42 protein-coding genes and 2 tRNA genes (2 of these 44 running past the window's edge) are annotated in these 57,671 nt (G+C 53.4%); 12 read left to right on the plus strand and 32 right to left on the minus strand.

The features are described 5' to 3' along the window. The 5 genes from JSS75_06080 to ispE all read right to left on the minus strand — a co-directional run. Nucleotides 1–1,525, minus strand: partial view of a VCBS repeat-containing protein gene (locus JSS75_06080; GenBank protein MBS1903252.1) — the 5' portion only. The gene continues 437 nt to the left of window position 1, outside the view; the window shows 1,525 of its 1,962 coding nt (coding positions 1–1,525); it begins with the start codon at nt 1,523–1,525; its stop codon lies beyond the left edge, outside the window. A gap of 25 nt (nt 1,526–1,550) precedes the next feature. Continuing rightward, nucleotides 1,551–2,606 (minus strand): hypothetical protein, encoded by a 1,056-nt coding sequence (locus tag JSS75_06085; GenBank protein MBS1903253.1) that lies wholly within the window; start codon nt 2,604–2,606, stop codon nt 1,551–1,553. 187 nt (nt 2,607–2,793) lie between these two features. Beyond that, a complete protein-coding gene (locus tag JSS75_06090) occupies nt 2,794–4,152 on the minus strand; it encodes a DUF4139 domain-containing protein (GenBank protein ID MBS1903254.1) in 1,359 nt (452 codons plus the stop codon). A gap of 97 nt (nt 4,153–4,249) precedes the next feature. Then, the gene (locus tag JSS75_06095; protein MBS1903255.1) at nt 4,250–5,584 is read right to left on the minus strand and encodes a chloride channel protein; all 1,335 of its coding nucleotides are present in this window, start codon (nt 5,582–5,584) and stop codon (nt 4,250–4,252) included. Nucleotides 5,585–5,596: 12 nt separating this feature from the next. After that, nucleotides 5,597–6,454, minus strand: a complete 858-nt coding sequence (ispE, locus tag JSS75_06100) for a 4-(cytidine 5'-diphospho)-2-C-methyl-D-erythritol kinase (GenBank protein MBS1903256.1) — start codon at nt 6,452–6,454, stop codon at nt 5,597–5,599. A gap of 467 nt (nt 6,455–6,921) precedes the next feature. Here ispE and JSS75_06105 point away from each other — a divergent pair, with 467 nt between their 5' ends. Then, a complete protein-coding gene (locus JSS75_06105; GenBank protein ID MBS1903257.1) occupies nt 6,922–8,253 on the plus strand; it encodes an L-lysine 6-transaminase in 1,332 nt (443 codons plus the stop codon). A gap of 57 nt (nt 8,254–8,310) precedes the next feature. After that, nucleotides 8,311–9,264: a hypothetical protein gene (locus tag JSS75_06110; GenBank protein MBS1903258.1), complete on the plus strand. Its 954-nt coding sequence runs from the start codon at nt 8,311–8,313 to the stop codon at nt 9,262–9,264. 104 nt (nt 9,265–9,368) lie between these two features. On the opposite strand, the gene guaB is transcribed toward JSS75_06110, so the two are convergent. From guaB to JSS75_06125, 3 genes are all read right to left on the minus strand, one after another. Further along, the gene (guaB, locus tag JSS75_06115; GenBank protein ID MBS1903259.1) at nt 9,369–10,892 is read right to left on the minus strand and encodes an IMP dehydrogenase; all 1,524 of its coding nucleotides are present in this window, start codon (nt 10,890–10,892) and stop codon (nt 9,369–9,371) included. Between the two features lie 80 nt (nt 10,893–10,972). Further along, the gene (locus JSS75_06120) at nt 10,973–13,090 is read right to left on the minus strand and encodes a T9SS type A sorting domain-containing protein (protein MBS1903260.1); all 2,118 of its coding nucleotides are present in this window, start codon (nt 13,088–13,090) and stop codon (nt 10,973–10,975) included. A gap of 45 nt (nt 13,091–13,135) precedes the next feature. Further along, nucleotides 13,136–14,638, minus strand: a complete 1,503-nt coding sequence (locus JSS75_06125; GenBank protein MBS1903261.1) for a tetratricopeptide repeat protein — start codon at nt 14,636–14,638, stop codon at nt 13,136–13,138. A gap of 372 nt (nt 14,639–15,010) precedes the next feature. Between JSS75_06125 and JSS75_06130 the strand changes: the two genes are divergently transcribed. The 5 genes from JSS75_06130 (at nt 15,011) to JSS75_06150 (ending at nt 18,521) form a co-directional block, all read left to right on the plus strand. Further along, nucleotides 15,011–15,084: transfer RNA gene (locus JSS75_06130), tRNA-Pro, on the plus strand. Nucleotides 15,085–15,183: 99 nt separating this feature from the next. Continuing rightward, complete coding sequence (locus tag JSS75_06135; GenBank protein ID MBS1903262.1) at nt 15,184–16,146, plus strand: ligase-associated DNA damage response exonuclease; 963 nt, start codon at nt 15,184–15,186, stop codon at nt 16,144–16,146. Between the two features lie 132 nt (nt 16,147–16,278). Next, the gene (locus tag JSS75_06140; GenBank protein MBS1903263.1) at nt 16,279–16,530 is read left to right on the plus strand and encodes a DUF2007 domain-containing protein; all 252 of its coding nucleotides are present in this window, start codon (nt 16,279–16,281) and stop codon (nt 16,528–16,530) included. A gap of 171 nt (nt 16,531–16,701) precedes the next feature. Further along, entirely contained in the window at nt 16,702–17,628 is a 927-nt protein-coding gene (gene mdh, locus JSS75_06145) for a malate dehydrogenase (GenBank protein ID MBS1903264.1), read from the plus strand. 119 nt (nt 17,629–17,747) lie between these two features. Further along, the gene (locus JSS75_06150) at nt 17,748–18,521 is read left to right on the plus strand and encodes a hypothetical protein (protein MBS1903265.1); all 774 of its coding nucleotides are present in this window, start codon (nt 17,748–17,750) and stop codon (nt 18,519–18,521) included. A gap of 54 nt (nt 18,522–18,575) precedes the next feature. Here JSS75_06150 and JSS75_06155 read toward each other — a convergent pair whose 3' ends face one another. From JSS75_06155 to JSS75_06180, 6 genes are all read right to left on the minus strand, one after another. After that, nucleotides 18,576–19,997, minus strand: a complete 1,422-nt coding sequence (locus JSS75_06155; GenBank protein MBS1903266.1) for an FAD-binding oxidoreductase — start codon at nt 19,995–19,997, stop codon at nt 18,576–18,578. Further along, on the minus strand, nt 19,997–20,761 hold the full coding sequence (locus tag JSS75_06160; GenBank protein ID MBS1903267.1) for an SDR family NAD(P)-dependent oxidoreductase: 765 nt from the start codon (nt 20,759–20,761) through the stop codon (nt 19,997–19,999). Before JSS75_06160 ends, JSS75_06155 begins: the two co-directional genes overlap by 1 nt. A gap of 116 nt (nt 20,762–20,877) precedes the next feature. After that, a complete protein-coding gene (gene trxA, locus JSS75_06165) occupies nt 20,878–21,210 on the minus strand; it encodes a thioredoxin (GenBank protein ID MBS1903268.1) in 333 nt (110 codons plus the stop codon). Between the two features lie 40 nt (nt 21,211–21,250). Then, nucleotides 21,251–24,760: a DNA polymerase III subunit alpha gene (dnaE, locus tag JSS75_06170; protein ID MBS1903269.1), complete on the minus strand. Its 3,510-nt coding sequence runs from the start codon at nt 24,758–24,760 to the stop codon at nt 21,251–21,253. A gap of 354 nt (nt 24,761–25,114) precedes the next feature. Further along, nucleotides 25,115–25,187: transfer RNA gene (locus JSS75_06175), tRNA-Thr, on the minus strand. Nucleotides 25,188–25,329: 142 nt separating this feature from the next. Then, the gene (locus tag JSS75_06180) at nt 25,330–25,656 is read right to left on the minus strand and encodes a VOC family protein (protein MBS1903270.1); all 327 of its coding nucleotides are present in this window, start codon (nt 25,654–25,656) and stop codon (nt 25,330–25,332) included. 103 nt (nt 25,657–25,759) lie between these two features. Between JSS75_06180 and JSS75_06185 the strand changes: the two genes are divergently transcribed. Then, nucleotides 25,760–26,254 (plus strand): DUF4149 domain-containing protein, encoded by a 495-nt coding sequence (locus JSS75_06185; protein ID MBS1903271.1) that lies wholly within the window; start codon nt 25,760–25,762, stop codon nt 26,252–26,254. Between the two features lie 168 nt (nt 26,255–26,422). On the opposite strand, the gene JSS75_06190 is transcribed toward JSS75_06185, so the two are convergent. From JSS75_06190 to JSS75_06260, 15 genes are all read right to left on the minus strand, one after another. Next, the gene (locus JSS75_06190) at nt 26,423–30,118 is read right to left on the minus strand and encodes a cobaltochelatase subunit CobN (GenBank protein ID MBS1903272.1); all 3,696 of its coding nucleotides are present in this window, start codon (nt 30,116–30,118) and stop codon (nt 26,423–26,425) included. Further along, nucleotides 30,093–31,262, minus strand: a complete 1,170-nt coding sequence (locus JSS75_06195; GenBank protein MBS1903273.1) for a VWA domain-containing protein — start codon at nt 31,260–31,262, stop codon at nt 30,093–30,095. The genes JSS75_06190 and JSS75_06195 overlap by 26 nt, the downstream gene beginning before the upstream one ends. Nucleotides 31,263–31,510: 248 nt before the next feature. Beyond that, nucleotides 31,511–32,575 (minus strand): ATP-binding protein, encoded by a 1,065-nt coding sequence (locus tag JSS75_06200; protein ID MBS1903274.1) that lies wholly within the window; start codon nt 32,573–32,575, stop codon nt 31,511–31,513. Between the two features lie 276 nt (nt 32,576–32,851). Continuing rightward, entirely contained in the window at nt 32,852–33,958 is a 1,107-nt protein-coding gene (locus JSS75_06205) for a cytochrome bc complex cytochrome b subunit (GenBank protein MBS1903275.1), read from the minus strand. After that, nucleotides 33,955–34,425 carry a Rieske 2Fe-2S domain-containing protein gene (locus JSS75_06210; protein MBS1903276.1) on the minus strand — a complete coding sequence of 157 codons (471 nt, stop codon included), beginning with the start codon at nt 34,423–34,425 and terminating at the stop codon, nt 33,955–33,957. The genes JSS75_06205 and JSS75_06210 overlap by 4 nt, the downstream gene beginning before the upstream one ends. A 26-nt stretch (nt 34,426–34,451) precedes the next feature. After that, nucleotides 34,452–35,957 (minus strand): aldehyde dehydrogenase family protein, encoded by a 1,506-nt coding sequence (locus JSS75_06215; protein ID MBS1903277.1) that lies wholly within the window; start codon nt 35,955–35,957, stop codon nt 34,452–34,454. A 14-nt stretch (nt 35,958–35,971) separates the two neighbouring features. Then, on the minus strand, nt 35,972–37,216 hold the full coding sequence (locus JSS75_06220) for a hypothetical protein (protein MBS1903278.1): 1,245 nt from the start codon (nt 37,214–37,216) through the stop codon (nt 35,972–35,974). After that, the gene (locus tag JSS75_06225) at nt 37,213–38,121 is read right to left on the minus strand and encodes an SDR family oxidoreductase (GenBank protein MBS1903279.1); all 909 of its coding nucleotides are present in this window, start codon (nt 38,119–38,121) and stop codon (nt 37,213–37,215) included. The genes JSS75_06220 and JSS75_06225 overlap by 4 nt, the downstream gene beginning before the upstream one ends. Before the next feature lie 67 nt (nt 38,122–38,188). Beyond that, nucleotides 38,189–39,442: a DUF1015 domain-containing protein gene (locus JSS75_06230; protein ID MBS1903280.1), complete on the minus strand. Its 1,254-nt coding sequence runs from the start codon at nt 39,440–39,442 to the stop codon at nt 38,189–38,191. 11 nt (nt 39,443–39,453) lie between these two features. Continuing rightward, nucleotides 39,454–40,359, minus strand: coding sequence for a GTPase Era (gene era / locus JSS75_06235; GenBank protein MBS1903281.1), 906 nt, complete (start codon nt 40,357–40,359; stop codon nt 39,454–39,456). A gap of 44 nt (nt 40,360–40,403) precedes the next feature. Next, entirely contained in the window at nt 40,404–41,705 is a 1,302-nt protein-coding gene (locus JSS75_06240) for an extracellular solute-binding protein (protein ID MBS1903282.1), read from the minus strand. 18 nt (nt 41,706–41,723) lie between these two features. Then, nucleotides 41,724–44,828, minus strand: coding sequence for a preprotein translocase subunit SecA (gene secA / locus JSS75_06245; GenBank protein ID MBS1903283.1), 3,105 nt, complete (start codon nt 44,826–44,828; stop codon nt 41,724–41,726). A gap of 79 nt (nt 44,829–44,907) precedes the next feature. Beyond that, nucleotides 44,908–46,467, minus strand: a complete 1,560-nt coding sequence (locus JSS75_06250) for a Ppx/GppA family phosphatase (GenBank protein MBS1903284.1) — start codon at nt 46,465–46,467, stop codon at nt 44,908–44,910. Continuing rightward, nucleotides 46,467–49,640 (minus strand): glycosyl hydrolase, encoded by a 3,174-nt coding sequence (locus JSS75_06255; protein ID MBS1903285.1) that lies wholly within the window; start codon nt 49,638–49,640, stop codon nt 46,467–46,469. The genes JSS75_06250 and JSS75_06255 overlap by 1 nt, the downstream gene beginning before the upstream one ends. 69 nt (nt 49,641–49,709) lie before the next feature. After that, nucleotides 49,710–49,934, minus strand: a complete 225-nt coding sequence (locus JSS75_06260) for a hypothetical protein (protein ID MBS1903286.1) — start codon at nt 49,932–49,934, stop codon at nt 49,710–49,712. A gap of 127 nt (nt 49,935–50,061) precedes the next feature. Here JSS75_06260 and eno point away from each other — a divergent pair, with 127 nt between their 5' ends. Together eno and JSS75_06270 are read left to right on the plus strand one after the other, a co-directional pair. Then, on the plus strand, nt 50,062–51,372 hold the full coding sequence (gene eno, locus JSS75_06265; protein MBS1903287.1) for a phosphopyruvate hydratase: 1,311 nt from the start codon (nt 50,062–50,064) through the stop codon (nt 51,370–51,372). Between the two features lie 50 nt (nt 51,373–51,422). After that, nucleotides 51,423–52,835: a phosphoglucomutase/phosphomannomutase family protein gene (locus tag JSS75_06270; GenBank protein MBS1903288.1), complete on the plus strand. Its 1,413-nt coding sequence runs from the start codon at nt 51,423–51,425 to the stop codon at nt 52,833–52,835. Here the strand turns inward: JSS75_06270 and JSS75_06275 are convergent. The 3 genes from JSS75_06275 to JSS75_06285 are packed head-to-tail and all read right to left on the minus strand — an operon-like array spanning nt 52,732 to nt 55,960. After that, complete coding sequence (locus JSS75_06275) at nt 52,732–54,447, minus strand: hypothetical protein (protein MBS1903289.1); 1,716 nt, start codon at nt 54,445–54,447, stop codon at nt 52,732–52,734. The two genes, JSS75_06270 and JSS75_06275, sit on opposite strands and share 104 nt — an antisense overlap. A 44-nt stretch (nt 54,448–54,491) precedes the next feature. Beyond that, the gene (locus tag JSS75_06280; GenBank protein MBS1903290.1) at nt 54,492–54,926 is read right to left on the minus strand and encodes an acyl-CoA thioesterase; all 435 of its coding nucleotides are present in this window, start codon (nt 54,924–54,926) and stop codon (nt 54,492–54,494) included. A gap of 2 nt (nt 54,927–54,928) precedes the next feature. Beyond that, the gene (locus JSS75_06285) at nt 54,929–55,960 is read right to left on the minus strand and encodes a PLP-dependent transferase (protein MBS1903291.1); all 1,032 of its coding nucleotides are present in this window, start codon (nt 55,958–55,960) and stop codon (nt 54,929–54,931) included. Nucleotides 55,961–56,074: 114 nt separating this feature from the next. Between JSS75_06285 and JSS75_06290 the strand changes: the two genes are divergently transcribed. Next, nucleotides 56,075–56,581 (plus strand): Lrp/AsnC family transcriptional regulator, encoded by a 507-nt coding sequence (locus JSS75_06290; protein ID MBS1903292.1) that lies wholly within the window; start codon nt 56,075–56,077, stop codon nt 56,579–56,581. Between the two features lie 26 nt (nt 56,582–56,607). After that, nucleotides 56,608–57,671, plus strand: partial view of a type I glutamate--ammonia ligase gene (gene glnA, locus JSS75_06295; protein ID MBS1903293.1) — the 5' portion only. The gene runs 274 nt beyond the window's last position; the window shows 1,064 of its 1,338 coding nt (coding positions 1–1,064); the start codon lies at nt 56,608–56,610; its stop codon lies beyond the right edge, outside the window.

Here is a 57,671-nt window from a genome sequence, read left to right on the forward strand (position 1 = left end):
CAATGTGTTGGGTGAGTGTACTCATCGAGGTAAATCCGCCACCGGTGCTTACCTGTCGCGAATGCACGATACCATGTTCCCACACGTCGATGATCGTCCCGATGCCTTCTTTCGCCGTCCGCATCGCTTTTACCTTGATCTCAAGGACGTGACCGGGGTGCGCAGTAATCGACGGTGTTACATTATGAAAGAGGCGGAAGTCGCGCGAGGCAAATCCGGCGACCTGATTCTCAGCCCCATAGAGGATATCCGGGAATCCGTCTTTGTCATAGTCGATCATCGCACCACCGCGCGCGCGCAGATCCATGTACCGATGGTCGACAAACGCAGAGTCAGTATAGTCTATGAACGTACCTCCGACATTTCTGATGAACTCACTGGTATCCGGGTCGAGCGTCAACCACGGCGAAAGCGCCTTCTCGAATCCGTGTACGATAAAGGCATCTTCCCAACCGTCGTTGTCATAATCATAGAAAAGCGGGGTCCAACTCACGGTCATGTAGTCCGGATTACCCCGGTTGCGGCCATTGGGGGCGTTCACTTGCGCAGACACATTCTCGAAGTGATCCCCCATGTTCTGCATCAGATATTCTTCGCCGATATTGGTCTCGTAGAAATCGAATTTACCGTCGCGGTTAAAATCGTTCGGTGCGATGCCCATGCAAAAGAGCTTGTTCTTCATGTTGATCGAATCCGTCACATCGACGAACGTCGCTGTTCCGGTCTCCATCAGCATATTCTTATAGACCGCATTCGGAAGCAGCGCAACACCGAAATCGTTACCAACCAACAGATCCAAATCGCCATCGCGGTCATAATCGAAGAAGAGCGCAATGTTCCCACAGCCTGTATCGCCGTCAATATGGAACGCACCGGCACTTTCGGCAAATGTGCCATTGCCATGGTTCACATAGAAGTAGTCCTTGAACCCTTTGTGTGCATAGCCAGTCGGCGCATTCCCTGTGGGCTGGTCGAAGCGGTACTCCTCGATCCATCGGGCGACAAAGATGTCATTATCGCCATCGCCGTCAAAGTCCCCGAAGCTCGCAGCGTTCGATTCGTTGAGACTTAGTGTGGTGATTAGTTGTGCTTTTTTTGTCGCATCTTCGAATTTCCCGCCACCAAGATTGTGCAGCAGAAAATCGTGGCGTTCGCAGCAGACGTAGATGTCGGTCAGTCCATCGTTATCATAGTCTAACGCACAGCCCCCACGAGTATAGCTATTCGTGTTGAACTTATTCTTGAAGTTAGAATCTGCGACATCGGTAAACGTCCCATCGTGGTTATTATGCCAAAGATGGTCCGGCGACGTTCCACCGACAGTGTAGATATCGTCCCAGCCGTCGTTATCGTAGTCGAACACGACAGGACCAGGGCCAATCTCGGAAGGCTGTGAACTCGAGGCTTTGAGCCCGGACTTCAGCGTAGCCTCTTCGAAACGATATTGGGCCGATGCAAGCATCGGCCCAACCAGTATACATACGAGCACAAAGGTCGCACTACGAATCGGGGAAGATTTCGTCATGTTTTTACCTCATTCAAATAATCCGCTAATCGTTGTCATCACGGACAGTCTTTCCATTATTCCATGCGGGAACAAACCAAGCAAAGAGATTATCATGTTCCTGGTATAAGACATGCCCGCCAAAGTTTACAGCTGTATCGGATGGATTGTAAAAGACGGCAGTATACCGTAGTGTCTCTCCTGTATCCAGTTTGATCGGCTTGTCATAAGAAACGAACGGAGGCTCATTCCATGTAGAATTTACATAAATTTTGGGTATGACAGGAATCGAGTCGTAACCTTTCAACTGGCCGAACTCATCAAACTTCTGTCGAACGACATCTACGAAGAAACTCTTTCCGTGAGCGTGGTAATGTCCCGTCATACCGAGAATATAGATAGGCCGAGGAAGGTCGACGGGGAAAACGCAGTTCTTCGGATATGCATAATCCGTTGAATGCGGCGGAATCTGGAGATGTACGTAGCGCCCAACATACATCGAGGCTGGAATAATATCCGCCGACTTCGCAAAATAGAGATTGATATAAATCTTACCCTTACCATTTGGCGTAGTCTGCACGTCCGCATTTACATAATGATTCTCGATAATCATGTTCTGATGCGGCTCAAGCCGCACAACAGTCTGCTTACCACGCAGATTTTCCGGTGTACTCGTGTCGGTAGGAAGTGTTGCAAGATTCCAGTTGAGGTGATCAACCTGAGCCTCAACCATCATGTCCGAGTTATTCCAGACTGTCGTCACATAAAACGACATCTGTTTATCGGCCATCACCGTGTCGATCTTGCCATCATGGGTAAACATCATCCGGTGTTTTGTCACCGGGGTAGTATCGCCGAATTGCCCCTGTTGAAACTTCAGGTCGGTCTTGAAGCAATTCATATGATGACTCCCCTTATTCATCGCGATCTCAATATGATCGACATAAATAGGGACATCGTTCGGAAGTTGGAAATAAAAATCTCCTTGAATCTCTTTGCCATAGGGGACAGCAAATGTGTCGACCATAATCTGGATTCCCTCTCCCGGTGCGGGCGGCTGAAGGACTACGTTTCCATCGGAATCATACGAAAGATGATCCACCGTCGTTTCCGTCGAACTCTTACAACCCCATACATAGAACACGGCTGCCAGCACAGCCACAATGCGGAATGATTTCATAGTGAGTGGTAATAGTGGAAATAGTGCACTCTTAATAGAGACACTATTGGAACCCCCAAGGTTACAACACCACTACCGAAATTCTTCTGCCTTTCAATTATTTTCCTCTTCAGCGCGAATACGTTACCGTGTACCGGACCTTATGCTCCGATCTGGCCTTAACCGGGACGTGAAATACGATCTGATTCGCAGACTTTTTCTCGTAATCGTCGGACCAAACGGTAATAGTCCAATTCGGGCTAAGGTTTTCATAGACATCGACGATTACATCTTCGTCCTTCCGATTCTTCAAATTGATCTCTGCGGACTCGGTCGATGTGTGTGGGCCGGTCTCTCTCGATTCTGTCACGGTGCGTTCGCCGATCAGGTCGAAGGCATTGCCGGCCTTGACCGTGACCTCCTCGTCGCGTGGAGTGTGCTGGATGCGGTCCTCACCGGCAAGTTCGACAGCGCCATCCTTGTCGCGTTTCATTATCCTGACGGTCCCCATCGGCAGCGCCATCCCCATCCCATTTTCCTTCGTGTTCTTGAACTTGATCGAGACTTCTACATTTCGTCCGCCATAGTATGAATACACCTTCTGCGCTTTGACCCCCTCTGCAATTAGAAGCGAAATCTGCTTGACTTCATTATTTGCGATCGTCGTTTTCCTGCCCAGATCGTACAAGTGATACTCGAAGAAATTGCGCTCTTCTATATCGTCGGTCGTAATGTTACTATAGCGCAGCGAATTCTCTCTTGCTTTGCTATACACCGGTGCCACCGCCCGATTGATCGAGCCCGCGACCACTTTCAAATGTGCGTCGGGATACGATGTGCCGCTATGATTCTCAATACTCACCCACCCTGACAGGTCCAGACTCTTCTCATCCTCGGCAAGGGTGGCGATATACTCGGCATGCCAACTGATTCCGCCCGTCTGATACGATACTTCCAAGGGTTCTCTGGTATGCTCCGAGCCGGAATTCATCAACCACACCAATGTCGGTCGGGTGATCAATCCTTCAGGAAGCATCGGGACGGATATCTGCTGCGCACCGCCGGTCAGCATCACGATTCCCTTGTCGGTCTGGAGTGTGAGCTGACCGCCGTCAGCGGCCAGCAATTTCCCTTCGGTCACATTCTTCTTGTCGTCGGTGACGCTGATATGCTTATCGATATAGCGGTCGAGCAGCGCCGACTGGTTGACAAGATCGTATTCGAAATTCTGTTCGAGCACACTAATGGCGCCCGGATGCGACGGCGAGACGACACGCACGCTTGTCGGGTCGATCTGCGCCGAGACGTCTCGTAGCGAAATCGTGCTTTGTCCTTTCGCGATATCCACGAGTCGGACATCTCGCACGACAGCCAGGTTCGAGTTATACACTGTCAGGTTAAGCTCCTGACGTGCAGGCTCGGCAGGTGCTTGGGCAAAAGCAGCGCAAGCGCATGCCGTGAGCGCGATAGTAAACAGGGTACGCTTCATAGATGAATATGGCTTCATGGAGCAATCGTCGAATGCAAAATAACATTCGATGCGGGTATGACTATAAAAATCGTGCCAATTCCCTCGCTCTATGATGTCAATCTTTTGTCTCGAGTGGGTTGAACGATGGAGCGGACCGAATTTTGCCCACGACAAAAACGGAAAGGACGGTAGCAAACAGTAACGGAAGCAAGATCTCGAAATTTTGTGTCGCCTCGGTAAGTAGCACTGCCGCGGTTAGCGGTATTCGCCACGTCCCCGCAAGCACTGCGGCTGCGCAAGCCACAGCAAGCAGCCCCGGAGCAAGCGCCGGCATGAACCCGGCACACAACAGCGATACTGCCAATCCCCACATCGCCCCGGCTTTAATCGATGGCGCAAACGTCCCGCCGGATCCGCCGCTCGAGAGAGTCACCGCGTTTGAGATCGGCTTGACAAGAAACGACGCCAATGCGATCGCAAGCCCATATCTTCCGGCGATTGCATCACTCACTGGACGGTAGGACATTTCCAACATGGTTGGCAACGCTGTTGCGATGCATCCTGCGGCAAGTCCGCCGATCATCGGGCGCAATACCTTCGGCAACTTGGCTGCCCCAATCGAAAACCATCGATGGATCGCATGGTAACTACGCAGATAGTAATACGAGACGAAACCGCAGCTTAAGCCGACGAGTCCGATAAACACGTATCCTTCGGGACTCGGAGCAATAAATCCACTAAAGTCGATGACCGTTTGGTCGGCAATGAGCAGCCGTCTGACCGCAGTGGAAAGGACAGAAGCGACAACGACGGAGATGAACGGCCCCATTACGATCTCTCCGTAGATCGCCTCCACAGCAAAGATGATGCCGGCAAGTGGCGCGTTGAAAATACCGCTGATCGCCGCCGCCGCGCCCGCCGCACAGAGTGTCCGAAGTGCATCGGGTTTCAATTTCGCGAGCTGTCCGAGCGCCGAACCGACGCTGGAGCCAAGCAGGATCACCGGTCCTTCTTTTCCACCGCCACCGCCAGATCCGATTGTCAGAGCTGCCCCTACGACTGCTTTGAGCGAACTAATCCAATGCATTTTTCCCGCACGCTCTTTGATCGCCACCACCAGACCATGCATCCCTTCCTCGTGACCATGCTTGAAGATCGTTTGGCCAAGTATGCCGACGCCCAACCCGCCAAGAGCGGTAAGCAACGGAAATAGAAATCGTCCACCCGGTAGAGAGGCGGTAGCAGAAAGAAAGAGCGAGCCGAAACCATCCTCGGCAGTCCGCATTACAAGTCGGAACAAGACAACGCACAGGCCAACACTCACGCCAAGCGCGATCGAAACTCCAAGCAAACCATAGGAGGTATGCCGGTAGCCCGCCACAGAGCGCACGACGTCGCCTGCAAACGTCTCGCTGCGTTTTTTTCTTTCTGCGTTATGTATTTCCTTCATTCCGTATAAGAATCATCCCACTGGCAAGCCCGGATTGAGATAGACCGCTCGCGTTGGGTCGGCCCGTTGTTGGGCGACTGCGGTCTCTGCGTCGGCGATGCTCGAATAGATCGCAAAAAAGGCGCTTCCACTTCCGCTTATTCGTACGAACAGTGCGCCAGATCGCTCCAGGTCATCGCGTAATGTCTCCAATTGCGGAGCAATGGAAAGCGCAATCGGCTCAAAATCGTTTCGGAGCCCATATTTCCATTCTGCAATCGGTTGACGAAGTACTGCGACGAGTTCTGTCGCGTTCGATCGTTCACCGATTTCATCAAGCCGACGATATGCCTCGGCGGTGTTGATAGATATTTCAAGCGGTTTTACGAGTACGATCGGATTTGCGAGTACGAACTCAATCGGCGTGAGTATGTCCCCAATCCCTCCAGCCAATGCCATTCGAGACTCGAGAAGAAAAAACGGGACATCAGCTCCGAGAGACCCTGCAATGTTGAATTGAGTCTCCGTAGGAATCGGAGCGACCAGATCCGAAAAGATTTTGATTGCTAAAGCAGCATTTGCCGAGCCGCCGCCAAGTCCGGCTCCGACCGGGACCCGTTTCTGCAGACTGATCGAGAGCCCCGGCATTTGCTCTCCCATCACCTCAGCACAGGCTCTGATTGCTCGCGTCACCAGATTGCTGTTGTCGGACGGTACAGAACTACCTTCTACTCGAAGCGAGTATCTGTCGGAGAGATCGACCTCGAATCTATCGAACGGCTCGTCTAACCGATAGAAAATGGTGTTGAGGTCGTGATACCCATCGGGCCGACGGCCAAGCACCTCAAGCCCGAGGTTAATCTTGCAGTATGAGTAGTATGTTCGGCTCATCCAACGACGACGTATTTAGATAGAAGTGTTTTAAATCACCCCGATGCGTTGTGACATTCTGTCCTTTCACTGTAGCGCCTTAAACCGGGACACATTAGAGCATTGGGGTAGCGCCTCTCATTAAACGGTTTACGAAGTAGTCATTCTGAGCGAAGCGAAGAATCCCTTGATGAAACGCAGTAAGGCTCCGCCAAAGCAATTCTTCGCTTCGCTCAGAATGACAATACGAATACAGTCTAACACGGTGCCACTACCAGCATCAGCCCGAGAAAACGTTTACCGGAAGTTACTTGTTCTGATACCGTTGCAAAATTGTAGCATTGTCAGTCCTCGAAAATACTTTAGAATACTATCGGTAATTCTAATTATACAAATTAGAAAGGGCATCCATCGTGAAAGAGAATATTGTTGAAGTCCGTGCCAGCTCGGAAGTACGTCACGAGTTGCAGAATCGGGGCAGTAAATCGGTGCGTATATCCGCCGACCGCGTCCACGAGACGCTCGGAAAGCACATGCTTGTTGACGGGTTCGACCTGGTGGTCGACCTTCGCAAATCCCAAGGAAATTTCATTCATGACGCCCGAACCGGCAAGCGCTTCCTCGACTTCTTTACCTTCTTTGCGAGTTGCCCCGTAGGGATGAACCATCCGAGCATGGAAGAGGAAGAGTTCAAGACTCGCCTCCTCTCTGCCGCGATGAACAAGCCCTCGAGCTCCGATGCATACACGGTCGAGATGGCGGAATTTGTCGAAACGTTCAGCCAGGTTGCAATCCCAGAGTACCTTCCCCACCTATTCCTGATCGAGGGCGGCGGCGCGGCGGTGGAAAACGCTCTGAAGGTTGCATTCGACTGGAAAGTCCGGAAGAATTTTCTCAAAGGCTATACGCAGGAGCGTGGTCACATGATCATGCATTTCCGCTACGCATTCCATGGCCGTAACGGTTACGCCCTCTCGCTGACGAATACCGACCCGACCAAGACACTCTATTTCCCGAAGTTCAAAGAATGGCCAAGGATCGACTCGCCGTTCCTCACCTTTCCGCTTAATGAAGAGAACCTCGCCAAAGCTGCCGAAGCGGAGGAGAAGTCGCTCAAGCAGATGAAAGAGGCCTTCATGAACTATCCCGACCAAATCGCGGCGATCATCATCGAACCGATCCAGGGCGAGGGCGGAGATAATTATTTCAGCGAGAATTTCCACCGGACATTGCGTCGGCTTGCCGATGAAAACGATGCGTTGCTTATTTATGATGAGGTTCAGACAGGCATTGGCCTCACCGGAAAGATGTGGGCGCACCAACACTATGTCCAGCCCGACATCATGACCTTCGGAAAAAAGATGCAAGTCTGCGGCCTGCTTGCCTCACGTCGCATCGATGAGGTGCATGATAATGTCTTTCTGAAGTCGAGTCGTATTAACTCGACCTGGGGCGGCAATCTCGTCGACATGGTTCGTGCGCAGAAATACTTGGAGATCATCCGTGACGAGAATCTCGTCGAGAATGCGCACAGCCAAGGTGAGTATATGCTTGGTCAGGTGCAATCACTGGCCGAAGAATTTCCGACCGTCATTGCGAACCCTCGCGGCAAAGGGCTGATGATCGCCTTTACACTTGCCGAGGCCCAGATGCGCGACGCATTGCGTCAAAAATGTTACGACGAAGGGCTGATTCTGATCGGCTGCGGCGACCGTTCGATCCGATTCCGGCCTGCGCTCAATATTTCCCGCGAAGAGATCGATATGGGGATTACGGTCATTCGCGAACAAATCAAGGAGCTATCGCTTCGAGAATTTTAACTCACTGCTCACCACCCCTGGGGCTGTACCCACAACCATACGCTCATTACCGTACGAATGTCACAACCGAACAGTACCGACGCTGCTCTGGCACAAGTAGTCGCTCGCTATGGCGACCGTGCCGCCGATTATCTTGAAGGAATCGCAATCCGTCGGGAGATCACCTACGACGACTACATCCAGACCGACACACTGCTTTCGCTGCAAAAGCCGCTGACCGATTATCACGACGAGCTCACGTTTTTGATGTATCATCAGCAGACCGAGCTATGGTTTCGGCTTGCGTTGCACGAGATGGAAGCGGGGATCGGGGCGTTGCTGAAGTCGCCCGCCGATATTGCATACGGGATTCAAGCTGCAAGCCGCACCAATCGTATTCTCGGCTTTCTCACGCAGAGTTTTGACATACTCATCGACGGACTCGACACCGAAGAATTTCTGATCTTCCGAAAGGCCTTCGGATCGTCCAGCGGTTTCCAATCCGCACAGTTCCGCGCGATCGAGATCGTCGCCGGTCTTGAACGCAAGCAAAAAGGTGAAGACAAAACGTTCTACTGGGAGCGAGCAGCACGTAATCTCGAAACCGGCGAACCGACGCTGACGCTTGTCAAGTTCAAAGAGAAGCATTTGGCCTGGCTCAATGATATGTACGAAAAGCGCGAGCCGTATTCCTTCCGTATGGCATTTGAACGCGCCGTACGCGCAGCCTCCGGTATCACCGACCTACAATCTCTTTATGCTGCAACGCTCAACGGTGACCTCGGCGGCGATATTCGGACCCTCGCGCACGAATTACTCGCACTCGACCAGTCGATCATCGATTGGAAGAAATCACATTTGCGTGCCGCTGCCAAACACATGGTCAAAGCGCCGCGCGGCACCGGAGATACGAATTGGGCTGAGTACCTCGCCCGTTCGATCCAGGAGGAGCACTACTTCCCCGAGCTTGTCAAAGCGAACGAGGAGTTTGCAGAGGCAGAAGCCGAGATTCCGACGTTAGGTGATGCCTAACGCCTGACCTTCGTTCTTGGGCAACAGGTATTGAAAATCCCGTTCGGTGTGTCGAGAATATCCAGACATACCGAACGGGATTTTCGCTTTGAAATACACCGATATTACAAATGATAATTCGGTGCCTCTTTTGTGATCGTTACATCGTGCGGATGCGACTCTCGCAAGCTTGCAGGTGAGATACGCACGAACTTCCCTTTTGCCTGAAGCTCCTGAATGGTGGCAGAACCGGTGTAGCCCATTGCCGCTTTCAGTCCGCCCGCCATCTGATAAATGATCTCGGAGAGCGACCCCTTGAACGGTACACGTCCTTCGATTCCTTCCGGCACCATCTTTGCGAGTCCCTCTTCTACATCCTGGAAATAGCGATCAGCCGACCCTTGCGCCATTGCGGAAAGCGAACCCATTCCTCGATAAGTCTTATATGCTCGGCCCTCGAGAAACATCTTTTCGCCAGGCGATTCTTCCGTTCCGGCAAAGAGGTTGCCGATCATAACCGTTGACGCACCGCCGGCGATGGCCTTCGGGATATCGCCTGTTTGCTTGATGCCGCCATCGGCAATGATCGGGACACCTTTTTTCGCCCCAACAACGGATGCCAGCATCACGGCAGAAAGCTGAGGTACACCAACTCCGGCTACAATACGGGTCGTGCAAATCGACCCGGGACCGACACCAACCTTCACGGCGTCCACACCGGCGTCGATCAGTGCGAGCGCTCCCTCGCCGGTTGCGACATTTCCGGCAACGACATCAATCTGCTTGAATGTCTTGCGGACGCGCTTGACCATCTCGATCACGCCTCGTGTATGACCATGGGCGGTGTCAACGATAACAACATCCAAGTTTGAGGCCACGAGCGCAGCTACACGATCGAGCGTATCCGCCGAGATACCAACAGCGGCACCGCAAACTAGCCTACCCGCAGAGTCTTTTGCCGCATTAGGATAGCGCTTTTTCTTCTGAATATCCTTAAACGTAATCAGTCCGCGTAATTTTCCGGACCGATCAACGACGGGAAGCTTTTCGATCTTGTTCGACTGCAATATTCTCTCGGCCTTTTCGAGCGTTGTTCCAACTGGAGCAATGACAAGATTTTCCTTCGTCATGATGTCCTCGATCCGCTTGTCACGATTCGTCTCGAAGCGGATATCGCGGTTGGTAAGCATCCCAACCAGGCGCTCCTCCTCGTCAATCACCGGAATACCCGAAATGCTGTATTTCTCCATCAGTAATACCGCATCGCGGAGTGTATGGCCTTTCTTGAGGGTGATCGGGTGCTGGATCATCCCGCTTTCGCTGCGTTTGACCCGATCGACTTCTTCCGCCTGACGCTGAATAGAAAGATTCTTGTGGATAATGCCGATTCCCCCCTCACGGGCCATTGCGATCGCCATTGCCGACTCGGTCACCGTATCCATCGCGCTTGAGACAAACGGCGAATAGAGACGAATATTGCGGGTAAACTGGGTCGATATATCTACTTCGCGCGGGAGTACTTCGCTATAGTTCGGTACGAGTAACACATCATCGTATGTGATGCCGTCGCCGTAGGGAAACTTCGATTGCAGGTCGAGCGGAAGTGAGGATTTGGAAACAGAAAGGCGGGTTGTTGCGGTCTTTGCCATGAAAAACTCCTGAGTGATACAGTTGTTCTTCGCTGGTAAAACAACAAACGTTCGCCGCTGGTTTCGCCTGCTTCTTCTTGTTACTCTCGGATCAGAACGATCGTTGCGGTTGCCGTGCTCCCACCGACCCGTAACCGAATGACGTACTCACCCGTCGCAGCCGCTGATGCATTCCAATCTATCGTATGCCGGCCCGCAGCAAGTATTTCATCGGTCAGTGTCGCGACGACCAAGCCGTACATATTGACAACATCAATTGTGACGTTCGATGGTGTCGGCAGATCGAACGATACCACGCATCGGTCGCTGGCCGGGTTCGGGTAAATATTCAGACCGAGGCTATTTGCCACGACCCCGGAAGCGATTCCTGCATTGCCCACTGGGAGGTCGCTGATCTTTCGCCGCCACAAGCCGTAGCTCGTCGAGGCATAGACATACCCGTCGTAGAGCGCAAAGTTGAACACGTTTCTGTCCTCGAGACCTTCGTTAAATTGCGACCAACTCGCACCGGAATCGAGAGAAACGAAGACACCACCAGAACCGCCGGCGAGCATACGATTCTTTTCCGTAACGAACGCCCGAATACTGCCGAAGATCATAGTAAGACCGGTGGCAGGTAATAGTTGCCATGTCACCCCGCTATCATGTGAAACAGAAACCGTTACATTCGCCGTCATCGTATCCGTAGAGGCTGCGTAGAAATCTTTCCCCCAAGCATAGAGTGCAGACGCCATCAAGTTCGGTGCAGTGCGATGCCACGAATTGCCAAGGTCTGACGATGCAAAGATCCCGCCATATCCCGTTGCGGCAATCAGCGCATCGCCGTTCGAACAAAGCAACTGCGCATCGCTATAAAGACTAGTACCGAGCATGTAGGAGAAGCCATTGTCCCGCTCCGCCCAGTTCACACCCTTGTCACTACTCATCCAGATACCACCGGTATATACTGTTCCGCACAGGACATTCGAGCCCTGCGGTGTTAACGAGTACACCATTCCTGTCTGATTCGGAGCCTGAGAAGTAGGATTCCACGTCAATCCATCGTCATCGGATCGAAAGACCCCTTTGCTATCTGCGGCGGCGTACACACTGCCGTTTAGGTTTAGTAGGTCGTGAATTGTCGTGTTCGACGCAAGACCGTTTCCACTGCCAACCCAATGATAGCCGCTGTCATCGCTACGAAACATCGACACACTGCCTTGAGCATAGACGCCCGCCAACAACCGATTCCCGATCGAAAGCAAATGTGCCATCGGCGGAGGTGCCTGCTCGAACATATAAATACCGTTGTTCGAGAGCTCCCAGCTCGCGCCGAGATCGGTCGAACGATGAATACCTTGATAATCTCCGACGAGCGTCACATCTCCGATAGCCGTTGCCGCGATCATCGAATACAAGCTGGTCACGGTCCAATGCGATCCATTGTCAACAGTACGAAATACACCGGATTGATTTCCGAGGGCTAGCACAACATTCTCGGTCGCACAGACCTTGGTCACGACCGAGCAACCTCCCACGATGCCACTATCGACAACCGTCCATGATGCTCCGTGATCGGTGGAACGCCGAACGTCTGTGTTTCCGAACGTGCAGGTGTACAACGAACCACCCACTGCAGACACGTTGAACCGGTTAGAATCTATCGTTACCCACGGAGTCGTCACACTGCTTCGCCGATATACATATCCCCGACCAGAACACGCGAACAAATCGGTCCCTACCACAGCCAGCGATCCTATCCACCAGTCGCCGTTCAAGCCGTTTGTAATAGCACTCCAGCTTTCCCCAAGATTTGCCGATCGCTTCACACCAAGTCCGTTCGTGGTTGCATAGAGTTCTGTGTCAATGACGGCGAGGGCGGTAATGCCCGGTATCGCTTCCGTCCCTGCAAGCTTGGCCCAGTGTGTGCCGTCATCATCCGAACGAAATATGCCATTTCCTGCAGTCCCTGCGAAGATATGGTTACCGATCACAGCAACCGCCATGACGGAATCGTCAATGCGGGACTCGCGCCAAGTTTTCCCTGAATCAGCCGAGGTGATGACACCGGCGCCGATCGTCCCGGCAAACGTAAGCGAGCCCTTCGTGGCAAAAGACGTTACCACCCCTCCGGTCGGACCGATCCGTTCCCATTGGGCATTCGCTACAGATGCAACAGAAATAGCACAAACGATGCATGCAACAAGGACATGTTTCATAGAGGTATAACGATCGATTGTGATGGGAAACCTAACGATGAAGGGTCACTCCGCAGGCTCAGACTCGTCCTGCTTCGGACTTGCTACAATATTCTCGATTTCATAGAATGATGTCTCGGATCCGAGACCGGGGAATTCGGTATCGAACGACGTGCGCTTGGCGGGGTCCTGCTTAAATGCGACAAGCAACTCCACTGCCGCTTCCAGCGTGTCGCCGTTGCAATAGAGCGCTTTGGCACGAAGATAATGTGCATCGGCCCATTCCGGCTCCAGATGCGCGGCCTGTTCGAACGCTGCGGCAGCATCGGCGAATTCGCGCTCGTCGAGGAGTGTCACGCCGTAATCGTACCACGCCTCGAAGTCATCCGGCGCAAGTTCGAGAACCATCTTGTATGCGAGGATCGCATCGCTGCGACGGCCAAGATTGTAGAGTGCATCCGCTTTGGCATACCACAACTCCGAGTTCTTGGAGTTGATGGCAAGCGCCGCGTCATAGTCTTCGAGTGCTTTGCGGGGATGATCGAGCGCGTCGTAGCAACTGCCGCGGCCGAAGTAGCTCTCGGAATGCTTTGGGTCGAACTTGATCGCTTGCGAGAAGCAACGGATCGCATCGCGCCAGCGCTGCAACTCTTCGTACGCATTGCCGAGATTATGCCATGCGCTTACATCTTCGGCATCATGTTTGAGACACTCTTTGTAGGAATCGATGGCCTCGTTTAGCTTCCCGAGATTTGCATACGCATTCCCCCGGTTATACCATGCTGAACCGAACGTGTCTTTGATCGCCAGGGCCATGTCATAGCATGAAATCGCTTTATTAAAGCTTCCCATGCGGTTATAGACGATGCCAAGGTTATACCAGCAATTATGGTTATAGGGATCGAGATCCAGATGCGCCTCGTATGCGGCGATCGCTTTGTCAAAATCGTCAAGCGAGTCGTAGCAGAACCCGAGCTCGTAGAGAGCGTCCTTCGTATATTCTTCTTTCGAACTGAGATACTGGAAAATCGAAATGGCTTCTTTGAAGCGGTCGGCCTTTTCCAGACAGATCGCCTTGCTGAACAGCGCTTCGTCGTTCGTCGGATCGACATTGAGGGCACGATCGAACGCGACAAGAGCGTCTTCTGTGTTGCCGAGAGCCTCTTGTACTACCCCGTAATTCATGGAGAGCTCCGGGTCGGTCGGATCGAGGGCAAGGCCTTTTTCATATGACGTTGCAGCCTCTTCAAATTGGCCGTGATGGGCTTCGAGCATACCGCGACGCGACCATGCCTGGGCGCTGAACGGCGCGTACTCGGTTAGCAATTTGGAGTAATGAAGCGCTTCTTCGAACTTCTCGTTCTCTATGCAGTAGTCAACGAGTTCTTCGAGAATATCCGGGTTGAGGAATGCACGGGGTTTGGGGTCCTTTTCCGAACGCTTTTCCTCGCGATAGCGGGTTATCTCTTCCTCAAAATAGCGACGGCGATCTTCTCGACCTTCCTTTTCCCCTTCGGGCGAATCGTCATCGTCAAATGCAAACGGATCGTAGTCGTCGTAGATGTCCATGTCTAGCTCTCTATATAAAGCAACACGGTACTCCTCCCCCTCGTTTCACATGATTCCCACATGTTATGAACACAAAAATAGCATATGTTTGGGGGAATTGTATCTCTATTTTACAGAAATAATTTACTTTAATTAAATATTTATAATTTATTGCTTTATAATAACTTATCAACAATCATTTGACTGCAAAATATACAAAAGTCGATGCATGCTCCTCTCAGAGAGCAAAATTAGCATTGTCGATAACCTGTGGGCAATTAAAACGATAGCGGTGTGGGACTATTAACTCGCTTGGTTTAGTTCGATCAACAGCGCCTTACAAGCTCAAAATGGAACGACTACGTTACTCCCTCCTGTTGTACGCACTCGTTTCGGCGTGTAGCGCAGCCTGGTAGCGCACCACTTTGGGGTAGTGGGGGTCGTGGGTTCAAATCCCGCCACGCCGACAAATAGTCAGTAACGAGTGTACTGTAGGTTTGTACGTTGGCTCGTTCTGTAGGGGCTCTTTCGGTCGTCATCGTCGCTTCCCCTCGCCTTTTGAAAGTTTGTTACTCGAACCCACTTCATCCGGCATCTACTGCTCACAAGGCGATTTTTACATCGACCCGGTTTCCCCTGTTTCCAGAGCGATCATTACACATGCCCATACTGACCACGCTCGGCCGGGCATGAAGTCGTACCTGACGTCGGTCTCCGGTGAGCCACTGGTACGCGCACGGGTAGGAATGCGAGCTTCGATCGAACCTCTCTCATTCGGCACACAGATCATGATCGGAGACGTGAAGGTGAGTTTGCATCCGGCCGGGCATATCCTTGGTTCTGCTCAAGTGAGAGTCGAGCACAATGGCGAGGTTTGGGTGGTCAGCGGCGACTACAAGCTTGAGCCTGACCCAACCTGCGAGCCGTTCGAGCCTGTCCCCTGCCATACGTTCATCACTGAATCTACCTTTGGGCGTCCCAACTACAAGTGGAAGCCACAACGCGAAATATTCAATCGCATGAACGACTGGTGGAGCATGAACAAGACGTGGGGCATGGCGAGCCTTGTCGGTGCCTACTCGCTCGGGAAAGCACAACGAGTGCTTGCAGGGCTCGACCCAGAGATTGGTCCGATCTATATTTACCCAACGATCGAGACGTACCTCCCGGCCTACCGGCGCGCCGGTGTCACCTTCCCACAGTTGCAGTTATTCGAACCTGAGCGTGTACACGAGATCGTTAACGAAGGGGCGCTGATCGTTGCGCCGCCGAATATCAGAACATTGTTTACAGGCATCGAAGCGAGTAAGATATCGACGGGATTTGCCTCCGGGTGGATGTCCAGAGGCGGAAAACACAGCACCGTATATGACATTGGCTTCCCGCTGTCCGATCATGCCGATTGGAACGGCCTGCTTCACGCAATCGAAGCCACCGGTGCAGCGCGCGTCTTTGCCATGCACGGGTTCACGAAGACATTGACCGAGCATTTACGCACACTTGGCTACGAGGCGCATGAATGGCATTAAGCCATGGGGGTGGTTCATGAGAATGCGCCAATAAGATTCATGATGCTCCCCATCGCCAGAGAACATCCCCGCCGCTGGGAACAGATGCACCCGAAAAGCACTTAGAAAGCATATAGATCATTCGATACGATCATGGATAATCTTCAGTTGCTGATCACACTCGGAACTGAGTTCGAGGCACAGATCATTAAAGCAAAACTTGCCGAAGCCGGTATTGAAAGCCTTATGCAGGTTGCCGATACCGACAACATGGTGCCGGCTTTGGATTATAGTCGGGGGGTCGGCATCTACGTCGAAGAAGCCGATTATGATGTTGCTCGTTCGATGATCGATTCCGGCGAAGACGACCTCGATGACGACATGGAGATCGGCGTCGGCGACTGAGTGCGAAATGGCAGTTGTGAAGCGTACATGGTGAAGAAGTCAACCGACTTCTTCTGTTGATTCGTCATTGATTCCTCCCGAACCAGCCTCAGCCAATCTTCGTTTTAGTGCGCGCTTAACAATACGACGGTGCGAATCACCTCTCCGTCGAACTATTATCCGATCCCAATCATGAAAAAGATTACCGTTATTGGCGCCGGAAACGTCGGCGCAACCGTAGCCCAGCGTGTAGCCGACAAGGAGCTCGCCGAGCAGATCGTCCTGGTCGACGTCGTCGATGGTATTCCGCAGGGTAAGGGTCTCGACATGTTCGAGTCCGCCCCGGTCCACGGCACCGACACCCGTATCGTCGGCTCCAACACGTATGAAGAGACCGCCGGCTCGGACATCGTCGTCATCACCGCAGGTCTCGCCCGCAAGCCCGGCATGAGCCGCGACGACTTGCTCGCAAAGAATGCCGAGATCGTCGGTGGCTGCGCGGAGAACGCCTTCAAGCACAGCCCGAACGCGATCTTCATCATCGTGTCGAACCCGCTCGACGTCATGACCTACGTCGCGCTCAAGAAGACCGGTCTGCCGCGTAACAGAGTCATCGGCATGGCGGGTGTACTCGATAGTGCCCGCTTCCGCAGCTTCATCGCAATGGAGCTTGACGTGTCGGTGCAGGATGTCACGGCATTCGTACTCGGCGGTCACGGCGATTCGATGGTGCCACTTGCCCGCTACTCGACGGTCGCCGGCATTCCACTTCCCGAGCTGATCCCGGCCGATCGTTTGCAGCAGATCATTCAGCGCACGCGAGATGGTGGCATCGAGATCGTGAACTACCTTAAGACCGGCAGCGCCTACTACGCCCCCGGTTCGAGCGCAGCCCAGATGGTCGAGTCCATCGCTCGCAACAAAAAGCGCGTACTTCCCTGCGCCGTGTGGCTCCAGGGCGAGTATGGCCTGAAGGACACCGTCTGCGGCGTTCCGGTCAAGCTCGGCACAAACGGCATCGAGCAGATCATCGAGATCAAGCTCAGCCCGGAGGAGCAGGCAGAACTCAACAAGAGCTCAGCCGATGTTCAGGCGAATATCGCAAAGGTAACGCTCTAATAGGGGCATCGAATACTCTACAAAAGGCGGCCGTTGTGCCGCCTTTTCTTTGCCCGATAGTAACTTTTACCAAAAAATGCAGTTGTAATAAGAGAGACCGAATATTTCTATCTGATATCATGAAGACACGAATTCTCATCGCACTCGCAGCAGGGCTTCTCATCGCAGGCCTGCAATCCTGTAGTTCATCGTCAAGCCCTTCCGGTACCGATAATTCCTATACGCCGAAAACCGTGAAGTTCAAACAAGGCTTTTCGGCGACCTATGATCTCTTTCTCACGGATACCACGAGTTCCGATCCAATCCTACAGGATTCAGCGCAACACAATGTTGTCGAAACCGTGTTGGATACCAATCGGTCTTACGGTGGCTACACGCATGTCACCAGCACGTACTTCGCGTCCTCTCCCGGGGATTCGAACTATTACTATCAGGATGCACAAGGAAATCTCTGGCGATACAACTATGGATTTAGCAGGTTGAATAGTTACTCGTTCCTGGTCGCGGCATTGGGCGGTCCTGTTGATGTGCATTGGGTACTTGTCGCGAAACCGGGTTCACCGGTTGGCACGACGTGGATTGCCAAGAACGACAGCGCTATCTTCCAGGCGTTAGGCAATGCAAAAATTTACCTGAAGGATGTCGCAACCACGATGGCAGATACCACCTTCACGATCGGCGGACAGTCGGTGCCGACGACACACGTCCAACATATGGTCACCGCTACTGATGCCTCGGGTGTTGCATTCAAAGGCTCGATCGAGATTGACACTTATATTTCTACCGAGCTCGGAATCACGGTTGAGGACTTCTTCCATCACTCGACGATCGCCAGCCCGACATATAATGCGAAAGCTCGTGGATCACTGAAGATCATGACATCGCATCAATGATTAGAATGAGCATTACACAAAAAGAGCGGCTTCTGGCCGCTCTTTTCGTTTGGATCAATTTCCGAGCAATCGCCGAGAGAGATCGGTCTGAAGAATGTTCTCGGGGTCGAGTCGCTGCTTGAGACTCTTGAGTCGCTGGAGTGTCTCCGCACCCAAGAACTGCTCCAAGTCATTCGGACGCAACGTTGCATCTTTAGCAAAGTAGAACTTCCCCCCAGCCCGCAGTACTTCTTCATTCATGTGGTGACAGAGATCCCACAACAGTGCACGATTCTTCTCGGTCACCTTGTAGTCTAAAGCCATCGAATAACCGTCCACTGCATGTGACACCAAGAACCTGTCAGGTCTATGGCGCTTAAAAACAGCAAGGTACGGGATGATACCGGCCGCCTGGCTCATCTCGATCTGCTTCGTGAACACTGCTTCCGCGGACTCCTTCGGCAAAAAAGACTGATACTGTATAAGACCACCCTTGCCATACGACCTCTTCCAACCGGGGACATAATCAAGCAAGAAAGCGAACTCGGCATGCGACTGGTCATAGATCGGCTTTGCGATGAGCGGTAGCCGGCTCAACCAGTAACGGGTGGTATTGATAATCCGCATTCCAAGACGATTCGAAAACGGTCGCATAAGCAGCCACACGATCGACTTCGGAATGAAACCGAGGATCGTATCGGGCAGGATCTGATTCTTCACCTGAAGCGTCTGCGATGGGAAATGATCCTCATCCGGCTTCAGATAGTTCGCCTGGTGAACGATCGAGCGGCCGAGCTTCTCTCCGGAAGTGAAGCAATCCGTCCAACCAACGAGATAATCGCTCTCAGGGATGTGCTTGTCAAAGATCTCGAACTGCCCGTGCAGATTCTTGGACGTGTACGCTTTGACATGCAGGCGGCCGCTGTAGACCTTCTTCATCCGCATCGTCACCTTCGTGAAGCAGCCGAGGATACCAAAGCTTGAGATAGCGGAGTAGAAGATCTCGGGGTTACCATCGGGCGTGGCTGTGATCAGTTCGCCGTTCGGGCAAAGAAAATCAAAGGAGAGGACGTGTTCACCGATCGGGCCAACTTTGAAATTGTTCTTGCCATGAATGTTCATCCCGAGCGCACCACCGATCGTCGGGTACATCGTCCCCGAAACCACCGGTGGCCACCAACCGTCTTCGATGATGTACTTCCAGAGTTGCTCGATCGTCACGCCCGGCTCCATCGTAATGATGCCGGACGCAGGATCCCATTCGAGGATCCGGTTCATTCGCGTGAGGTCGAGGACGATGTTCTCCGCGCCTGTTGCTCCGTCACCGTACGTTCGGCCGGAGCCACGAAGGGTGACTGCCCTACCGGTCTTGCGCGCAAGTTCGAAAACTTCGCGAATGCCATCGACTGACGTCGGCCGATAGACATAACCGAAGCTCGATACTGCTCCGCCCCAGCCGTCTACCTTCTCGAGATGATCTACCGGTAGCAGCGCCATTAGAAGGTGAGCCTGCGGAAAATAAAGGACGGAAGCGAATGGAGAATGAACGAGATCAGTCTCCAACGGGACGGAATGTACTTCACGACGACACCGCGACGTGCAGCCTTGAGGGTTTGTCGTGCAACTTCATCGGCCGTCGTGAGCCACAACTTCGTCGGAGAGTTTTTGGACATCGCCGTATCCACTACTCCTGGCTTGATGGTCGTAACACTCACACCCCGACGGGACAAACGATTCCTCAGCGATTCCAAATACGTCGAGAGTGCCGCTTTCGAGACGTTGTATGCCGGACTGCCGACTCGGCCTCGCTCGCCTGCGATCGAGGAGATGCCGACGATGCAGCCTTCCTCGAGCGAATGGAAGCGCTTGGCCGCTTCGTTGAGCCATGCCATCGCACCGAGGAGGTTGACGTCAACGATCGCCTTGTCAGTCTCGAACGTGTACTCATCCATCGCGACATAGGGCATCATACCCGCACCGTAGACGATGAGGTCAAGCCCGCCAAGATCCTTGGTGATACGCTGGAAGAGCTCCGGTACTTCGGCAAAGTTCGTTACGTCGTGTGCATAGGTGTGGAAGCGAGCGGCAGCACCTCCCTGCGTTGCGATCACCGAGGCAGCGGCAGCGACGCGCTTCATTGCATCCTCATTGCGCGACACGAGTGCCACCGAGACGCCCTGACGGGCAAGCTCCATTACGAGTGCCTCGCCGATGCCCTGTGACGCCCCTACGACGATTGCGTGTTTCCAGCGTTTTTTCATCGCGCACTAAAACAGCGTTTGGATTAAGGGGGTTGCGGGGAGAATTGGGCAATTAAGAATACAAAAGACCCGGCCCACTGGCCGGGTCTTCTCTTACTCCTATCGGAGACGATCGCTTAGTTCAGATGCGCGTTGAGCTTCTCAACCAGCTTCTGCTTGCCGACGGCGCCGATGATCATATCGACCGGCTTGCCGCCCTTGAAGATCATGAGCGTCGGCACCGAACGGATGCCGTAGTTCATCGAGATCTGCGGGTTTTCGTCCACATCGACCTTGCCGATGACGAAGCGACCGGCATATTCACCGGCGAGCTCTTCGACGATAGGGTCGATCATGCGGCACGGGCCGCACCAGGTTGCGCCAAAGTCTACCAAGACCGGCTTTTCGTTCTGCAGTACATCACGATCAAAAGTTGCATCCTCAAAATGAAGAGGGCCTGCGGTTGTCATACGTTTCGATTCCTTTCTATGAATTCGGTTTTAGAATGGTTTACGATCTGAAGAGCACGGTGTTTCGCCCGAAAGCGGACTCATACTCCGCTACCAACGCATCGTCGGCAGCTACGTTAAACGTCTCGGGTAGCTTGTAGTGATGTACTGCTGCCGTGTGCGGATTTTCAACAGCGACGTATGCGCTGCGGTTTCCCTTGTGTTTGCCGATGATCGTCTTCACCTCATCGAGCAATTTCGCCGTCGGCTGCCCGCCTTCGGTCAGCTTGAATACCACCCCGCGAACCTGCTTCTTACGGACTTCCGGGATCGGCATCGCCTCCGATACCGTGATGCTCGCAGCATCGTTGATCGCGTTCTTGCGGACCTTGCCGCTGATGGCGATCGGTTGTTCATCCACTACAAAGTCTTTGTACTTTTCGTACGAATCGCCCCAGAAGACGAAATCGCACTTGCCCGAAAAGTCTTCGACGCTCACGATAGCGAAAGCCTTCCCTTCGCGGCTGAGCTTCTTTGTCACCCCAACTATGACGCCGAGCACGAACACGTCGTCGCCCTGCTTCATGTCGCCGAGTTCGCTCAGCTTCACCGATGCGAAGCTCTGCGCGTCGATCCGGTACGGTTCAAGCGGATGCCCGCTGACGTAGAAACCGAGGATCGCCTTCTCTTTCGAAAGCAGATCGCGGTCGCTAAATACCGTCGTCGTGCTGGTTAGATGCGGCTCATGGGTCACAAGATTCTCACCGCCGCCAAAAAGATTATCCTGGCCCTGCGAGTTCATCTTCGAGGACACCGAGCCGTATTCGATCGCTTTTTCGATATTCGCGAACACATCAGAGCGGTACTGCGCGATCGAGGTACCGTCCGGCTTCGTCGAATCGAACGCCCCGGAGAGCGTCAGCGCTTCGATCGCACGCTTGTTCACGAGCTTCGAATCGATGCGATTCGTAAAATCAAAGATGGACTTGTACGGGCCGTTCTTCAAGCGTTCGGCGACGATGGCTTGCGCCGCCTTTTCGCCCACGTTTTTACAGCCGGCCAGACCGAAGCGGATACCCTGCTCCGTCGGCGTGAACATAAGGAGACTTGAATTCACGTCCGGGGGCAGGGTCGGGATGCCGAAGCGCTTTCCCTCGTCGATGAGCTGCACGACGTAATCCGTCGAGTTCATCTCGTGCGTCATGTTCGCCGCGAGGAATTCGGCCGTGTAGTGCGCCTTTAGATACGCAGTCTGATATGCGACGAACGAGTACGCAACCGAGTGCGACTTGTTGAACGCGTAGCTCGCGAATTTGACGAGACGATCCCATATTTCGGAGGCAACCTTGTCGGGTACAGTCCGTTCTGCCGCACCTTTGATGAAGGTCGCCTTCATCGCTTCCATCTTCGCGAGGTCCTTCTTGCCCATTGCACGGCGGACCTCATCTGCTTTCGCGAGCGTGAAGCCTGCGAGGTCGCGCACGACCTGCATCACCTGCTCCTGGAAGACGATGACTCCGTAAGTATCCTTCAGGATCGGCTCAAGCAACTGGTGATCGTATTCGATCTGCTTTTTGCCGTGCTTACGGTCGATGAAGTCGGGGATATTATCCATCGGCCCCGGCCGATAGAGCGCGTTCATCGAGGCCAGATCTTCCATGTTCTCCGGCTTGAGCGAACGCATGTAGTTCTGCATCGGCGGAGAGTCGAACTGGAAGACGGCGAGCGTATCGCCTCTGCCGAAGAGCTCATACGTCTTCGGGTCGTCGAGCGGGATGGCGTTGATATCGAGCTTGACCCCATGCTGCTGCTCGATGAGGGCAAGCGTCGTGTCGATGATCGAGAGCGTACGCAGCCCAAGGAAGTCCATCTTGAGAAGACCGGCGTCCTCGATGTCCTTCATCGAATACTGCGTGACCAAATCGTCTTCGTTCGGCGACTTGTAGAGCGGGACGAAGTTCGAAATGTCACCCGGCGCGATCACGACACCGGCCGCATGCTTGCTCGATGCACGGGCAAAGCCTTCGAGCACGAGCGAGTTCTTGATCAGGTTTTCAAGCTTCTCTTTCCATTCGGTACGTGCATACTTCGCTAGTACCGACTTCATCTCCGGCAGTTCGATCGCCTCTTTGAGCGGTGTGACCTTCCCCATCACGACCGGGATGCACTCCGTGAGTTCGCCGATGATGTTCAGCGGTACGCCGAGCACGCGCCCGACATCTTTGAGAACGGCACGCGCCGAGAGCGTCGAGAACGTAATGATCTGCGCAACCGACTCGTTGCCGTACTTCTCTTTGACGTAGGAGATGACACGCTCGCGCTTGTCGTCCGAGAAGTCGATGTCGATATCGGGCATGCTCACTCGATCCGGGTTCAGGAATCGCTCGAAGAGCAGATTGTACTTGATCGGATCGACGTTCGTGATCCCGAGCGCATACGCAACAAGCGAGCCTGCTGCCGAACCACGGCCCGGACCGACACTCACCCCACGATTGCGAGCCTCGGCGATGAAATCCTGGGTGATCAGGAAGTAGCCCGGATAGCCCATCTTCTTGATGACGCCGAGCTCGAACTCTGCACGCTCGCGTAGGTTTGAATCAAGCGTAGAGTACCGTCGGTCGAGGCCTTCCCACGTCAACTTTTCGAGGTACTCGTCAAGCGTCGAGACACCTGCGTTCTCCGGGATCGGAAACACTGGCATCTTGAGATCTTTTGGCAACTCGAGATTGATCTTGTCCGCGATCGCAAGCGTGTTCTCGATCGCCCCGTCGTACTCCTTGAAGAGCTGCTGCATCTCCTTCGCCGAACGGAAGTAATTCTCGGCCGTGCCGTAGCGGAGCTTATTTACATCCGGCGGCGAATCTTTGTCGGCGTCCTTGATGTAAAGCAGCACGTTGTGCGGGACGGCATGCTCCGGGACGATGTAATGCGAGTCATTGGTGCACACGAGGTTTAGCCCAACCTCTCTCGCGAGTTTCGGCGCGGCCGCAAGTACCTTTTGCTCGGGATCGAGGTGATGATTCTGGATCTCGATATAGAAGTCGTTATCGAAGATATCCTTGTAGAGCGAGGCGACTTGCTTCGCTTTGTCGTACTCACCTGCGATCAGATACGGCGAGACCACCCCGCCGGCGCACGCCGAAAGCGCCACGAGGCCGTCGCGATGTTCGCGAAGCAGATCGACGTCGATGCGCGGCTTGTAGTAGAATCCCTCCGTGTGCCCTTTCGTGACGAGCTTCATGAGGTTCTTGTAGCCCGTCAGGTCCTTCGCCAGGAGGATAAGGTGATGATAGAACTTCTTCTTGCCGGTCGGGTCGGTAAACGCTTCCCGCTCAAGGCGGGAGCCGTGCGAAAGGATATACATTTCGCAGCCGATGATCGGCTTCACCCCCTCCGCTTTGGCAGCTTTGTAGAATTCGTACGCGCCAAACATCACGCCGTGATCGGTCAGGGCGACCGCCGGCATCTCGAACTTCTTCGCCTGCTTGACAAGGTCCTTGACACTACAAGCACCGTCAAGCAACGAATAGTACGTGTGATTATGAAGATGGACGAAATCGGATTGGGGCATACAAGAGTTACAAAACGAATTGGGATCGAAGTGTTCGTAGAGTTATTAACAATTGCCAAAATCACTGGAGGACCAGCACCCTTACCTCGCTCATCTCCTCCATCACAAAGCGGACTCCCTCCCTGACGAAGCCGAAGTCATTTACGCCACTATACGGCATCGTGTCAATCCGGAAGGTATTGGTATCATTGATAATTAGGTCGACAAATTCAAGCATTTCATAAAAAGCTTGACCTTGGTTCGGCAAGCTATGCTGAGGGTCGCATCCAAGCTATGCTACTCTTGAGTTGACGTAAGACAATACGGAGTGGCCACCAACAAAAAAGCGGCCTGGAGGCCGCTTTTATTCTTCTGAGCCACCCACCGGACTTGAACCGGTGACCTGCTGATTACGAATCAGCTGCTCTACCAACTGAGCTAGGGTGGCGAAATTGAGCCGTTAAAACGAGGGTAGGTCGGTTATGGGTTCCGCAGGAATATTGAAATTTGAGAGTTAGATGATGGGCGGAGTAGTCAGTAGTGAGTAGCCAGTAGTCAGGATGCACAGCCGATTTTACATTTGCCCGCGTTCAGGTGGCAGGCGGGTACCACACGATCTCGATCACGTTGCCGTTGGGGTCGGTGAAGTAAAAGGATTCGCTGCGGTCTCGGTGGAGTTTGACCGGCCGGTTGTGCTCGTCGGCGAGGCGCTGGAGTTCGTCGCGGGTCTCGACGCGAAAGCAGATATGCGGCGGATGTTCGGAAGGCGTGACCAGGGCGATACGGGCGCCACAGACGCTCAAAAAGGCCCAGGAGTTGTCCTGGTACAGCACATCGACATCGGCAAAATGCTGCAGGTAGAAGTCGATAGTCCCCGAAATATCGTTACATTCTGTTGCGACGTGGTCGAAGGTCATGGCTGTTTCCGTAATATTGAACGTTCGTGATCGACTCAGTTAAAACAAACGGACAACTGGTTCGTATTGTTATACGTGCTCATCGCAAAACTACGACAAAAAGATGATTCTGTCAATCCTGAAGTCTTTGTCACTTGGCGTATGGTTGGGTTCTCTGTTGATGCTCGGCATTGCGGTTGCGGCGCCGATATTCCAGGAATTGCCCTCTCGAACACTGGCGGGGCATGTCAACGGGATCATTCTGTCCCGGATGAACCTGATCGAATGGGTCTGCGGAACGCTGGCCTTGGTGACCTCGATCGTGTTACTAATGGTCAATTGGAACGGCGAATTCAGGATGCTTCGGATCGCCGAAACAGCGGTGCTATTCGTGACGGTGACCCTCCTATGGATCTACTCGACGCGGATCACCTCGAGAATGGATGAATTGAAACAGACGATTGGCGATTTCGACCACCCGAGAGAAGAAGTGACCTATGTCCAGGCCAAGGCCGAGTTCGACGATCTGCACAAACTCTACACCAAGCTCGTCGGTGCGAATATGATCCTCATCACATCGGCATTTGTACTGTCGATCGTCAATACCCGGCAAGGCTAGGCTCAGAGTTCGATCTTGACCGTAAAATCACGGCCACAATTGGAGCACTTGTAGACCACAGTAATCCAATTGTTGAGTTCGTCATACATGAGCTCGTAAAGTTCTCCCCCACAATCTCTATAAATGCATTTGGCAAGTTCGACGTCGTATTTGCGTTCTGGTAGTTGGTCATTCATTGGCAATTCCCTCGATCATGTGTTCAACAGCGTTAGCAGCATCGTCAAGCTGCTGTAGCCGCTCGGCCGATGCATCCCAATATCCTCGGTCATGGGCCTCGAACAAACGCTGCGTCATAGCGTGGAACGAGTCAGGGTTGGCTCGGCGCATGCGTTGCTGCATTTGTTCGTCGGCAACAAAGGTATCATGGACCTCATCGTAAAACCACGACGGGACGGCATTGGCAGTGGCTGACCACCCGTAGTTATAATCCAGACGCTTCTTTATTTCCTCGACGCCTTCATATCCATGAGCGAGCATCGCCTCGTACCATTTCGGATTCAGCGTCTTGGTTCGGGCTTCGAGTTGCACGGTTTCCGGCAATGACCGCACAACGGGCGTTGCTGTCGTCGTGTCGGCAACATATGCCGCCGGCGCGGAGCCTCGTGTGACTGCTGCAAGATTGGTCAGCCCTCCGAGATACTCGTAGTAATGGTCGACATCGGAAATCCCGATCTCGGACGAGTCCAGGTTCTGATAGGTCATGTCGATGTACGACGCAAGCGACTGCAGGACAGCCGTCGCAGCAGCCTCATCACGATGCTTCCCGAAACTGTATCCCTTGCGTTTGGCAAAGATGGATGCAAGATCGGATTGCTCGTTCCAGTTACCCGACATCACCATATAATCGACATTGGTCCCGTACGAACCGCTCGCGTTTGAAAACACTCGATAGGCCGATGCTTCGACATCGGTACCGCGGGACTGAAGCTCGAGCGTGTGTTTTCGGACAAAGTTTTGATCGATGGGCTCATCAAGTGTTGCGACAAGTCGGACGGCTGCATCGAGCATACCCATGTGATGGGCGAACATATCACGGAAAATGCCGCTAACGGTCATGACGACGTCAATGCGTGGGCGCCCGAGTTGTTCGATGGGAATAACGTGCAGTCTGGTCATATTCCCAAGCGCATCGGGACGGGGTTCGACGCCAAGAAGATGGTAAGCTTGCGCGATGGCCTCGCCGCCGGTTTTGATATTATCGAGCCCCCACAACACAAGGCCGATACACTCCGGAAGCCTGCCATCATTATCACGGATCGCCCGATCGAGGAGCTGCTTAACCGTCGTAGCGGCCAATGTGATCGCAACCGGCGACGGCATCGCAAGAGGGTTTAACGATGTAATATTCCGACCGACCGGTAATGCAGCAGGTACACGGAGCAAGTCACCTCCAGGCCCAGGTGGGGTATACTGGCCGCTCAGCGCCGCAACGAGAGGCCTGATTTCGTCGGATTCAACAAGGCGGTCAACGACATCCGACAGAAAACGAATGGATGTCGCGACTTCATCCCGGTTACCTTTTGTCGAGTTCGCCGCCCCAAGCGTTAGTGCGGCGTCACGACCATCGTCGAGCAGGGCTTCGATGATCTGCGGAGCAGTCGGCACAAGATCGTGTAGTGCGGCGATGCCTAATTCCGGGCGCTCGAACTTTGCCAGTTCTTCCAATAGATCCTGTTGTACAGCTCGCACCGGTGTTTGCCCGATAATACGCAATCCGAGCGGAATCAGACGATCACGTATTTCCGCGAGTCTGTCTTCAATTGAATCAACCGTATCGTGAAATGGAAGCTCGTTTGAAACGCTAATGTGACATTCATTAGCCTTTTCTACGATACTCGACCGGATCGAATCGATACGATGCGTATCATTTTTAGCCGCGATACGATACTCATTTATAAGCCCGGATAACTCTTCTAACGACTTGTACAGCCCTGCCCGAGCATTGGTTGGTGGTAAATAGCTTACGGTCGTCGCATAGGAACGCCGTTTCGCAATGGCTGCTTCGCTTGGATTGTTGACCGAGTATAGATAAACATTTGGCAGATCGTCTACGAGTACCTGGGGCCAGCAGTCGGACGATAATCCGTTATGTTTTCCCGGCATGAACTCGAGGGCTCCGTGCGTTCCGAAATGCACGACAGCGTCTGCACCAAAGAGATGATTGATATATGCATAGAAGGCGAGAAACCCGTGATGCGGTGTCGCATTCTTTGTGAACAGCAGCCGCATCGGATCACCTTCGTAGCCAAATCCTGGCTGAACGCCGACGAAGACGTTTCCGTACTGCTTGCCGAACACTACAAGACTCTCTCCGATGGTATTGAGTTCGCCCGGTGGCTCGCCCCATTCCTTCGCCGCCAATTTCCATTGCGGGACCAAACGCTTGTATTCGCCAGTCGAAAGTGTTGCCGCAACATGCAGTGATGCACCCATCGTCGCATTGCCTTCGACCGATGAGCCAAGGATGTCGTTGAGTAATTCTGTCTTATCGGCCGGAAGTTCGACGTCGTAGCCCTCGCTCGATAAACGAGTCAGGAGTGCATGGAGTGATGCAAAGACGTCCAGATATGCCGCAGTCCCAACTGCCCCACGTGCGGGTGGGAAACAATACAGTACAATTGCGAGACGTTTCGAACGATTCTCTTTCTTGCGCAATTCGATCCATTTCGAAACACGGCGCACCAGCAGAGCAGCATTCTCGGCGATGAGTGTTCTCCCCTTTTCGCCATCGGTTGCAGCAACCACGATCGGTTCGATGGCACCATCCAGTTCGGTTAATGCGATATTTGTCGCTACCTGAACAGGAGGCAGACCTTCACGTGACTGTCGCCAATCGTCAAAGCGTTGATGCGTTAAGGTGATCGCAGAGATGTACGGGACACCGATTTCTGAAAGCAACGATGTGGCCGCCTGTGGCTCACTACTGACATGTCCGCCGACGAGTGGAAACCCAGTTAGAGAAACAATACAATCGACGATTGGCCGACCGTTGGTATCGCACAAGAACTCTCGAATCGTCTTGCGGCCATCGAATGTCTCCGCAAAAATGCACAGTGGTTCGATCTCAGCCCGATCGAACAGTTGGGAAAGCTCGACGATGTACGAAATATCATCGGCTGTAACGGCCGCTCTCGGGACAAGCAGTCCAACCCGAGGTCGTTGCCCTTGCAGAATGGATGCTGGAATCGATTGAACAACCACGCCGTACCTCCAATCGAAAATGCCTTCCGAAGGGAAAATTGTTGGGTGCTCGTACGGAAGTTTTTCGAGTCCAGTCTCCGCTACGCGGAGGATGATTGTGAGCAGCGAGATTGTATTTGCTTCGCTCGGCTCAAGCCAGGCCAGATAGGATTCGAGATAATACCCCAAACCGCGAAGTGATCCGGGGATGAACTTCAGAAGTTTCGGGGCAAGTGACATCAGATCCTTGATCCGCTCCGCAAGAGTATCTTCGTCAACGAGTTTCTGCAGTAATGATCTGAGGCCGGCGATTGACTCGCGTCCCTCGTTTGCAGTATTCGGTTGTTCAAGTGAGATTTGGCCAAGCGAGAACGCACCGATGCGCATTGCTCGCATGAGTCTACCACTTGAAGAGAACGGAAAGAAGTGATAATTACTGCTTCGTGCAGCGAGGCTGCGAAGGATTGCATCGGCAATATCCTCGTTGAGGATATGACTCGTTAGTATGACATCTGCGTCGTTAATCGCATCCTGCAGACCGTCGAGACCCGAGTGGAGAAGATCCGCCTCGATAAGGATTCGCAGATCAATGTGTGGGGTTCCGAGTTCGGCAGTGAGACGAGCAATTGCCCGATCAAGGATCGGTCTGCGCGTTCGTTCAAGCGAGATAAGAAGAAGCTTCACCACGCCCATAGAACGCATACCGAGCCCCCAACGTCTCCGCAAAGCGCTGTGCCTGTTCGCTCTTGCGAATCAGATCAACGATCTCCACCTGAATTCCTTGTTGATGGAACACGTGGGCGAGCGTATTCAGACGCGCTCCATCAGATCCAATGTTCCCTTTTCCGTCGGTAACAATTATTGTCCGAGTCTCAGACGAACCATTGCGCTTCGTATGCTCCGACGCAACGACGAGTGCTTGTTCAAGCGCAGGAATAAGAGGGGTCGCGCCACCCGTTGGAAGCGACCGAAGAACCGCGTGCGCACGCGCCACACTTCGCGTCGGTGGCAATGCGATTTGCGCAGAAAGGCCCCGGGCAATAATAATCGCTACCTCATTGCGGTGCCGATACGATTGACGCAACAGACTATCGACCAGTCCCTTTGCAAATCGTATGCGCGAGGACGCCGCCATACTTCCACTCGAGTCTATGATGACAATATTGAGCGTTCTGGAAGTCGACTTAAACGGGTAGCGGCGAATGTCATCTGCTTCCAGATACAGAGCCTTCGCAGAACTCTCATTCTGTCGACGCACAGTCTGGTACGGGGCAGCAGCCATCATCGTATGATATAATGAAAACCGCCCGCGATTGGTAGCCCGTACTCGTGAACGTTCGGCCGAGCGCGATACTCTCCCCTGCTTTGCCGGGGCATGACCGGTTGTCCTGCTCCGGATTGGCTTCTGCTCGACTCTTGGGAGAACGCGGAATTCCAATGGCAACGATTCAAAGATTTGCTGCAGTGTGTCTTGTGGCGTTGCTGCCTGATCGCTTTCAGCCCCCGAGTTTTGTGCAGAATTCTGATTGGGATTGGACTGACGGATACCCTGTAGGATTATATGCGGAAGTACGATGTAGCGCATGATATCGGAGTCGTGTACGCCGTTTCGTCTGGCACGCAAGACGGCCGTATCAACGGCACTCGATGCAATTCGAGCTCCGAGTTCTTCGGGGTTGATGTCGAATGGGATTTCTACATTCACGATGGATACGTCGAATACCAGATCGATCTTCTTTGCGTAACCCCGGAGGTATTCGTAGTCCGCAGAACCAACAACAAGCACTGCGTCCGACTCTTGCGATGTACGAACGATGCTACTGAGCATTGCCGATGTGATTGCCGAGACGTCGGCGACAACAACGACGTCCCCTGGTGCGACATTCGAGAAAATAGCATCAAGCTCCTGCTCAGTCTGGCTAGGTGAGATACGTTTACTTCGCCTATGAAGACTCGTTGCTATCTGGTGTGCAAGATCAAGTGTGGCGGATCGTGTATCGGCATCGATCACCACGATCAACCAACCGCGTGATAGTGTAAGCAGGGAATGTATCTCTGGAGGAAATCCGGCAGCACTCATAGCGACGCAAGCGCCTCTTCAATCTTGGTCTCTGGCGCGATGGGGTCGAACGGGGCTTTCCGAAGCCGGTGTAACAGGCACATCACCGCAACGTCGTCGATATCGTCAGGCTCGACGATCGATCGTCCTTCGAATGCCACCAACGCTCGTGCAGCTCGCACGAGAGCAAGCTCGCCACGATGACCTTCTAATTGTAGCGTACTGCAAATACGCGACGCTCGTTCTAGGGCGGAATCCGGAAGAACGATAGTTCCAAGCAGTTGCATCGCTGCGACAATCCGCGAGCGAAGCTCGTCCGTTTGATGGAGGAATCTTGATACAAACTCCGTCGGATCGTCTTCAAAGGCAAGTCTGCGGCGTACCACTTCAACGCGATCTTCGACCGAATCTTCCTTCTGCAGAAAAACGGCAAGGCCGAAACGATCGAGCAATTGTGGCCGCAACTCACCCTCTTCCGGATTACAGGACCCTACAAGAACAATATCAGCCGGATGCTTCACCGAAAGCCCCTCACGCTCGACGATATTTTCCTTGCTTGCGAGCACATCGAGAAGCACATCGACGAGCGAATCTTCAAGAAGATTTACCTCATCGATGTATAAAATACCCCGGTGCGCTTTCGCAAGTAATCCCGGATCAAATACCCGCTCGCCGGTCTTAATCGCCGACTCAAGATGAATTGAACCGAGGAGCCGATCTTCGGTCGCGCCAAGCGGCAGATCGACAAGCGGACGCTGGACCATCACGGTCTTCCCTTCGCTGCGGAAGGTACAGTTCTCTACAGGACAATTGCCTTCGCCAAGAACACAACCAAACGAACAACCCTCAATGCTTTCTATATCGGGAAGGACTTCGCGCAGCGAACGCACCGCCGTTGATTTTCCAGTGCCGCGTTCGCCAAAGAGGAGCACCCCGCCGATCCCCGGATCGATCGCCGCGAGGATCAGGGCACGCTTCATCGACTCCTGGGCGACAAGTGCAACAAACGGGAAAGTGCTTCGCTTTCGGGGTGGCGTTTGCTTACGGGTGATCGGCGTATTCGATAGCGTTGGTTCGAGCATCGGGGTCTAAACGAATGCTCACGAATGGAAGTGCCATCTCAGCTTCTTGCTCGTCTGGCAACGATACTACGACGCCATAGGAATAAGGTGAGAACGAGAAGGAGGATCGCTGCGAGAAACAAGCACAGGCCAGTGAGATCATCCATGCCGAGCGGCCCCATATGCGGCCCAGCACCGAGCGAATCCGTTACGGAAGTGGAATCTGAGCCGACGCCGAGCGAATCAGACGCCGATGCAACTACCGGAATAGAAAGCAACGTAAGTATATATGTTATCTTACTTTGCATGAGCTGAATCCGTCGTTGTAGCATGTACCCCTACGGGGGCTTCGACTCTCTCCTGGGAAACCGAGACATATGCCCACGCAGTCATGGCTGTCATGTATACAATGGCTACGATTCCAATCCAAGTAAACAACGGGCTGCGTTGTTCACGATCTGCTTTTTTATCGAGCCATGGGATCGTCGTCCAGAACACAGCAACAAGCACGAACCCAATCACGACCAACCATTCCGGCAACAACTTCAACGTCTGGAACAGAAACATGAAATACCACTCAGGATGAACACCAGCCGGCGGTTCGCTCGGATTTGCAATGTCATACGCTTTTCCCAGGCCCCACGGGTAGATCACTGCAATTGCAACCAATATGCCGAAGCCGATCAACCAGACCATCATTTCCTTGATGAGGTAGTCCGGAAAATACCGCGTCTCCCCTTTGACCTCGGTACCGACAGGCGAACTGCTTCCGAAAAGCAGCATCAAACCAACATGAAGGAGTACGAACAGAATTGATAATACTGGGAGTACACCGACATGCAATGCGAACGACCGAGTGAGCGTCGCACCGTTTACATCAGCCGCTCCTTTAATCAACGCAGAAATGATATCACCGACAAATGGGACCGCCTTGGGCACTTCGGTCCCGATCTTGGTTGCGAAATATGCGGTTTCGTCCCAGGGCAACAAATATCCCGTAAAGCCGAAGCCAAGCATCAATGCAAGCAGGATCATCCCAGTGACCCACAGTATTCGTCTCGGTGCGCGATATGCTTTCATCAGCATCGCGCTAAACATGTGAATAAATGCCGTAAGAACGAGTGCATTTGCACTCCACGAATGCAGCGAACGGATCAGCCAACCGAACGGCACTTCGTTCACGATACGTGTAATACTCTTATGTGCAGCTTCTACCGTCGGTTGATAATAGAACAGAAGCAGAACCCCGGTAACGATCTGAACAATAAAGAAGAGGATACACAAGCCGCCCATGTAATACCACACCGACGACTTGTGTTGCGGCACCACTTTTCGCTTGACAACCTCGAAGGTCTCACGCAGATGCAGCGCGTCGATAAGCGAACGATTGTTCGTCGTACTCATGACGTTTTCGCCTTCGGAATTAGTGTAACGTCCAGCTTGCCGTCCTTCTGGACGATTGTCAGCTCGGTCAACGGAGATTTCGGTCTGGTACCGGGTACGTTCACGCCGTTGGCATCGTAGCGGCCGTGATGACACTTACAATAAAACCCCGGAACATCGGGTTGGTATGACACCGTACAGCCAAGATGCGTACACTTTGCATCAAATGCACGAATGCCGTTGTCCGGTTGAAAAATGACGAGAACAGGTTCGTCGTTGATGTCGAGAAGCTTTGAGGGATGCTCGGCACTTACCTCGTTCGGCTCGATCATGACATCCTTTGCTCCACCCGAGCTCTGATATCCGAGATAGCGACCGACGGCATAGAGGATCGGCGCGATCACTGCACTGATACTCACGCCAAGCATCGCCCGAATGATCGAGCGACGCTTGGCTTGTGCTTTTGAATTTTGCAACGGCTCACTCATCGCAGTGGCGCCGAATGTTGGTGGACTTAATTAAGATCGACGATGACACTCTTCGTTTCGGTATAGAGGTCGATCGCGGCACGGCCCAATTCCCTGCCGAAGCCCGATGCTTTGTACCCTCCGAACGGCAGCGCGTTATCGGTCGTGGAAATCGTGTTGATCCACACCGTACCGGCACGAAGCGAGCGCGCAAGTTTGTGCGCCTTCTTAATATCACGCGTCCAGATCGCAGCGGCAAGTCCGAACTGCGAGTTATTCGCTTCCTTCACCGCTTCTTCAAGATTTTCGACCTTGATGACCGATGCGACCGGTCCGAATATTTCTTCCTGAGCGACCCGCATCGAGTTGGTCACATTCTCGAGAACCGTCGGCTTCATGAAGAATCCCTTCGTTCCGATACGATCACCCCCGACTGCAACCTTCGCACCCTCGGCTTTGCCGATATCGATATAGCTCAGTACCCGATTCAGGTGTTCGAAGGAGATTAACGCACCGAGACGAGTTTTCGGGTGAAGCGGGTCGCCGGCGACCATTTTGTTCGCACGAGCAAGGAGCACGGACATGAACTGATCGTACCCCGCTGCTTCGACAAGAATACGCGAGCCAGCAGTACACATTTCTCCTTGATTGAAGAAAATGCCACCGAGCGCATATTTCGCTGCCGTCTCGAGATCCGAATCGGCCAGCACGATATTTGGTGATTTGCCGCCAAGCTCGAGCGAGACACGCTTCAAGGTTTTGGCAGCATTCATCATGATGGTCTTCCCAACTTCAACACTGCCGGTGAAGGCGATCTTATCGACTCCGGGATGATCGACAAGCGCTGCACCTGTGATATGACCGAAACCGTTCACAACGTTAAACACTCCGGGCGGAATGCCTGCTTCGAGCGTCAGCTCGGCAAATCGCAAAGCGGTAAGGGGCGTCTGCTCTGCCGGCTTTAGTACGACGGTATTTCCGCAGGCAAGAGCCGGCGCTACCTTCCAGGAAAGCATCTGCAACGGGAAATTCCACGGGATAATCTGGCCGCATACACCGATCGGCTCACGAAGTGTGTACGCAAACGCATCACCACCGTGCGAGATCGGCACCGTGTCTCCGGTAATTTTCGTCACCCATCCGGCGTAATATTCGAAACACTCTGCTGCCTGCGGGATGTCGAATTTCGCGGATTCGAAAATCGGCTTGCCGGTATCGAGCGTTTCGAGCTCTGCGAGTTCATCTATGTTCAGACGAATGAGATCGGCGAGCATCAACATGCATCGTTGGCGATCCTGCGGGCTCATCTTGCGCCATGCGCTTCCCTCTTCAAATGCCGCACGAGCAGCATGCACGGCTCGATCGACATCGGCTGCATCCCCTTCGGCGACCGCTACGATCACCTCACCAGTTGCCGGATTGATCGTGTTAAACGTCTTCCCGCACACGGAGTCGACGAATTCGCCGTTGATGAAATGCTTGCCCGCCTTCGGGTTTGCCTTTTGCGGTTTGAGTTCTACCAAAATATCGGTGCTCGTTGTCGTCTCGCTCATGGTCATTGATCGAATTAATTTCCGTCGCCGCTTCCGGAAGAGGGTTCTGCCGGTTTCGGTTCTTTGGACTGTTTCAACTGTGCTTTATAAAATTGGAGCCGCTCTTTGAAATAGGATTTATCGTCCTTTCCCTTTGCATGAGCGAGTGCATCCTGCGCATCATGCACAGCAGCGTCATACTGTTTGAGCGACCAGTGCGCAAGTGCGCGGGTATCGTAAAAATCGGCAGAGGTTGGTTTTGCAGCGATCGCTTCGTCCACAAGCTTCAATGCCTCCTCCCAGCGTTTGCTGTGGGTGGCAAGATCCCAAGCGTAATTGTTGAGCGTCTCGGGATCCCGGACTCCGGTGAACGCGAAGATTCGATCGTAGCACACGGCGATACTGTCGATCTTCTTGCGCATCTGGTAAAATTCGAGAAGGTCACGAAGTCCCTGTAATGCGTCCTGGCTATCCTGATCGGACTTGCCGAGCGAAGCGATCCACGTCCGTACAAACTGCGTTTGTCCTTCGACATTCATCCGCAGATAGGCGTATTGTTTCGCGGCCTCGCGAGCTTCTGTCAAGTGATCGCGCATTTGGGCAATCACTCCAAGTTGGTACACCACGCTATCGTACTCCGATCGCTCCGATAGTCGGTCGAGATACAATTTGCGTGCGGCAAAGTTGGTCGTATCGCTCCAGAAACGCTGGCGCAACCGTTCTACCGTGCCGACCCCATGCATATACTCTGTGACTCGTGCAATGAACTGATCCCCCGTTAAGAGATTCGGATATGCAATGCGCTCGATCTCGCTCGAATCCGGGCGAAGGAGGATCGCTGTCGGCCGCACGCCAATGCCATAGCCTTTCTCAAGTCCGTCCAACCGATGACCGAGATTCCGAAGACTATCGAAACCGACAGACGGCGGCGGGTCGACCGAAAAGTCGTTAATGGCGCATTCGAAATGCTCGAAGAGATAGACCAGTACCTCTGGATCACGGAGGATTCGGTTACGAAACCCGACACTGGCAGAATCGGCGAAATCGACGTTGAAGACAATCACCGGCTTGTGCGACTTCTGTGCATGAGCCAGCGCATCATCCCACATGTCAGTAATCGGATACTTCCAACGTCCGGTCTTTTGCAACTGCGCTATCTTTACGGCAACCGAATCCGTCGTGGATGCTATACGTCCTTGTTTCGGATGAGCCGAACGCTTCTGACCCAGCGCCGGGGCACTGAGCAGTAGCGAGCAGACGATCAGTACCGTATACTTCACGCCTTGTTCTCGTTGCGCTTGATCTGGATCCGCTCGATCTGTTCCGCACTAAAGCCAGCGGCGCGCATCTTTTCGGGATCGTCAAGAGTGCCATCGAGCAAATGCAACATCGACTGCGAGAGCCCCATCAGGGCAAATCCGCCGTCGTGATACAAGTTCTGCATCGTGACTTTGCGCGTGAGGTCGCTCAGAAGCGTCACACAGTAGTCGCCGCATTCTTCCGCCGATGCATTCCCGAGTGGAGCGAGCAGGTCTGCATAATAGTACATTTTGTCGAAATCTACAATACCGCTTCCTGCGCGGGTCCAGGTCGGAGACTGCGAGACGGTGTTCACACGAATTTTCCGATCCCCCAGGCGCGAGCCGTAGTTGCGGGCGATCGATTCGAGCACTGCTTTTGCTTCGGCCATATCGGTGTATGTCGTGAACGGACGCTGCGCAGCCATGTGCGTGATGCCGAGAATGCTGGCATAATCGTTGAGCACATCGTTGGCAAGGGCACCGCTGATAAGGCGGTGAAGCGACAGAGCCGATACATCCAGTGTCTTTTGATACCAATCGTAATTGAGCTTATCGTATGACATCCCCTTTCGAATGTTTGTCGACATGCCGACCGAATGGACAAAGAAGTCTACCTTGCCGAACTGCTCCTTTACCTGCTTCCAGCATGTATCGATCTCCTCTTGATTGGAGGCGTCGCACGGGATGAGTGGTGCATTTCCGCACATTGTGGCAAGCTCTTGCGGTTTGCCGATGCGCAGAGCCAGAGCCACGTTGCTGATTGCGAGCTTCGCACCCTCACGATACGCTGCCGTCGCAATATGCCAGCCAATGCTCGATTCGTCGAGCGGCCCAAAAATCACGCCCGTCTTCCCGGAAAGTAAACCGTAGGAACGTTCAGCCATACGATATTGAAAGAATGTAGAAGTTACTAAACACGAGCAACAGGGGCTCGGTTGCGAGACACCCGGATTACCGCTGTGCCGACAACTCCTGAAATACCAACCCCGAAAGCAATTTTGGATAGAAATAGGTCGACTTCTGAGGCATGTATGCGCCCTCTTTCGTCACGTCCATCATCTCGTCTGCGTTCACAGACTTCAATAGAAACGCAGCATTGTAGGCATTCTGCGAAGTCATCGCTTCGAGTTCGTCTACCGTATGTGGATACCAAAGGTTCGACTTCGCGTCGATCTGTTCTTGCGTAAGCCCGGCAATTGGCTTGAGAATGCGCTCGTGGAGGCGATACACCGCGAGTCGCTCGAGTGCCGTTCCCGTTGGCTCGCTTCGCTCACTGACCACAACCCAATACGGTTCGTCCGGGAAACCGATCAGCGTGAGTGCCGACGGCAGCAGCTCGAATGCGGCGAGCGCAGTATCCCGATGTTCGAACGTCTTCAGCTCGAACTGCTTCTCAATGTTCGCGAGAAACGAATACTGGTCGAACGACGCAAGTGAATGCAGCACACGGTGCGTCGGAAGTATGATCGTCCCTTCCCCGCGCAGGTTCGAAAGGAAGATCATGATGCCGTCGGCGCCGGGAAGACCATGGTGTGTCTCGGCGAATGCGACAGCCGTCTCATAGCGGTGATGCCCGTCGGCAATCACGATCTGCTTCGATGCAATGAGCTTCTGCAGACGCGTTACGAGCGGCGGATCGGTCAGCTTCCACAAGGTGTGTCGAACATGCGCACCCGTCGGCAGCACTTCGTCAACGTCAGCAAGGGGCGGCATTGCGGTAACGCCATCGACGGTGTGGTCGAAGACGAGCGCGGAATCGTCGATGAGTCCGAAAATGGGGCTGAACTGCGTACCGGTGGTCTCCAGTAAAGCAAAGCGGTCCTTCTTGGCTTTGGGTAAGGTTCGCTCGTGAGGAAGAACGTTGCCCTCCGAGTATGGCTTCACCGTTAGCCTACCAAGCACTCCACGACGGGTTACCTGCTCACCGGTCGGAGTGGAGAATGTCTGGTAGTACACGTAGTACGCCGGAGCATCTTCGGTGACGAGTACCCCTTCTTGCTTCCACGTATCGAAGAATCTCTTCGCACTGGCATACGGATCGTCATCGCGGTTGAGCTCGAGGCGGATCACGTTATGCGCATCGAGCTCATAAAAGGCATCGCGCTGTTCGGTCGAGATAACATCGTACGGTGGCGACACCACATTTGCCATTCGTACCTTCGAGCTATTATAGCGTGTGCCGATAAACGGATCGAACTGATTCATAGTAGTGCAGATCAAACTTGATAACCAAATTCAGAGAGTGCGGTCTTATCGTTTCGCCAATCCGAGCGCGACTTGACGTGGAGCTCGAGAAACACCGGATGGCCGATGAATTCCTCGATCGCCCGGCGCGAATATTGTCCGAGCTGTTTCAACGCTTCGCCGCCTTTACCGATCAGGATGGACTTCTGCGAATCACGCTCGACGAGTATCTGCGCACGGATGAGCCACTTCCCCTTCTCGCGCTCGGCGTATTCTTCGATAATCACTTCGGTCGAATACGGAATCTCGTCTCGGAATTGCTTGAAGATACATTCGCGAATGAATTCGGAGACAAAGAAGCGCTCGTTCTGATCGCTGAGCTGCTCAGGATCATAGAAAGGCACTCCCTTCGGCAGATATTGTGTGATCAGCGGCGCGAAGTTGCGGATATTGTGTTTGCTCTTTGACGAGAATGGAAATATCTCCGCGAATCGCTTCATGTCCGCATACTGCTGTACCAGCGGCAGGAGTTGATCGCGGTCTTTCACCAGATCTATTTTCGACAGCGCAAGGATCATGGGTTTGTCGCCTGCGAGGTCGAGGTATTTCTGCCACTGTTCCGGAAGCGCACGTTCGGGCGATCGATTTGCTTCGGCAAGTACGACGATCACATCTGCATCATCGAACGATCGCTTGACCTCTTCGAGCAATGCCTTATGATGCAGCGTCGACGGCCGTGGCATGATGCCGGGGGTATCGAGGAAGATAATCTGTGCAGTGTCGGATGAAAAGATACCGAGTACACGTTTTCGAGTTGTCTGAGGCTTTGCGGAGATGATCGAGAGTTTCGTCTCGAGTATTGTATTGAGTAGAGTCGACTTTCCCGCATTCGGGATGCCGACAATCGCGCAATATCCTGATCTGAATTCCGATTCCATAGTCGTGTGAGATGATCCGACCGATCATGATCGGTCGCCGCCGTTTAGGGCTCTTTCAACATCGACGCAACTCTTGCGTCGCAACTCTGTAACGCTTCGGCAGGCGTCTTCGTCTTGTAGAGTGCCTGCGCAACTTCGTCTTCCAAGATCGCTTCGATCTCCAGCCACTTCGGATGTACCGGCGTCATTTTTGCTGTTCGAAGCTGTCGTATGAATACGTCTCCTTGATCGCGTTTGTAGTAAAAGCTATCGCGTTGCATGAGCGTATCCGCCGGGAAGATATTAAATGCCTTCGCCAAACGCAACTCGATATCCGGGCGGGTCAGAAATGCGACAAGTTCTTTCGCTTGTGGTTTCATTTGACTGCTCGAATTGACCGCTAAATACTCACCACCGGCAAAGCTAACACCATCCTTGCCGTCGGGTCCGGGGAAAGGTGTACAATACCAATGAAACGCTGCGTTCTTCAACGGCTTCAGCAGCCATGCGCCACTAAATAGGATCGCGAGTTTCCCGCGCTTGAACAGATCGTCGAGATTCTTTTGTGATTCCAACACTCCTGCATCGAGCTGTTTCACATAAAACGTGAGGGCTTCGATATTCTTCGCGGAAGCGAAGCATGGCTTGCCGTTTGAATCGATAATATCCCCGCCATTTGACCAAAACTGCGGCAGGATCTTTTTATAGAGCCGATGAGCATCAGACCCGTTCACCCCGATTCCGCTCGCCCCGGTCCGCTCTTGAACAGTTTTTGCCATTTGGATCATTTGGTCCCACGATTTGAACAGCGGGAGATTATCCAGGTAGTCAGAATCTACGCCGCGAACCAGAAGATCCCGATTCACGAACAACACTCTCGTGTCTACGAACCACGGAACGGCAAAATACCGACCGTTCCATGCTCCGCAGACTCGTGCGTATGGAGGTGTTGCAAGGATACGCCGTTGCAGCGAGTCGGCCGTTGAGATATCCTCTAATACTCCGCTCGAAGAAAACTCCGGCACCCAATCGCTCCCGAACTCGATCACATCCGGCGCAGTACGGGCGTTGAAGTTGATCATCAACTTCGTTTTACCATCCCCCCAACTGAGTTCTGATACTTCGACCTTGATGTCAGGATGTTCGGTAGTGAACTGGGTAATAACCGAATCCATGACGGCACGTTGACCGGGCTCCGACCAAAAGTGTGAGAAACGCAGCACACCGGGTTCGATACCCCGATCGCAGGATGAGAGCAGACCAAGAAGCAGCATCCATACAACAACAACGGATCGTGACTCCTTGGCTGCCCGAGCTGCAAACGGCAGTCGGGAAAGACAACGAATCACGATCCGCAGGGTATTCATTCGTGCGATAGAAGCGTATTAGGCTTCGACGCCGTGGCAGTTTTTATATTTCTTCCCACTACCACACGGGCACGGATCGTTTCGCCCGACCTTCGGACCGACACGGATTGGTGCCTTCGGTGCAGCCGATTGTTGTGGCGGCGGAGGCGGCATTTCCGGCCCGCCCGATACCGTCGCGCTTTGTGGCATTGCAGAGACCGTCGAATGATAATCCTGCTTTACTGCAACCATTCTCCGTGTCGCTGCCGGTTTGGGCGGTGCGATACGTTGCGCGGCGGGCTGGCCACCTTGCGGCTCGGTCGGATAGAGCTTAAAGACCATGTCGATGACGCCGTCACGGATGAGTGTGAGCATCTCGGTGAACATACGATAGCCTTCTTGCTTGTACTCGATGAGCGGGTCCTTCTGACCATACGCGCGAAGGCCGATTCCCTCTTTGAGCTCGTCCATCTCGCGCAGGTGATCTCTCCACTTCTCATCGATGACCTGCAGTGTCGCGAAGCGCTCGAGAGCAGCCATGAGATCGTGGCCGAGTTGCTCTTCCTTCCGGTTATAGAAGCCTTTGATCTCTTCGATCAATAATTCTTCGAGTCCGTGTGCTCCCATCTTAGCCCATGCCTCGCGGTCAACCGGCACGTCCGTCATGTACTTGGTGAGTACTTCGTCATGGATTTCGTCATACTGACCTTGGTCGAAGTGAGCGACCACGATCTCACCAACCGCCTGTTCGATCATCTCGAGGATCTCATCTTTGAGGCGTTGACCATAGAGCGCATGACGGCGGCGGTCATAGATGACCTCGCGCTGCGAGTTCATCACATTATCGTACTCCAACAAGCGCTTTCGAATAGCGAAGTTATTCTCTTCCACCTTCTTCTGCGCACGCTCGACTGATTTGGTGATCATCGAATGGTTGATCACTTCCCCTTCTTTCATGCCCATCTTCGACATAATGCCGGAGATGCGCTCGGATCCGAAGAGGCGCATGAGGTCGTCCTCAAGCGAGATGTAGAACTGCGACGAACCGGGATCGCCCTGACGACCCGCACGACCGCGAAGCTGGCGATCGATACGACGTGCTTCATGACGTTCGGTGCCCAGGATGTGCAATCCGCCCGCTTCTTTGACGCCGGCACCGAGTTTAATATCGGTACCGCGGCCTGCCATGTTTGTGGCAATGGTTACGGCTCCCTTGTGGCCAGCGCCCTGTACAATCTCGGCTTCACGGGCGTGCTGCTTTGCATTGAGCACATTGTGTGGGACGTTCAGTCGCTTGAGCATGCGCGAGAGCGTCTCGGAGACTTCGACGCTTGTCGTGCCGACAAGCACCGGTCGCCCGGCATTGCGCATTTGCTGGACCTCCTCGATGATCGCATTGTACTTTTCACGGCGCGAACGATAGACGTTGTCGTTTCGGTCATCGCGGGAGATCGGTCGGTTGGTCGGGATGACGACCACATCAAGCTTATAAATCTCGATGAACTCGCCGGCTTCCGTTTCTGCCGTACCGGTCATACCCGCGAGTTTCTTATACAAACGGAAGTAGTTCTGCAGGGTGACGGTCGCGAGCGTCTGTGTATCGCGTTCGACAACCACACTTTCTTTTGCCTCGATAGCCTGATGCAGCCCTTCGGAGTAGCGACGGCCCGGCAAAATGCGGCCCGTGAACTCATCGACAATCATCACCTTCCCGTCCTGCACGACGTACTCTACGTCTTTCTCGTAGAGACAGTACGCACGCAGCAACTGCGAGATCGTATGCAAGCGATCCGAACGGTCTGCATAGACACGAGTCAGTTCGTCCTTCTTCGCTTGTTTATCGAGCGGCGACAAATCGCCATGCTCCATCATCGACAGTTCGGTCGCAATATCCGGAAGGATGAATAGATCGCGATCCGCACCACCACCGGCGAGGTAATCGCGGCCCTTTTCGGTCAGGTCGATTTGGTGGTTCTTTTCTTCGACGATGAAGAACAATTCGTCATCGACAATGTGCATGTTGCGGCTATTGTCGCGCATGTACTCCAGCTCTGTTTGCTGCATGAGTCGCATGGTATCGCCGTCGCCAAGCAGCTTCATCAAGCGCTTGTTCTTCGGCATGCCATGCTGGGCACGAACAAGCTGCATTCCTGCTTCCTTCCGCCGTTCGGCATCGGTCGACTTCAATCCTTCTTCCGCTTCGGCTACGAATTTCGCGACCAGCGCCTTTTGCGCATTCACCAGGCGTTCGACCATCGGTTTCATCTCGTCGAACTTATGGTCGCCCGACTCCACCGGACCGGAAATAATAAGCGGCGTACGAGCCTCGTCGATCAATACGCTATCGACTTCGTCCACGATGGCGAAGTTGTGCGGACGCTGTACCATATCCTCGACCTGCGTCACCATGTTGTCACGCAAATAATCGAAGCCGAACTCGTTGTTTGTACCGTAGGTGATATCGCAGGAATATTCTTTCTTGCGCTCCCACGGCTGCATCGACTGCAGAATCTTGCCGATCGTCAGACCGAGGAATTGGAAAATCTGCCCCATCCATTCGGAGTCGCGCTGCGCAAGGTAATCGTTGACCGTCACAAGGTGCACGCCTCGACCGGCGAGCGCATTGAGGTAGAGCGGCAAGGTCGCAACCAAGGTCTTTCCTTCACCGGTCGCCATTTCGGCGATCTTTCCTTGATGCAGCACGATGCCGCCGATCAACTGCACGTCGTACGGGATCATATCCCACGTGACGTTCTGTCCGGCAGCAGTCCAGCTCTTGCCAACATGGCGGCGACAAGCATCCTTCACGACAGCGAAGGCCTCTGGCAACAAGTCGTCAAGCATCGCGGCAATCTCGGCATCGAGATCTTTCTCAAGCGCATCGATACGCTCCATGACGCTGAGGCGCTCTTCGTGCGGAAGATCGAGCTTCAGCTGTTCGCGAAGCTCGGTGAGCTCGCGCTCGATGGCTCCGGTGGCCTCCTGAATACGGGCGCGGAATTCGGTCGTCTTGGCCTGGAGTTCGCTATCCGAAAGCGAGGACAACTTGGCGTACTCCTCGTTAATCTGGTCGACGATCGGAAGGAGGCTCTTCACATCCTTTTCGTTCTTCGATCCGAAAACTTTTTGTAGTAATTTGAGCATGATTCTACTGGTAAAGAGCGTCCGGCAGGAATTTCCGTGAACCGGAGACTCCCCGCCACTTCCTTACGTGGTGATTCGGTTATGAAAATCGGACTTCTCGCCCGAAGACTTCCTCAAACAAGGTTTTCTTCCGCTCTGCTCCCCATATTTCAAGCGAAGCGTCCCGGCCCATCTCCCGGCGCAATTTGAGGGATATTTCAACCTTGTTCGAGCCAATTCGAGTGTCTACGCCCCGAACAAGCCCCAGGTTTCCGCGGTCCAGGCCTTCTGCAATACGCAAAATGGCTGCGAGACGACGAACCAGTTCGCGATGTTCGTCTCGCTGCAACTGGACAAACCCCTCATGTTTTAGCTTCGGATGCGATTTACGATGGTAACGGGCCACATTTGCGATGACCTGAATCTCTTCGTTGGTGAAGCCAAGTAAGTCGGAATGGCTAATAATATAGTAGCTATGGAGGTGGTGTTCGGAGTGTGAGATGTGGTATCCAACATCATGGAGGAGAGAGGCATAGTATAAGAACTCTCTGGCTTCGGTGCCCATGCCGTGGAGCCGTTTGGTCTGATCGAAGATCGAGAGCGCAAGCTCGGCGACATGATTGGAATGCTCCGCGTCATAATGACAGAGTTCGGCAAGATGCCGGACACTCTGTTCCCGAACATCTATAATCTTTCGGTGGGCAGTCCCATCATTAAATCGGTGATGGCGAAGATGGTCATACAGCACGCCCTCACGAAGCGCATAAGTACTGGTCATTACTTCACTTGCGCCAAGCAGCTCCATCGATTGTTCAAGGATCAGCGCACCGCCGAGAATGATATCCGCTCGCTTCTCGTCAAGGCCGGGTATTTTCCGACGCTGTTGGGTCGTCGAACATGCCAAAAGCAAAGAAACAACCTCCCGCACTTCGGCAATATCCATTGTAAAGCTGTTGAGCCGAAGTGCTCCTGATTTGCCGCTTTGACCACCTCGTAGCGCAGCAACCATGCTGGCAACAGAGAGCGCCGTCCCGCTCGAGACTGCTGCAACGGCGAATCCCCGTTTCTCGATCTCCTTCGCAGTCTGTGCCAGTTCACCAACGATATGCCTTCGGGCTGCTGAGACCTCCCGCGGAGAAGGACGATCTGAGAGATTAAAGTGTTTCGTGAGACGTATTGCTCCAAGTTTATGACTTACTATAAACTTGGGGCTACCTCGTTCTCCCAATACGTACTCCGTAGAGCCACCTCCGATATCGAAAACCAGAGTCTTCTTTGCATACAACGGCAGGGCTTGGAGCACTCCTAAATAGACCAAACGCCCTTCTTCAAATCCGGAAACGACCTCGATGTTGATCCCAAGTACTGACTTCACCTTTCGGATGAAGTCATCCTGATTCTCCGCCTCGCGGATGGCACTCGTGGCTATCGCCCGGACGGCCTTCACTTTTCGAGTATCAAGGACGGTCTTGAACCGACGAAGCGCATCCATACCCCGTTTCATCGCCTCCGGGGTCAGATATTTCATGTCGGCCCCACTTTCGCCGAGACGGACCATCTCTTTGTCACTCGAAACTATACGGAACGAGCCATTCGGCTTCGTGTCCGCAATCACGAGGTGAAAGGAGTTTGTCCCCAGATCTATCGCCGCAAGTCGCATCAGTTTGAGATCTCGATCACTGGTTTTCTCAACTTCTCTGCCATCGCATTAAATTGTGGCACCGAGTACTTCTCTACGGCTCGCAGGATTGCAAGTTGCTTGTCTACGTCGAAGCCCAGGTCTTCGAACACCTCATAATCCTGGTCGGTCGGACGGGCGTCGGCACTTTTGACGACGTCAAAGAGCATCGAGAATTTATCATTGAGCTTTACCGGAAACCGTAGCGCATCCTCCCCTGCCTTGATCCGAACCTGAACAAGTTCGTCTTCGACCATTTTAAGCGAATCGAGAAGCGGCTTTGCAATTGCCTTAAGTGGTTTCGCGGCATTCGAGTCGCTGATGCTTCCAAGAAATCCCTCGACAGCCCCGCGAGTTTTGCGTAGTTGCTTTATGGCACGGTGAATAGCAGTGATCGTGTCACGGATCTGGAGTGCCAGCTTGAGTTGAACGTCGAGGTCGCTTTGCGTTACTTTGACCTTGGGATATTCAAATACCTCGAAGTCTTTCGATCCAAGAACGGTGTCACCCCGCAGAAGTTGTACGACATATTTCCCCGGAGCGCATTTGGGGCCGGTAAGGGAGCCCTGAAGTACCATCCCGGGCTCGGCCTCTTCTGCGTCGGGATAGCGCAGATCCCAAACGAACTGGTTCATCCCCGAATCGGCTCGCAGAATGCCGGGCCGTTTGATATCGGGATCCTGATAGAACTCCTTACGAATCTTGATCGGCTCATGCTTCTTGTCCCTGGTGCTTGAATAGCTGATGATCGTATCCCCCTTATCGGTGAGGAATCGGAGTTCAATCTCGCTCGTCTGTTTCTTATTGAAATAATAGCGGATGATTGCACCGTTTGGTGCATTTTGACCGGATGTGATTGCAGTATCTCCGCCGTATCCTTCCATACGGACAGTCTGACGTGGAGCAAACAGATAGGCTGGCGAATGTGCCACCGAGTCTGATAGCTGATACAACGATGTTATGTCGTCCAGGATCCAGAACGAGCGGCCGTGCGTCGCGATCACGAGATCGTTATCCCGAGCCTGCACTTGTATGTCGTGCACCGGAGTGATCGGCATGTTCAATCGAAGCGATTGCCAGGAAGCACCGTCATTGAACGAGATATACACTCCCCGTTCCGTCCCACAGTAGAGGATGCCTCGCTTATGTGGATCTTCTCGAATGCACCGGGTAAACGAACCATCTTCGATCCCGTCGGTGATCTGCGTCCATGTCTGGCCCATGTCGGTCGTTTTGAACAGATACGGGTGGCGATCATCCCATTTATACCGATGAGCAGCCAAGTAACACGTCGATGCATCGTAATGCGATGGCTCGATGATCGAAATAATTGCCCATTGCGGCAAACCTTTTGGGGTCACTTTTGACCAGTGTTTTCCTTCGTCTGTTGTGACGTGCACTAACCCATCGTCCGTCCCGGCCCACAGCACGCCTTGTTTTACGGGCGAAGGCGCAAATGCGAAAATGTCAGGGTACGTCTCGGCCCCGGTGTTGTCCTTGGTGATCGGCCCACCGCTCGAACACATCGTTTCCGGCAGCATGCGCGTCAGGTCGGGACTAATGATCTCCCACGTATATCCGGAATTCGTGGTCTTGTGTACGAATTGAGAGGTAACATACATCGTCTTCGGATCGAACGGCGAGAATGCGATCGGGTACGTCCACTGAAAACGATATTTCTTCATGCATGAACCGTCGCCAAGACCAGACTCGGGGTATGGGGAGATCATTTGGTATTGGTCGGTGGACTTCGTGTACTTGCTCAATTGCCCATCGTATTCGCCGCCATACGTAATGTCGGGATTCGTAGGATCCGGCACGATGTATCCGGCCTCTCCGCCGGCTACCCCATACCACTGATCGCGACCGATATCGCCGCCTGTTGTACGGCTGGCAATCCGTATCGATCCCCAATCCTGCTGTGCACCGTAGATATTGTACGGGAAATCATTATCGAGATTGACATGATAGAACTGTGCGGTCGAAAATCCCGCCGATCCTTTATTCCACGTTTTTGCGGCGTTGAACGTGATTGCAGCACTGCCATCTTCACCGATGATGAAATTATTCGGATCGTTCGGGTTGATCCACATATCATGGTTATCTCCGTGTTCCTGTCCGATGACGGTGAACGACTGGCCGCCGTTCGTCGAACGCCAGAACTCTACATTCATGACATAGACCAGATTCTGGTCCTTCGGGTCGCAAAACACACCGCTGAAATACCACGGGCGCTGCGTGAGGTTATTGTTCGTGTCGAGTTGCTGCCATTTCTTTCCTCCGTCATCGCTTCGGAACAGCCCCCCATGCTCATTTTCTATCATGGCAAATACACGATCCGGATTCGCAGGCGAGACGGCAATGCATATCTTGCCAAGCATCCCCTTCGGCATGCCCGGATTCTTCGAGAGCGAGAACCACGTCGATCCGCCATCGACCGATTTATAGAGACCGGACCCATCCCCACCGCTCGTGAGAGACCATGCTGTCCGGTTGGCCGTCCAAAGAGACGCGTACATCGTCATGGAATTCGATGGATCGAATTCGACATCAACCGCACCGGTACTATCGCTGTGGCTAAGGACAAGCTGCCATGACGAGCCGCCGTCGGTGGTGCGATAGAGCCCGCGTTCGGGGTTCTTGCCAAAGATCTGGCCCATGACCGCAACGAACGCAATATTCGGATTTGTGGGGTGGACGATGATGCGGGCGATGGAGTACGATTTATCGAGCCCGATATGCTTCCAGGTCTTTCCGGCATCGGTCGACTTGTACATCCCATCGCCAAGCGAAATCGTATTGCGAATCGCCGCTTCGCCCATCCCGACATAGATGACATTCGGATCGCTCGGCGCGACGGCCAGCGCACCGACCGAGCTGCTATGAAACGTCGTATCGGAAATAGGATACCACGTATTACCGGCATCTTCGGTACGCCAGACGCCACCGCCCGTTGCTCCCATGTAATAGAGCATCGGTTTCTCTTTGACGCCGCAGACACTCAAGCATCGACCGCCTCGAAACGGGCCGATATTCCGCCACTTCATGGCGGAAAAGAGCGAGTGAGGATACCGTTCGCTTACCTGTTTGGCTGAGACTGTGCCGCTTGCAAGCAATCCGGCAAGTAGCAACGATCGCACGATGAAGTTCTTCAAGTGATCCGCTCCTGGAATGTATTCAGGCTACAAATATACCGGAGCGTTGTCGTTCGTGCGGCGAGGAGGTTAGTTCAGCTCCGTAAACTCGGCGTCGATAATCGTCGGCTTGGTGGATTCTTCGATCTCTGTCGGATGCAATGTCGCCGATGATTTCTTGACAACAGGGGTATTCTTTCGTTGATTATAGACCTTCATTTCACCCCGGTACCCTTCCATAAAGGGCTCGATGATCCGCCTGAAGACAATCAGGTATAGGAAGAACAGTACGAAAATATCGAGCAAGAATCCCATTGCGGTTACCGATCGTGCGCACGATAGAAATCCGCTCGATCATAGTACAAATTTACGTCAATTGGCTATCCGGGTTACCCCGCTTCGTAACTTTGCACCATTATTATTCTCTTTACGATTCGATCCGATGCCAGCAATTCTTGAACTTTACGCCCGCGAGATCCTCGATTCCCGCGGCAACCCGACCGTAGAAGTTGATTGTGTACTTGAAGACGGTTCGTTCGGCCGCGCAGCCGTTCCGAGCGGCGCTTCGACCGGCGAGCACGAAGCCGTCGAGCTTCGCGACGGCGACAAGAAGCGATACGGCGGCAAAGGCGTTCGCAAGGCGGTGCAGAATGTCAATTCCACGATCGCCGATGCACTCCGCGGAGAAGTCGCGACCGAACAGCGGATGATCGACGAACTCCTTTGCGAACTCGACGGAACGAAGAATAAATCAAAGCTTGGCGCCAATGCCATCCTCGGTGTCTCGATGGCCGTCGCAAAGGCAGCAGCCGAATCACTCGGGATCGAACTCTATCGTTACCTCGGCGGCACGAATACTCACGTGCTCCCGATGCCAATGATGAATATCATCAACGGTGGAGTGCACGCCGACAACTCTCTCGACTTTCAGGAATTCATGATCCTCCCCGCAAAAGCAAAGAATTTTGCCGAGGCGCTGCGAATGGGGACCGAGACCTTCCACTCGTTGAAATCGGTGCTCAAGAAGAAAGGACTCAACACCAACGTCGGTGACGAAGGAGGCTTCGCTCCGAATCTCAGCTCCATCGACCAGACACTCGAGTATATACTCGAAGCGATCGTTTCTGCAGGATATAAGCCTGGCGTCGATATGCTCCTCGGTCTTGATTGCGCATCGAGCGAAATGTGGCGCAACGGGAAGTACGAACTCTATAAGTCCACGAAAAAGACTCTCACGCGCGATCAAATGATCAAGCTGTATGAGGACTTGGTGCGTCAGTACCCCATCGCCAGCATTGAAGACGGAATGGCAGAAAACGACTGGCAGGGATGGAAGGCGCTCACCGATGCCATCGGTGATACGGTTCAGTTAGTCGGTGACGATCTGTTCGTTACGAATGTCGAATTTCTTTCAAAAGGTATCGAACAAGGCGTGGCTAATTCGATCCTCGTCAAGGTTAACCAGATTGGGACTCTCACCGAGACATTCGATACCGTTGCTATGGCCCAGCGTGCGGGGTACTCCGCGGTCATCAGCCATCGTTCGGGCGAGACCGAGGACAGTACGATCGCGGATATCTCGGTAGCCCTCAATGCCGGACAGATAAAGACGGGCTCTGCCTCGCGTACCGACCGTATCGCGAAGTACAATCAGCTCATTCGCATCGAAGAAGAGCTATCGGGTGCGGCAGCATACGCCGGTGCAAACGCACTAAGCGTGAAGTACTCGTACGCCTCGAAGAAAAAGAAATAATTGTAGACCATTACCCACAGCCGATTCACTCACGATAAACGACTGCATACATGCCGATCAAGTTTGGGACCGACGGATGGCGCGACGTCATTGCCGAAGGGTATACATTCGAGAATGTTGCCCGTGTATCGCTCGCAACCGCTCGCTATTTCAAATCGCAGCCGAATAGCAAAGCCGGTATCTTTATTGGCTATGATGCGCGCTTTCTCTCCCGTGAGTTCGCAGAACTTGCTGCCAGAGTGATTGCTTCGACCGGCTTGAAAGTCTATCTTTCATCCGATATTTGTGCAACACCTGCGACGTCGCTTGCAATCGTCGAGAAGAAACTTGCCGGTGGCGTAATGATTACAGCCTCACATAATCCGGCCAAATATAACGGCTACAAGATTAAAGGGTCGTACGGCGGCGCTGCACTTCCATCGGCTATTGCAAAGATCGAGGACGAATGTGCGAAAGTGATCAAGTCGGTGAATATCGTCGACGTCCTCGACACACTCCCCGCACTTGCCGAGCTCGAGCACAAGGGAAAGATCTCCGAACTCGATGCGCGAACGATGTACATCAAGAAGCTTGCGAAGCTTGTGAACATCGATCGCATCGAACGCTCGGGGCTTGGCTTAGCCTACGACCCAATGTATGGCGCCGGGATAGAAACACTTGAGCGTCTTATGCCGGAAGTTTCTATTCTGCATAATGTCCGCAATCCAGGTTTTGGCGGCACTCCGCCCGAGCCCCTGCCGCAGAATACGAAAGAGTTTGCACAGTTCGTCGTCGAGGGAGGCTTTACTCTCGGCCTCGTCACCGATGGAGATGCAGACCGCATCGGTGCCATCGACGAGAACGGCACGTTCTTTTCATCGCAGATGATCTTGTGCCTCTTGCTAAAGTACCTTGTAGAAGTAAAGCGCAAACGAGGGAAAGTCGTCGTCAGCCTATCGGTCACCTCGATGATCGATCGTATGTGTGAGCGCTATCGCCTCGACGTGGTCCGAACGCCGGTCGGATTCAAGTACATCACCGAATACATGCTCAAAGGCGGCGTACTAATTGGCGGAGAGGAGTCCGGTGGAATCGGTATTCCCTCTGTACATATTCCCGAGCGTGACGGTCTTTTCAACGGCTTGTTGCTCGCCGAAATCTGCGCGTACTACGAACAGTCGTTGGCCGAGCTTGTCGAAGACCTTGAAAAAGACTACGGCGTCCATTCCTACGACCGATTCGATTTCCATACAACCGACGCGCGGAAAAAGAAGGTACTGAAGAAAGCCTCCACGGGGTTCAAGACAATCGCTGGTAAGCAGGTCACCAATACGATCACGACTGACGGATACAAATTCGAGCTTGCCGACGGCAGTTGGCTCATGATCCGCTCTTCGGGTACCGAGCCTCTGCTTCGGTACTATGCAGAGTCGTCGTCGCCGGCGATGGTGAAGAAGCTGCTCGCCTTCGCGAAAGCGCTGTAGCGGCTCCAAGGCCGACCAGGGCGATCAATCCGAAAGCGGATATCCACGCCCCAACTCTTTCGGAGTTCTGTTTGACGATCCGAAGTTGGTAACTCCGCTTCCCTTCTGTGATGGTGGCTACGATGCGCCCGAGTGAATCCGACCGAACAGGATACTCGACTCCACGGTCGTCCTTCAAATGCCACGTCGGGAAATACGCATGATCGAAGAGTAAGTCTGCCGAGGCGCTTGTCTGGTCCACTTCGAATGTTGTAGTCGTCGCCCCACGCTCGATCCGGCCGATCGAAGTGGAGCCTCTTGTAATACGGATCTCCCGATCGTTTGTGTGTTTGGCAAAGAATCGCATCGCAGCCTCGGGTTTGTCTGCGACCACTTCTGGCAAGTACTCCGGTGCATCCATTGTCGCATCGGCAATAGGCGCAAAACCAATGGATTGATCGGTTGCATTACGTGAGAAGATCCATAGTGCTCCTGCGCTTAAGACAAGCATTAACACAACGCCTACTGCAGCAAATTGCATATTCATCTTCGATTCGAATATGCGTACGATCAATATCGAAAGACCCATTGTGATCCAGACATCCCACCGCCACGTAAACTGTACAATATCCATGAATGGAAGTATCTTCCAGATCGGATACAGCACGTACGGTACTTGAACTGCAATTGCAACGATGAGTGCGAATTGAGTTGCACGGTCAAAACTGTTTAGCGTATCCCGCAACGTGGAACGTCGGACGTAGACAAAACCTATCGTCACAATCAGCAAAGCATCGAGTAGCACATAGAGAGTCTTGATCTTCTGGCTCACCATCGAATCGAGGAGTGCATATCCGGTCGAATGATTTGCTTCGATCGCCAGGTTCACTCCACCCATTGCCTGTGTTGAGATCGCATCCTTCAAATCGGATACAGGCATCACATACACTGCACTCACTGCCAATGCAAGCAGCATCCCAGCAATCTGCGACAATAGTAGCCACCGGCGCTCACCTACCCAGACTTTCCCAACGATCCAATAAATGAGCGTCACATACAGTAGAACGATCGTTGCAGGAACATTAGAGAGCAACAGCCCGGACCACCCGATCGCCGACCAGAGTGCAGCCCGCAGCATACTCTGCCTGTCCGTATTCCCATGTTGGAGCGTATAGAGTGAGAGGAGCACAATCGGCACGAATGCGAACGCCGCATGCTCACCGAGCGCATTCCTCAGGAACAAATCCGCACACCGGTATGGGAATACACAGTAGAAGAGAGCCCCAAAGCCCGCAGCCATTCTCGATGACGAGACCGCTCGTAACAACAGATAACTACTAATACTCGAGACCAATAAGAACAGTACGCTCACCACGGTGAAACGGTTCGCCTCCGTTGCAACTCCGATCAACGATACGATTCCTCCTACCCAATATGGCAATGGTGGGTAGTAGTAGAATGCCGGCGATCCGAAGCCTGCAAACGAATCCGGCATCCATCGCGGATACCAATGTCCTTCCGCGAAAAGATCACCGAATTGTCGAAGCCAATTCAAATGGATCCACCCATCGGAACCTAGAATCGGATAGAACAAAAGGAGGCCCAGCATCATCAACGCGGAAACGATCAGCACCATTTGCACCAATCGAAGGTATCCACGGTATGATGATTCGGCACTCACTGCTGCAATAATCGGGAGCGAAGTGTCGCATCAAGTTCCTTCGGTCGGTCTGTCGTCTCATCGACTGAAACCATGACGGATTCACACTCGAGGATTCGTCTGCCAGAAGATTCCAGATTCATGATCTGCTCGAGTGCAATGCTCGTCTTGCCGAGATTCGACACTCTTGTATAGATCACGAGTTCATCGTCGAATTGCGCCGGCGAGAAATAATTGAGCGCATTCCGGACAAAGAAAAACTTATGGTGCTGCGCGAAGGTCCCGTGATCCATCGGAATACCGGCCACGTCACGACAGAATTCAATCCGAGCGACTTCCAGCATTTCCAGATACCGCGAGTTATGGACTACCCCCTGCCGATCGCATTCGTGCGAGCGAACCCGATATCGTGTCGAATAGGAGTAGTCAGATTCTCTGTACTGTGTATCCATCGTTACGAAAAATACTCAGCGATGACTTGCGCTGCCGATGCACAGTCGATCGAAGAAACATCGAGATGTGTAACGGCACGAAGCGTCCCTGGTTTTCCGTGCGAGAGTCGTACGCCGCGTTTCTCAAGTTCTGCAATGTGGTCGTCCATTGAAACGCTAACATCCAGCGGTTGCATCAGGACGATGTTGCTCTGTACCGAATCAAGATCGATATGCACGGACGTTGCATGTTTCGCGATATACTCCGCAAAGGATCTCGCATGCGCATTATCTTCGGCAACCCTGGTACGATTATTGCGCAGCGCGAACAGCGCTCCGGCTGCAATGATACCAACCTGCCGCATTCCGCCACCCCACATCTTGCGGAAGCGTCGTGCTTTCTCGATATGCTCTCGTGTCCCACAGATCGCACTGCCGACCGGCGCACCGAGGCCTTTCGAAAAACAGATAGAAACCGTATCGAAATGAGCAGCATACTCGATCGGTTCGTGGCCTATGGCAGCACATGCATTCCATAACCGCGCTCCGTCAAGATGCATGCCGATCCCCTTCTCCCTGGCAACATGCGAGATTTCGGCGATGCGCTCCATCGGATAGATGGTGCCTCCGGCTCGGTTATGCGTATTCTCCAGGGCAATCAGACGAGTGACAGGCATATAGTATGCCTTGTCGCGAACTGCCGAGGCTACTTCGCCCGCACTCAGGATCCCCTTGTCCTGCGCTTTGACGGGATGAAGCTGAATACGCGAAAGAAAGCTTGCCGCTGTTGTCTCGTAATTGTAGATATGGGAATCTTCCTCGACAATCACCTCGTCTCCTTCGGTCGTATGCACCTTCAGCGCCAACTGGTTCGTCATGCAACCCGTGGGGCAATACAAGGCCGCTTCTTTCCCCACGATAGCGGCCGCCTCTGCCTCCAGAAGCTGCACCGTCGGATCTTCGGAAAATACATCGTCGCCCACCGACGCGTTCGCCATAGCAAAGCGCATTGCTTCCGAGGGTTTGGTCACGGTATCGGACCGCAGGTCGATCATAGTGGTTACCTTATTTATTAAAGTAATGGTTTTTAGAAACCTTAATTAGTTTTGTCGTATATTTGCACTGCGTTACTAATCAACCGTAGGCAACCAGTGGCAAATCCGAAACGAATCGAGCGACCGACCCCTGCTCCGTCCCATTTGGGACTGGACGAGATCGACCTCGATCTGGTCATTGCACTGCAAAAGTACGGACGCCGCAAGCGCAACGAGCTCGCCGAGGAGATCGGCCTCTCGCTGCCGGCGATCAGTGAACGGCTCCGAAAGCTCGAAGAAGAACGCGGTATCATTAAAGAATACCGTGCCGTTCTCGACCCCAAACGCCTCGGGCTCGATGTTGCCGCCTTCATTTTCGTGACCGTCGAATCGAGCACGTTGTACCAGAACTTCCTTGAGCATGCGGCGAAGCATCCCGAAATTTTGGAGGTCCATGCCATCACCGGCGACGGATCCCATTTGTTAAAAATCCGGACGTGGAATACATCGACGCTCGAGCAACTCCTGTCCGAGATCCAATCCTGGAAAGGCGTCAAACAGACCCGGACCAATATCGTGCTTTCGTCTCCGAAAGAGACGACTGCGCTCCCGATCGAAGAACTCAAGACTAAACACAAATAATTTTCACCAAACACCACTTCTGACCAATGACGAAACAACAAGTACTTGCTCTTGCAAAGCAGAATAAAGTCGAATTCATTAATGTGCTCTTTACCGATATCCTCGGTATCATGAAGGGCATCACGATTCCGGCTTCGAAGCTTTCCGACGCCATCGATTCCAACGTATGGTTCGACGGCTCGTCGGTCGAAGGCTTCGCCCGCATCTCGGAGTCGGATATGTACCTCAAACTCGACCTCGACACCTTCAAAGTGGTGCCCTGGACGAAGAACACCCGCGGCGTCACGGCGCTCATTATCGCCGACGTGTTCATGCCGGACGGCAGCCCGTTCGAAGGTGATCCGCGTGGGATTCTGAAGCGTCAGCTCGCCCGTGCCGACAAAGCAGGGTATGTGTTCAATACCGGCCCGGAGCTTGAGTTCTTCTTGTTCAAGAAGGGCGAAGACGGATCGTTGCAGCCGATGCCGCACGATACCGCCGGCTACTTCGACCAGGCCACCGACCTCGGCACCGAGATCCGCAAGGAAATGACGTTTGCGTTGCACGAGTTCGGCATCGATGTCGAAGCGTTGCACCACGAAGTCGCCATTGGTCAGCACGAGATCGACTTCAAGTACGACGGTGCCCTGCGTTGTGCCGACATCGTCATGGTCATGAAGTACACCCTCAAGTCCATTGCCGCACAGCATGGCTTGCATTGTACGTTCATGCCGAAGCCGATCGGTGGCATCAATGGCTCGGGCATGCACGTTCACCAGTCGTTCTTCTCGAAGGACGGCAAGAAGAACCTCTTCCACGATCCGAAGGGTACGTACCAACTTTCTGACATCGCAAAGCAGTACATCGCCGGACAGCTCGTGCACATCCGCGCGATGAATGCTATCCTGAACCCGACGGTGAACTCGTACAAGCGCCTCGTCGTCGGCTACGAAGCACCGGTGTATGTTGCATGGGGTCAGCGTAACCGTTCGGCACTCATCCGCATCCCGCGCATCACTGCCGGCCGCGAAAAGGCAGTGCGCGCCGAGCTCCGTTGCCCGGATCCGGCTGCGAACCCATACCTCGCATTCGCGGTGATGCTCGCTGCCGG

The sequence above is a fragment of the Bacteroidota bacterium genome, assembly GCA_018266755.1.
Classification (GTDB): domain Bacteria; phylum Bacteroidota; class Ignavibacteria; order Palsa-1295; family Palsa-1295; genus JAFDZW01.

Bases quoted from the DNA above. Each gene is read 5' to 3' on its own strand.
- JSS75_06180 (MBS1903270.1), bottom strand. From the start codon at position 25,656: ATGACCTTCGACCACGTCGCAACAGAATGTAACGATATTTCGGGGACT.
- JSS75_06110 (MBS1903258.1), top strand. From the start codon at position 8,311: ATGTCACAACCGAACAGTACCGACGCTGCTCTGGCACAAGTAGTCGCT.
- JSS75_06120 (MBS1903260.1), bottom strand. From the start codon at position 13,090: ATGAAACATGTCCTTGTTGCATGCATCGTTTGTGCTATTTCTGTTGCA.
- eno (MBS1903287.1), top strand. From the start codon at position 50,062: ATGCCAGCAATTCTTGAACTTTACGCCCGCGAGATCCTCGATTCCCGC.
- era (MBS1903281.1), bottom strand. From the start codon at position 40,359: ATGGAATCGGAATTCAGATCAGGATATTGCGCGATTGTCGGCATCCCG.
- JSS75_06155 (MBS1903266.1), bottom strand. From the start codon at position 19,997: ATGGCGCTGCTACCGGTAGATCATCTCGAGAAGGTAGACGGCTGGGGC.
- JSS75_06215 (MBS1903277.1), bottom strand. From the start codon at position 35,957: ATGAGCGAGACGACAACGAGCACCGATATTTTGGTAGAACTCAAACCG.
- JSS75_06240 (MBS1903282.1), bottom strand. From the start codon at position 41,705: ATGAATACCCTGCGGATCGTGATTCGTTGTCTTTCCCGACTGCCGTTT.
- JSS75_06160 (MBS1903267.1), bottom strand. From the start codon at position 20,761: ATGAAAAAACGCTGGAAACACGCAATCGTCGTAGGGGCGTCACAGGGC.
- secA (MBS1903283.1), bottom strand. From the start codon at position 44,828: ATGCTCAAATTACTACAAAAAGTTTTCGGATCGAAGAACGAAAAGGAT.
- mdh (MBS1903264.1), top strand. From the start codon at position 16,702: ATGAAAAAGATTACCGTTATTGGCGCCGGAAACGTCGGCGCAACCGTA.
- JSS75_06095 (MBS1903255.1), bottom strand. From the start codon at position 5,584: ATGAAGGAAATACATAACGCAGAAAGAAAAAAACGCAGCGAGACGTTT.
- JSS75_06225 (MBS1903279.1), bottom strand. From the start codon at position 38,121: ATGGCTGAACGTTCCTACGGTTTACTTTCCGGGAAGACGGGCGTGATT.
- ispE (MBS1903256.1), bottom strand. From the start codon at position 6,454: ATGAGCCGAACATACTACTCATACTGCAAGATTAACCTCGGGCTTGAG.
- JSS75_06285 (MBS1903291.1), bottom strand. From the start codon at position 55,960: ATGATCGACCTGCGGTCCGATACCGTGACCAAACCCTCGGAAGCAATG.
- trxA (MBS1903268.1), bottom strand. From the start codon at position 21,210: ATGACAACCGCAGGCCCTCTTCATTTTGAGGATGCAACTTTTGATCGT.
- JSS75_06185 (MBS1903271.1), top strand. From the start codon at position 25,760: ATGATTCTGTCAATCCTGAAGTCTTTGTCACTTGGCGTATGGTTGGGT.
- JSS75_06150 (MBS1903265.1), top strand. From the start codon at position 17,748: ATGAAGACACGAATTCTCATCGCACTCGCAGCAGGGCTTCTCATCGCA.
- dnaE (MBS1903269.1), bottom strand. From the start codon at position 24,760: ATGCCCCAATCCGATTTCGTCCATCTTCATAATCACACGTACTATTCG.
- JSS75_06230 (MBS1903280.1), bottom strand. From the start codon at position 39,442: ATGAATCAGTTCGATCCGTTTATCGGCACACGCTATAATAGCTCGAAG.
- JSS75_06210 (MBS1903276.1), bottom strand. From the start codon at position 34,425: ATGAGTGAGCCGTTGCAAAATTCAAAAGCACAAGCCAAGCGTCGCTCG.
- JSS75_06270 (MBS1903288.1), top strand. From the start codon at position 51,423: ATGCCGATCAAGTTTGGGACCGACGGATGGCGCGACGTCATTGCCGAA.
- JSS75_06250 (MBS1903284.1), bottom strand. From the start codon at position 46,467: ATGCGACTTGCGGCGATAGATCTGGGGACAAACTCCTTTCACCTCGTG.
- JSS75_06125 (MBS1903261.1), bottom strand. From the start codon at position 14,638: ATGGACATCTACGACGACTACGATCCGTTTGCATTTGACGATGACGAT.
- JSS75_06280 (MBS1903290.1), bottom strand. From the start codon at position 54,926: ATGGATACACAGTACAGAGAATCTGACTACTCCTATTCGACACGATAT.
- JSS75_06260 (MBS1903286.1), bottom strand. From the start codon at position 49,934: ATGGGATTCTTGCTCGATATTTTCGTACTGTTCTTCCTATACCTGATT.
- JSS75_06195 (MBS1903273.1), bottom strand. From the start codon at position 31,262: ATGCTCAGTAGCATCGTTCGTACATCGCAAGAGTCGGACGCAGTGCTT.
- JSS75_06200 (MBS1903274.1), bottom strand. From the start codon at position 32,575: ATGCTCGAACCAACGCTATCGAATACGCCGATCACCCGTAAGCAAACG.
- JSS75_06140 (MBS1903263.1), top strand. From the start codon at position 16,279: ATGGATAATCTTCAGTTGCTGATCACACTCGGAACTGAGTTCGAGGCA.
- guaB (MBS1903259.1), bottom strand. From the start codon at position 10,892: ATGGCAAAGACCGCAACAACCCGCCTTTCTGTTTCCAAATCCTCACTT.
- JSS75_06090 (MBS1903254.1), bottom strand. From the start codon at position 4,152: ATGAAGCGTACCCTGTTTACTATCGCGCTCACGGCATGCGCTTGCGCT.
- JSS75_06205 (MBS1903275.1), bottom strand. From the start codon at position 33,958: ATGAGTACGACGAACAATCGTTCGCTTATCGACGCGCTGCATCTGCGT.